The sequence below is a fragment of the Floridaenema fluviatile BLCC-F154 genome (assembly GCF_041929135.1).
Classification (GTDB): Bacteria; Cyanobacteriota; Cyanobacteriia; order Cyanobacteriales; family Aerosakkonemataceae; genus Floridanema; species Floridanema fluviatile.
The window spans coordinates 114,748-171,522 of record NZ_JBHFNS010000070.1; the positions used below are offsets into that span (position 1 = coordinate 114,748).

53 protein-coding genes and 1 CRISPR repeat array are annotated in these 56,775 nt (G+C 40.5%); of the genes, 24 read left to right on the forward strand and 29 right to left on the reverse strand.

What is annotated here, in order from left to right:
* Window positions 1-124 precede the first annotated feature (124 nt).
* The 3 genes from ACE1B6_RS18575 (at window position 125) to ACE1B6_RS18585 (ending at window position 1,452) form a co-directional block, all read left to right on the forward strand.
* On the forward strand, window positions 125-397 hold the full coding sequence (locus tag ACE1B6_RS18575) for a GIY-YIG nuclease family protein (protein WP_413258740.1): 273 nt from the start codon (window positions 125-127) through the stop codon (window positions 395-397).
* 2 nt (window positions 398-399) lie between these two features.
* The gene (locus ACE1B6_RS18580) at window positions 400-639 is read left to right on the forward strand and encodes a hypothetical protein (protein WP_413258741.1); all 240 of its coding nucleotides are present in this window, start codon (window positions 400-402) and stop codon (window positions 637-639) included.
* A gap of 393 nt (window positions 640-1,032) precedes the next feature.
* Complete coding sequence (locus tag ACE1B6_RS18585; RefSeq protein WP_459563054.1) at window positions 1,033-1,452, forward strand: hypothetical protein; 420 nt, start codon at window positions 1,033-1,035, stop codon at window positions 1,450-1,452.
* Between the two features lie 325 nt (window positions 1,453-1,777).
* Here the strand turns inward: ACE1B6_RS18585 and ACE1B6_RS18590 are convergent, their stop codons facing one another.
* The 7 genes from ACE1B6_RS18590 to ACE1B6_RS18620 form a co-directional block, all read right to left on the reverse strand.
* Window positions 1,778-2,113, reverse strand: a complete 336-nt coding sequence (locus ACE1B6_RS18590; protein WP_413258743.1) for a type II toxin-antitoxin system PemK/MazF family toxin — start codon at window positions 2,111-2,113, stop codon at window positions 1,778-1,780.
* Between the two features lie 2 nt (window positions 2,114-2,115).
* Window positions 2,116-2,334, reverse strand: coding sequence for a hypothetical protein (locus tag ACE1B6_RS18595; RefSeq protein ID WP_413258744.1), 219 nt, complete (start codon window positions 2,332-2,334; stop codon window positions 2,116-2,118).
* Between the two features lie 278 nt (window positions 2,335-2,612).
* A complete protein-coding gene (locus ACE1B6_RS18600; protein WP_413258795.1) occupies window positions 2,613-3,206 on the reverse strand; it encodes a Uma2 family endonuclease in 594 nt (197 codons plus the stop codon).
* 126 nt (window positions 3,207-3,332) lie between these two features.
* A complete protein-coding gene (locus ACE1B6_RS18605) occupies window positions 3,333-3,815 on the reverse strand; it encodes a DUF29 domain-containing protein (protein ID WP_413258745.1) in 483 nt (160 codons plus the stop codon).
* A 64-nt stretch (window positions 3,816-3,879) separates the two neighbouring features.
* Window positions 3,880-4,080, reverse strand: a complete 201-nt coding sequence (locus ACE1B6_RS18610) for a hypothetical protein (protein WP_413258746.1) — start codon at window positions 4,078-4,080, stop codon at window positions 3,880-3,882.
* Window positions 4,081-4,144: 64 nt separating this feature from the next.
* On the reverse strand, window positions 4,145-4,300 hold the full coding sequence (locus ACE1B6_RS18615) for a BrnT family toxin (RefSeq protein ID WP_459563055.1): 156 nt from the start codon (window positions 4,298-4,300) through the stop codon (window positions 4,145-4,147).
* 134 nt (window positions 4,301-4,434) lie between these two features.
* Window positions 4,435-4,983, reverse strand: a complete 549-nt coding sequence (locus tag ACE1B6_RS18620) for a 2'-5' RNA ligase family protein (RefSeq protein WP_413258747.1) — start codon at window positions 4,981-4,983, stop codon at window positions 4,435-4,437.
* A gap of 36 nt (window positions 4,984-5,019) precedes the next feature.
* On the opposite strand from ACE1B6_RS18620, the gene ACE1B6_RS18625 reads away from it, so the two are divergent.
* The 4 genes from ACE1B6_RS18625 to hpsE (ACE1B6_RS18640) all read left to right on the forward strand — a co-directional run bounded on the left by ACE1B6_RS18625 (window position 5,020) and on the right by hpsE (ACE1B6_RS18640) (window position 10,043).
* Window positions 5,020-5,286, forward strand: coding sequence for a YciI family protein (locus ACE1B6_RS18625; protein WP_413258748.1), 267 nt, complete (start codon window positions 5,020-5,022; stop codon window positions 5,284-5,286).
* 124 nt (window positions 5,287-5,410) lie between these two features.
* Window positions 5,411-8,044 (forward strand): ATP-dependent chaperone ClpB, encoded by a 2,634-nt coding sequence (gene clpB / locus ACE1B6_RS18630; RefSeq protein WP_413258749.1) that lies wholly within the window; start codon window positions 5,411-5,413, stop codon window positions 8,042-8,044.
* Window positions 8,045-8,137: 93 nt separating this feature from the next.
* Window positions 8,138-9,091 (forward strand): hormogonium polysaccharide biosynthesis glycosyltransferase HpsE, encoded by a 954-nt coding sequence (hpsE, locus tag ACE1B6_RS18635; RefSeq protein ID WP_413258750.1) that lies wholly within the window; start codon window positions 8,138-8,140, stop codon window positions 9,089-9,091.
* A 1-nt stretch (window position 9,092) separates the two neighbouring features.
* Window positions 9,093-10,043 carry a hormogonium polysaccharide biosynthesis glycosyltransferase HpsE gene (gene hpsE / locus ACE1B6_RS18640; protein ID WP_413258751.1) on the forward strand — a complete coding sequence of 317 codons (951 nt, stop codon included), beginning with the start codon at window positions 9,093-9,095 and terminating at the stop codon, window positions 10,041-10,043.
* Between the two features lie 5 nt (window positions 10,044-10,048).
* Here hpsE (ACE1B6_RS18640) and ACE1B6_RS18645 read toward each other — a convergent pair whose 3' ends face one another.
* Genes ACE1B6_RS18645 through ACE1B6_RS18660 form a run of 4 tightly spaced genes read right to left on the reverse strand, consistent with a single transcriptional unit; the run spans window position 10,049 to window position 14,064 of the window.
* Window positions 10,049-11,023 (reverse strand): glycosyltransferase, encoded by a 975-nt coding sequence (locus tag ACE1B6_RS18645; protein WP_413258752.1) that lies wholly within the window; start codon window positions 11,021-11,023, stop codon window positions 10,049-10,051.
* A 15-nt stretch (window positions 11,024-11,038) separates the two neighbouring features.
* Entirely contained in the window at window positions 11,039-12,025 is a 987-nt protein-coding gene (locus ACE1B6_RS18650; protein WP_413258753.1) for a glycosyltransferase, read from the reverse strand.
* Between the two features lie 24 nt (window positions 12,026-12,049).
* Window positions 12,050-13,048, reverse strand: coding sequence for a glycosyltransferase family 2 protein (locus tag ACE1B6_RS18655; protein WP_413258754.1), 999 nt, complete (start codon window positions 13,046-13,048; stop codon window positions 12,050-12,052).
* A gap of 23 nt (window positions 13,049-13,071) precedes the next feature.
* The gene (locus tag ACE1B6_RS18660) at window positions 13,072-14,064 is read right to left on the reverse strand and encodes a glycosyltransferase family 2 protein (RefSeq protein WP_413258755.1); all 993 of its coding nucleotides are present in this window, start codon (window positions 14,062-14,064) and stop codon (window positions 13,072-13,074) included.
* A gap of 184 nt (window positions 14,065-14,248) precedes the next feature.
* On the opposite strand from ACE1B6_RS18660, the gene ACE1B6_RS18665 reads away from it, so the two are divergent.
* From ACE1B6_RS18665 to rpmB, 3 genes are all read left to right on the forward strand, one after another.
* The gene (locus tag ACE1B6_RS18665) at window positions 14,249-15,379 is read left to right on the forward strand and encodes a radical SAM protein (RefSeq protein WP_413258756.1); all 1,131 of its coding nucleotides are present in this window, start codon (window positions 14,249-14,251) and stop codon (window positions 15,377-15,379) included.
* A gap of 219 nt (window positions 15,380-15,598) precedes the next feature.
* Window positions 15,599-17,578, forward strand: a complete 1,980-nt coding sequence (htpG, locus tag ACE1B6_RS18670; RefSeq protein ID WP_459563059.1) for a molecular chaperone HtpG — start codon at window positions 15,599-15,601, stop codon at window positions 17,576-17,578.
* A 140-nt stretch (window positions 17,579-17,718) separates the two neighbouring features.
* Window positions 17,719-17,955: a 50S ribosomal protein L28 gene (rpmB, locus tag ACE1B6_RS18675; RefSeq protein ID WP_413258758.1), complete on the forward strand. Its 237-nt coding sequence runs from the start codon at window positions 17,719-17,721 to the stop codon at window positions 17,953-17,955.
* Here rpmB and ACE1B6_RS18680 read toward each other — a convergent pair.
* Together ACE1B6_RS18680 and ACE1B6_RS18685 are read right to left on the reverse strand one after the other, a co-directional pair.
* Window positions 17,952-18,227, reverse strand: coding sequence for a hypothetical protein (locus ACE1B6_RS18680; RefSeq protein ID WP_413258759.1), 276 nt, complete (start codon window positions 18,225-18,227; stop codon window positions 17,952-17,954). The genes rpmB and ACE1B6_RS18680 overlap by 4 nt on opposite strands.
* Before the next feature lie 167 nt (window positions 18,228-18,394).
* Window positions 18,395-18,544, reverse strand: coding sequence for a hypothetical protein (locus ACE1B6_RS18685; protein WP_413258760.1), 150 nt, complete (start codon window positions 18,542-18,544; stop codon window positions 18,395-18,397).
* Window positions 18,545-18,759: 215 nt separating this feature from the next.
* Between ACE1B6_RS18685 and hpsA the strand changes: the two genes are divergently transcribed.
* The 5 genes from hpsA to ACE1B6_RS18710 all read left to right on the forward strand — a co-directional run bounded on the left by hpsA (window position 18,760) and on the right by ACE1B6_RS18710 (window position 26,608).
* A complete protein-coding gene (gene hpsA, locus ACE1B6_RS18690; RefSeq protein ID WP_413258761.1) occupies window positions 18,760-23,316 on the forward strand; it encodes a hormogonium polysaccharide biosynthesis protein HpsA in 4,557 nt (1,518 codons plus the stop codon).
* Window positions 23,317-23,332: 16 nt separating this feature from the next.
* Window positions 23,333-24,037 (forward strand): type IV pilus modification PilV family protein, encoded by a 705-nt coding sequence (locus tag ACE1B6_RS18695; RefSeq protein ID WP_413258762.1) that lies wholly within the window; start codon window positions 23,333-23,335, stop codon window positions 24,035-24,037.
* A gap of 150 nt (window positions 24,038-24,187) precedes the next feature.
* A complete protein-coding gene (locus ACE1B6_RS18700; RefSeq protein WP_413258763.1) occupies window positions 24,188-25,255 on the forward strand; it encodes a prepilin-type N-terminal cleavage/methylation domain-containing protein in 1,068 nt (355 codons plus the stop codon).
* Between the two features lie 83 nt (window positions 25,256-25,338).
* Entirely contained in the window at window positions 25,339-25,947 is a 609-nt protein-coding gene (locus ACE1B6_RS18705; RefSeq protein ID WP_413258764.1) for a pilus assembly FimT family protein, read from the forward strand.
* Between the two features lie 130 nt (window positions 25,948-26,077).
* The gene (locus ACE1B6_RS18710; protein WP_413258765.1) at window positions 26,078-26,608 is read left to right on the forward strand and encodes a pilus assembly FimT family protein; all 531 of its coding nucleotides are present in this window, start codon (window positions 26,078-26,080) and stop codon (window positions 26,606-26,608) included.
* A 145-nt stretch (window positions 26,609-26,753) separates the two neighbouring features.
* On the opposite strand, the gene glgB is transcribed toward ACE1B6_RS18710, so the two are convergent.
* From glgB to ACE1B6_RS18725, 3 genes are all read right to left on the reverse strand, one after another.
* Window positions 26,754-29,066: a 1,4-alpha-glucan branching enzyme gene (glgB, locus tag ACE1B6_RS18715; RefSeq protein ID WP_413258766.1), complete on the reverse strand. Its 2,313-nt coding sequence runs from the start codon at window positions 29,064-29,066 to the stop codon at window positions 26,754-26,756.
* Window positions 29,067-29,202: 136 nt separating this feature from the next.
* Entirely contained in the window at window positions 29,203-29,514 is a 312-nt protein-coding gene (locus ACE1B6_RS18720) for a hypothetical protein (RefSeq protein ID WP_413258767.1), read from the reverse strand.
* Window positions 29,515-29,530: 16 nt separating this feature from the next.
* Window positions 29,531-30,208: a glutathione S-transferase family protein gene (locus ACE1B6_RS18725; protein WP_413258768.1), complete on the reverse strand. Its 678-nt coding sequence runs from the start codon at window positions 30,206-30,208 to the stop codon at window positions 29,531-29,533.
* 151 nt (window positions 30,209-30,359) lie between these two features.
* Between ACE1B6_RS18725 and ACE1B6_RS18730 the strand changes: the two genes are divergently transcribed.
* From ACE1B6_RS18730 to ACE1B6_RS18740, 3 genes are all read left to right on the forward strand, one after another.
* Window positions 30,360-30,620: a hypothetical protein gene (locus tag ACE1B6_RS18730; RefSeq protein ID WP_413258769.1), complete on the forward strand. Its 261-nt coding sequence runs from the start codon at window positions 30,360-30,362 to the stop codon at window positions 30,618-30,620.
* 222 nt (window positions 30,621-30,842) lie between these two features.
* Window positions 30,843-31,283, forward strand: coding sequence for a hypothetical protein (locus ACE1B6_RS18735; protein WP_413258770.1), 441 nt, complete (start codon window positions 30,843-30,845; stop codon window positions 31,281-31,283).
* A gap of 127 nt (window positions 31,284-31,410) precedes the next feature.
* Window positions 31,411-33,198: a peptidoglycan D,D-transpeptidase FtsI family protein gene (locus tag ACE1B6_RS18740; protein ID WP_413258771.1), complete on the forward strand. Its 1,788-nt coding sequence runs from the start codon at window positions 31,411-31,413 to the stop codon at window positions 33,196-33,198.
* Window positions 33,199-33,200: 2 nt separating this feature from the next.
* On the opposite strand, the gene ACE1B6_RS18745 is transcribed toward ACE1B6_RS18740, so the two are convergent.
* From ACE1B6_RS18745 to ACE1B6_RS18760, 4 genes are all read right to left on the reverse strand, one after another.
* Window positions 33,201-35,327: a thioredoxin domain-containing protein gene (locus ACE1B6_RS18745; protein ID WP_413258772.1), complete on the reverse strand. Its 2,127-nt coding sequence runs from the start codon at window positions 35,325-35,327 to the stop codon at window positions 33,201-33,203.
* A 64-nt stretch (window positions 35,328-35,391) separates the two neighbouring features.
* Complete coding sequence (locus ACE1B6_RS18750; RefSeq protein ID WP_413258773.1) at window positions 35,392-35,589, reverse strand: hypothetical protein; 198 nt, start codon at window positions 35,587-35,589, stop codon at window positions 35,392-35,394.
* A 103-nt stretch (window positions 35,590-35,692) separates the two neighbouring features.
* Window positions 35,693-36,655 (reverse strand): adenosylcobinamide-phosphate synthase CbiB, encoded by a 963-nt coding sequence (cbiB, locus tag ACE1B6_RS18755; protein WP_413258774.1) that lies wholly within the window; start codon window positions 36,653-36,655, stop codon window positions 35,693-35,695.
* Between the two features lie 12 nt (window positions 36,656-36,667).
* Window positions 36,668-37,111, reverse strand: coding sequence for an Rrf2 family transcriptional regulator (locus tag ACE1B6_RS18760; RefSeq protein WP_413258775.1), 444 nt, complete (start codon window positions 37,109-37,111; stop codon window positions 36,668-36,670).
* 443 nt (window positions 37,112-37,554) lie between these two features.
* On the opposite strand from ACE1B6_RS18760, the gene ACE1B6_RS18765 reads away from it, so the two are divergent.
* On the forward strand, window positions 37,555-37,953 hold the full coding sequence (locus ACE1B6_RS18765) for an AbrB family transcriptional regulator (RefSeq protein ID WP_413258776.1): 399 nt from the start codon (window positions 37,555-37,557) through the stop codon (window positions 37,951-37,953).
* A gap of 462 nt (window positions 37,954-38,415) precedes the next feature.
* Here the strand turns inward: ACE1B6_RS18765 and ACE1B6_RS18770 are convergent, their stop codons facing one another.
* The gene (locus ACE1B6_RS18770; protein ID WP_413258777.1) at window positions 38,416-40,356 is read right to left on the reverse strand and encodes a chloride channel protein; all 1,941 of its coding nucleotides are present in this window, start codon (window positions 40,354-40,356) and stop codon (window positions 38,416-38,418) included.
* A gap of 356 nt (window positions 40,357-40,712) precedes the next feature.
* Here ACE1B6_RS18770 and ACE1B6_RS18775 point away from each other — a divergent pair, with 356 nt between their 5' ends.
* Window positions 40,713-41,096, forward strand: a complete 384-nt coding sequence (locus ACE1B6_RS18775; protein WP_413258778.1) for a hypothetical protein — start codon at window positions 40,713-40,715, stop codon at window positions 41,094-41,096.
* Between the two features lie 62 nt (window positions 41,097-41,158).
* Here ACE1B6_RS18775 and ACE1B6_RS18780 read toward each other — a convergent pair whose 3' ends face one another.
* The gene (locus tag ACE1B6_RS18780) at window positions 41,159-42,817 is read right to left on the reverse strand and encodes an ArnT family glycosyltransferase (RefSeq protein ID WP_413258779.1); all 1,659 of its coding nucleotides are present in this window, start codon (window positions 42,815-42,817) and stop codon (window positions 41,159-41,161) included.
* Window positions 42,818-43,116: 299 nt separating this feature from the next.
* On the opposite strand from ACE1B6_RS18780, the gene ACE1B6_RS18785 reads away from it, so the two are divergent.
* The 3 genes from ACE1B6_RS18785 to ACE1B6_RS18795 all read left to right on the forward strand — a co-directional run bounded on the left by ACE1B6_RS18785 (window position 43,117) and on the right by ACE1B6_RS18795 (window position 45,177).
* Window positions 43,117-44,364 carry a sensor histidine kinase gene (locus tag ACE1B6_RS18785; RefSeq protein ID WP_413258780.1) on the forward strand — a complete coding sequence of 416 codons (1,248 nt, stop codon included), beginning with the start codon at window positions 43,117-43,119 and terminating at the stop codon, window positions 44,362-44,364.
* 125 nt (window positions 44,365-44,489) lie between these two features.
* Complete coding sequence (locus ACE1B6_RS18790) at window positions 44,490-44,837, forward strand: hypothetical protein (protein WP_413258781.1); 348 nt, start codon at window positions 44,490-44,492, stop codon at window positions 44,835-44,837.
* Window positions 44,838-44,982: 145 nt separating this feature from the next.
* Window positions 44,983-45,177 (forward strand): hypothetical protein, encoded by a 195-nt coding sequence (locus ACE1B6_RS18795; RefSeq protein ID WP_413258782.1) that lies wholly within the window; start codon window positions 44,983-44,985, stop codon window positions 45,175-45,177.
* On the opposite strand, the gene recG is transcribed toward ACE1B6_RS18795, so the two are convergent.
* From recG to ACE1B6_RS18825, 6 genes are all read right to left on the reverse strand, one after another.
* A complete protein-coding gene (gene recG, locus ACE1B6_RS18800; RefSeq protein WP_413258783.1) occupies window positions 45,144-47,627 on the reverse strand; it encodes an ATP-dependent DNA helicase RecG in 2,484 nt (827 codons plus the stop codon). The genes ACE1B6_RS18795 and recG overlap by 34 nt on opposite strands.
* Before the next feature lie 105 nt (window positions 47,628-47,732).
* The gene (locus tag ACE1B6_RS18805) at window positions 47,733-48,644 is read right to left on the reverse strand and encodes a hypothetical protein (RefSeq protein ID WP_413258784.1); all 912 of its coding nucleotides are present in this window, start codon (window positions 48,642-48,644) and stop codon (window positions 47,733-47,735) included.
* A gap of 170 nt (window positions 48,645-48,814) precedes the next feature.
* A complete protein-coding gene (gene tsf / locus ACE1B6_RS18810) occupies window positions 48,815-49,477 on the reverse strand; it encodes a translation elongation factor Ts (RefSeq protein ID WP_413258785.1) in 663 nt (220 codons plus the stop codon).
* A 42-nt stretch (window positions 49,478-49,519) separates the two neighbouring features.
* A complete protein-coding gene (gene rpsB / locus ACE1B6_RS18815) occupies window positions 49,520-50,317 on the reverse strand; it encodes a 30S ribosomal protein S2 (protein WP_413258786.1) in 798 nt (265 codons plus the stop codon).
* A gap of 154 nt (window positions 50,318-50,471) precedes the next feature.
* A complete protein-coding gene (locus tag ACE1B6_RS18820; protein ID WP_413258787.1) occupies window positions 50,472-51,074 on the reverse strand; it encodes a hypothetical protein in 603 nt (200 codons plus the stop codon).
* A 221-nt stretch (window positions 51,075-51,295) separates the two neighbouring features.
* On the reverse strand, window positions 51,296-52,237 hold the full coding sequence (locus ACE1B6_RS18825) for a glycosyltransferase family 2 protein (protein ID WP_413258788.1): 942 nt from the start codon (window positions 52,235-52,237) through the stop codon (window positions 51,296-51,298).
* 307 nt (window positions 52,238-52,544) lie between these two features.
* Here ACE1B6_RS18825 and argG point away from each other — a divergent pair, with 307 nt between their 5' ends.
* Entirely contained in the window at window positions 52,545-53,789 is a 1,245-nt protein-coding gene (gene argG, locus ACE1B6_RS18830; RefSeq protein WP_413258789.1) for an argininosuccinate synthase, read from the forward strand.
* A gap of 57 nt (window positions 53,790-53,846) precedes the next feature.
* Here argG and ACE1B6_RS18835 read toward each other — a convergent pair whose 3' ends face one another.
* Window positions 53,847-54,551 (reverse strand): M15 family metallopeptidase, encoded by a 705-nt coding sequence (locus ACE1B6_RS18835; RefSeq protein ID WP_413258790.1) that lies wholly within the window; start codon window positions 54,549-54,551, stop codon window positions 53,847-53,849.
* A 257-nt stretch (window positions 54,552-54,808) separates the two neighbouring features.
* Window positions 54,809-56,749: a CRISPR direct-repeat array (repeat unit 37 nt; unit sequence GTTGAAACTTCAATTAATCCCTTTCAGGGATTGAAAC).
* Window positions 56,750-56,775 lie beyond the last annotated feature (26 nt).

Genomic DNA, 56,775 nt, shown 5'->3' on the forward strand with positions numbered 1-56,775 from the left:
TTGAAGAGCGTGAGGGCTGATTTTGAATGAAATTGAGGAGCAAGCCAAAAGATTACTGCAAACGCTCTTATCTGTGCCGTTTGAGTCCTGTGCATTAATCACCCGTGAATTTCGAGATCTCCCATTGTCACCTGGACTGTATGCCTTTAAGCATCGGGAGCATGGGCTACTTTATATTGGCAAAGCAAAAAAACTCCGAGAGCGATTTAGAGGCGGACACAAAGCCTGCACCTGGTCATGGTTGGATGATTATGACCATCGAGACATTGCGATCGCGTTCGTACCGCTCTCAATGGTTGATGTTCTAAAATTGGGAGATGAGCTAGAAAGCATTCTGATTCATGCGACACAGCCCCCATACAATGCGAGATATCCTAGTAGAGATGAAAGGTCGTAACTATGCAAACTCTCCCTCAAACTGATAGGAAGCATCTCAGCCATGATGCCGCATTGATGTTGTTGGCAGTGTTACCGGAACGCATTCGCGATGCTTATTTGAATTATGCCAAACAGATTGACTACTCCATCGAAATGGTACTAGAGATGGCACTAGCCGACTTCCTTGACCCTGATTCATTGACGTTTACAGACTGTAAGCCTCAGATTGGTTTACCTCTAAACGAAAATGAGGTTGTATAATTGGGCATCGAAGAGCGATCGCCTCTCAATAAAAAACTCAAGTGCGATCGCATTTTTCACCCTCTTTTTCTGTATATTTTGTAAGTGGGTAAAGTGCGTCATATTTTTAGGCATAGCTGTGCGGGTGCGAACTCAAGACTTTAGAATACATACAACCCAAATTTACCAAACACCTTATGCCTCTTACTGAACTTGCACCCCTCCTCAAAAAATTATCTTATTCTGATAAGCTCTTGCTATTACACTTTTTAATAGCTGATCTGTTAAAGGAATCCGGTTTAACCCCATTGGATGTTCAAGATCGAGACAAAGTAACTAGTCAAGGTTTACATGACTCTTTTGAAGCTGCTGCTGTTCTAGCAAAGGCATTGACAGAGGAAAAAGTAGCTACACATGGTCGATAAAGTCAGATTTGCTTTCACTCAGATAGATCCAAGTTTTGGTGCATTGAGTACATTGCCGTACCTGCCGATAGTCCTGACTTATCAGAATCAATCTGTAAGTACGACAGGCTTGCTAGACACGGGTTCTAGTGTCAACGTATTGCCCTACGAAATGGGTTTAAGATTAGGAGCAGTTTGGGAACGCCAAAGGCTTTCTGTTCCACTAGGAGGAAATTTGGCTAGGTTTGAAGCGCGGGCATTAGTGTTGACGGCAAATGTTGAGCGATTTTCGACCGTAGAGTTGGCTTTTGCTTGGACACAAGACAGGAATGCTCCGTTGATTCTGGGACAGATGAATTTCTTCTTGGCGTTCGATGTGTGCTTCTACCGGGCTGAATTAGCGTTTGAAATTAGCTCAAAATCAGCCTAACTGAAGGATTGAGACAGAGCATTTATCTCTGAAGCGAACGCTAACGATCGCAATAGTTGGCGCGATCGCTTTGCTGTAGATTACGCGATCGCCCCTTTACAAAAAGCGCGATCGCATCCACACAAAGAGGGCGATCGCCTATCTATAAAAAAGTGAGGAGCGATCGCTCTTTGGGTGAAAAAAGGTAAAGTGCGTTAGCGTAGCTGACGAACGGCATATCGCTTTTCAAATAAAGTGGTAGAGTGCGTCAGATTCTTAAGTTAATTATCTCATCAATAAATTTGATTGTCTGAAGCACCCTCAAGAGTCTTTATTAAATTATTCATCATTCTAAATCTGCAAAAGCAACTTTCAAGCAAGCACGAACTTCCTTCCAATCTCGTTCTGAAAGATGACCAATTAGAACTAAGTTAGCAGATGGGGGTAGAGTAACAATAAAACTGCGAAAAACCGAAGCAACTCGTAAACCTGCTATTGCCCAATCTTGCAGTATGTAATCAGTTGCACCTAAAGCATCTGTTTGGGTAGTAATGAGTCCAACTATTACATCAGGGCGGGTTGTATTATAAGTAGCGGAGGATAGAATTACAGCAGGACGACGTTTAATACCTGTGACACCAGGAAAATCTACAGTCACTACATCACCAGGATTAAACGACACTGTTATATCTCCTCATTTTCAGGAAAGAGGGTAGCTGCGTATTGCAAGGAAAAGGCGGTTACATCAAGTTGATCTTGCTCAGTCCAAGTATCGCTTTGCTCGACGATAGACAGATTTTGCTGCACCAAATCGTTGAGGATAAGAGTTGCCAAGCGCAGTCTTTCAGTTGGTGAAAGGGTACAAACAACTTGATCGTAAAGTTCTTGAACAATGGTTGACATGGCAAATCCTCCTGCTTCTTATCCTAATGGGTAAGCTGGGTATTGGCTAGGCGATCGCAATCTTTGTATCCCGCGATCGCCTATCAATAAAAAACTTAGGAGCGATCGCTCTTTCAGTAAAAAAAGCTAAAGTGCGTTAGCGTAGCGTGCCGGGTGAATATTTTACTAAGTCTAAATAATATTTAATATTGAGTAATTTTACTTAGCAAGCTGTAACTTCTCCCAAAGGTATACAGCGAAGGATCGCTCTAGTAAGAAAAACCCTGTTTTTACCTAATTTAAAAAAGTTCATTTTCTAATTCATTATTTCCAAAAATCACATCTTCATATAAACTATCAATGCTAGTGCGAAAGTCGATGCTTGCCAGATGAATTTCGCTGCCTTGATTGTATGTTTGCAATACCCAAAAACCTTCAGCATTGCGGCGGAAACATTCTATACGTTGGCGCTTTTGGCTGATTAAAACGTATTCTTGAAGAGTTTCTAATTGTTGATAGTCGGTAAATTTATCACCTCTATCAAAAGCTTCAGTTTTTTGGGATAAAACTTCGACAATTAAACAAGGATGCTTTTTATAATTTTGAAATTCTCGATCTCTGGCATCACAAGTTACCATAACATCAGGGTAGTAAAAGATATTAGCTATTTCAATATAAGCTTTCATGTCCGCCATATAGACTCGACAGCCACTACCTCGGACATGATTTCTTAACAGTGCAAATAAGTTTCCTGAAATGGTAACATGAGCATCAGTTGCACCTGCCATTGCGTATATTTGTCCATTAATATATTCGTGTTTTATTTGGCTGAGTTCTTCTCCTTTTAGATACTTTTCAGGAGAAATATAATTAGGACTTTGATTGGCAATCATTGTTTTAGAAATACCGCTACTATATAATAATAACATTTGAAATAAAAAGAAGCTAAAACTCTTATGTTTTTGTGTAACTGTTAAAACATGGAAAAAAGCGATCGCCCAAAAAAACTTCTCATTCAATTATTGAATATTTTCGGGACTATCATCTGGTAAAAAATCAGGATTAAGAACTTCTTCTACAGTAAAGGGAGACTCTGGGGGAAATATCTTAATAGATAAACCTGTTTCACCTGCGGCTAGTTCCCTAGCATCTTGATAAGATTCATTAAAAATCTCTTCAAAAAATCGATATAAACTGGGACTGATTTGAAAGGCATCTCGAATGCGTTTACGATGTTCTAGAATAGTGTATAACCAACTATTTGTTCGTTTTTCTTGCTGATATTTATACTTGAGTAAGTGCATGAGAAGTACTCTTAAATTACTTTTTAAAGCATTTTTCTCACTTTTCACCATACTTTCCAGTTCCTCTAAGAGATTTTCTAAATCTATTTCGGCAAATTTTCCCTCCTTTAATAAGTTTATATTTGCTTGTAACCACAGACAAAGATCTTGTTCGTAAAGGGATTTTATTGCAATTGTCATTGATTGAATATTTGTCATTTTTTACTCCATTTGTCTTTTCTAAATTACTTAGCATATAAGCTCCTAAAACCAGCTTTCAAACTTACTCAATACTTTGAATAAATTTAATGTTATTTCTCAGCCATTCATTGACTAAAATTTGCACGTCAATGTTTTTATTTTCAGCAATTTTTGTGACGAACTGTTCCACATCTGGTTCGAGATAAATTGGATAATGAAATTTAGCATCTGGATGATAAAACTTGCCTTGTTCGGCTTGGGAAAAATCATACTCTGATTTCATAATTTCCTCTCTTGATAAGCTTGTGTTTCATTGAAATTAGCTTTACGGGCTGAAATAATCCGAATCATACAGGAGAATCGATTTCTTCAAAGGTATGGACAACAACCCTTAAAATACCTGTTTCATCTAAGCCTATCGTAATCCATCTATCTTCATCTTGACTGTGTTCTTCGTCATATATTGTTAATTGATACGAATCGCGGAAAACAGTTGATGCCAAACGAAAATTTAACTGATATTTGCGAATGTTCTACTTTTCTTTGGCTGGATTCCAATCAAAGTTATAATCCAAAGTTCTTAATCAATCTGAATTAGCAAATTTCCAAATTATAGCATAATACTAAATCTGGTTTTTTAGAAGTGAAACTCTTTGAAAATATTCCATCGTCCATTACGATGAATCAACAAAGTTAACTGATTAGCAATAAATTCAGATTGAAAAGGTTTATCTTGAAATTCGGGCCAAGCTGCTTTAAAATTTTGTTTAGTTAAGTCTTTAAAAGCGACTGTTATATGAGGGGAAAATGGTCTTCCCTGAGATCTTTCGTCTACAATACCCAAAGTAGTCTTTAAGTGATTAGCTAAGTCTGCTTGTAAATTCAAGAGTTCGGGCGTTTTTAAGACGTTAACAAAGATGACTCTGGGCGCAAAGGCGGCAAATCCTGATAAAGTAATGGGTACTTGGGATCGATCGCTCGCAAACTCACTCAAACACGCTTCTAAAACTTCTACAGGCTCCCGATTCCACTCAAAGGGCGCTTGTAAGGTAATATGAGGGGGGGATTTTTGAGCATGACTGCTGGCGTAGCGATCGCTAAAGTGTTGCTTAATCTGATTAACTTCCTCCTGAATACTGACAGGCGGTAGCAAAGCAATAAAAAACAAACTTCTAGAACTCACCATTAGTTAATACCAATTCTTACATCTCATAACATTAATATGCCTTGGTTTGTCAAAATAGAAGAAGGAATTGTCGATCAAGTTACCTTTGACCAATATATACCCGCACATAAGGCTTTTGTCCGAGATTTAATCACTAAAGGACACCAAGCGAAAACAGGTTACTGGGGAGAACGCGGCGGCGGAATGTTACTTTTCCAAGCAGCTTCAATGGATGAGGCAAAATCAATAGTTGAGCAAGATCCTTTGGTGAAAAACGGTTGTGTTAAATACAAACTGCATCAGTGGTGTGTAGTAGTAGAGTGAATGGGGACTGGGGATTGGGGATTGGGGATTGGGAAGAAGAAAAGGAAAGGTAAAATATCGCCAATTTTCATTAAGATGTATTTGCGGGTGATAACGGAAAATTTTATTAATAAAAGGAGCTACTGTGCAACCTACTGATGCTACTAAATTTACCGATAAAGCTTGGGAAGCGATCGTCAAATCTCAAGAAGTGGCACGACGCTTTCAAAATCAATATCTAGAGGTAGAACATTTAGCACTGGCGCTTTTGGAACAAGAAGGACTAACTCAGCGCATTCTTAACCGCGCAGGTGTGGAACCTAACCGCTTATTTCAACAGTTAGAATCTTATACAAAAGTTCAGCCAAAACTTCCCAGAATAGACCAATTATATCTAGGCAAAAGCTTAGATGTCATGCTCGATCGCGCCGAGACAGCAAGAGAAAATTGGCAAGATGGTTATATTTCTGTCGAACATTTACTCTTAGCTTTTACGGAAGACGAAAGAGTAGGTCGGCGGTTAATGAAAGCTTATGATGTAGATGGCAAAAAGTTAGAAGCAACAGTTAAAACAATTCGCGGAAATCAAAAGGTTACAGATCAAAATCCCGAAAATCGTTATGAAGCTTTAGAAAAGTATGGACGGGATTTAACCGAACAGGCAAAATCAGGCAAACTAGATCCGGTAATTGGGCGAGATGATGAAATTCGTCGCGTGGTTCAAGTATTATCGAGAAGGTCGAAAAATAACCCGGTTTTGATTGGGGAACCTGGGGTAGGAAAAACCGCGATCGCTGAAGGTTTAGCCCAAAGAATTGTTAATGGTGATGTTCCTGAATCTTTGAAAAATCGCCGTTTAATTTCCTTAGATATGGGAAGTTTAGTGGCGGGGGCAAAATATCGCGGAGAATTTGAAGATCGACTGCGGGCGGTACTCAAAGAAGTTACAAATTCTGAAGGGCAAATTGTCCTGTTTATTGATGAATTACACACCGTTGTTGGGGCGGGTGCAAATAGTCAAGGTTCGATGGATGCGGGGAATTTGCTAAAACCAATGTTAGCAAGAGGAGAGTTGCGTTGTATTGGTGCGACTACTTTGGATGAATACCGCAAATATATCGAAAAAGATGCCGCTTTAGAACGGAGATTTCAACAAGTTTATGTTAATCAACCAACCGTAGAAGATACTATTTCGATTTTGCGGGGGTTGAAAGAACGTTACGAAGTCCATCACGGAGTTAAGATTACTGACTCGGCGTTAGTGGCAGCGGCGACTCTTTCTCAACGTTATATTACCGATCGATTTTTGCCGGATAAGGCGATCGATCTAGTAGACGAAGCCGCTGCTAAATTGAAAATGGAAATTACTTCTAAACCGGAAGAATTGGAAGCGATCGATCGTCGTGTCATGCAATTAGAAATGGAAAAACTTTCTTTAGAAGGGGAAGAAAGTAAGGTTTCCCAAGAAAGATTACAACGGATCGAAGATGAAATTTTGGAATTAAAAACCGAACAAGAAACCCTTTCTTCCCAATGGCAAGGAGAAAAGCATCTTTTAGAAGCAATTAATGCCATGAAAGAAGAAGAAGAACACCTGCGAGTGCAAATTGAACAAGCAGAAAGGGCTTATGATTTGAACAAAGCAGCACAGTTAAAATACGGAAAATTGGAAGGTTTGCAACGGGAAAGAGAAGCAAAAGAAACCGAACTTTTGCAAGTGCAAGCTGAAGGTTCTACTCTTTTAAGAGAACAAGTTACCGAATCAGATATTGCTGAAATTGTCGGGAAATGGACGGGAATTCCGATTAGCAGATTGTTGGAATCTGAACGGCAAAAATTATTGCAATTAGAAGCACAATTGCATCAAAAAGTCATCGGACAACAGGAAGCAGTATCGTCAGTTGCAGCAGCAATTCGTCGCGCCAGGGCGGGAATGAAAGACCCTGGAAGACCGATCGGTTCCTTTTTATTCATGGGTCCAACGGGTGTAGGAAAAACCGAATTAGCCCGTGCTTTGGCGCAATTTCTGTTTGATGCAGAAGACGCTTTAGTAAGAATTGATATGTCCGAGTATATGGAAAAACACGCCGTTTCTCGGTTAATTGGTGCGCCTCCAGGGTATGTGGGATATGAAGAAGGTGGACAACTTTCGGAAGTAGTTCGTAGGCGACCTTATTCGGTGGTGTTATTAGATGAAGTGGAAAAAGCCCACCCGGATGTTTTCAATATTTTGTTGCAAGTTTTAGATGATGGAAGGATTACTGATTCGCAGGGAAGAACGGTAGATTTTCGTAATACTGTAATTGTGATGACTAGTAATATTGGGGGCGATCGCATTCTCGATTTTAGCGGCGATGATTCCCGTTACGAAGAAATGCGAAAACAAGTAATGGACGCATTAAGAAAACATTTCCGCCCGGAATTCTTAAATCGCGTTGACGATCTGATCTTGTTCCATACCTTAACTCGCAACGAATTACGGCAAATTGTCGGAATTCAATTAAAACGGATTCACAACTTACTTGCTGACCAAAAAATTAACATTGAACTAACAGGAAAAGCACAGGATCATTTAGCAGAAGCAGGTTACGATCCGGTTTATGGAGCACGTCCTTTAAAACGGGCGATTCAGCGGCAATTAGAAAATCCCTTGGCAACTTTGTTGTTAGAAAGTAAGTTTGTTGCTGGAGATACGATTTTAGTTGATTGTGAGGATAATAACCTGAGTTTTAGTAAGAAAGAAACTTTGGTACTCCAACCTCAAACAATCACAAGTTAAGAATTGTTAGGGTGCAATTAATGCACCCCTTTTTTTTCTAAAATTGAAAATGGAAAGCAAAAAGGGCGATCGACAATCAAGCAGAAAAAAGTTATGCCAGACTTTACTGTAGCTATCCCAACTTATAATGGCGCACATCGTTTACCAGAAGTGCTGGATAAATTGCGATCGCAAATCAACACAGAAAACTTTTCTTGGGAAATTATAGTAATTGACAATAATAGCACAGATAACACCGCCAAAGTAGTTGAAGAATATCAAAAAAACTGGTCAGAAAATTACCTATTAAGATATTGCCAAGAACAGCAACAAGGTGCCGGATTTGCTCGTCAAAAGGCTATCAAAGAAGCTAAAAGTAACTTAATTGGTTTTCTGGATGATGACAATTTACCAGCAGAAAATTGGATAGCAGCTGCTTATAGTTTTAGTAAAAAATACCCCAATGCAGGTGCTTTTGCTAGTCAAATTCATCCAATCTACGAAATTGAACCCCCAGAGAATTTTCGCAAACTTGCACCATTTTTAGCGATTACAGAACGAGGAGAAAATCCAATTTTATATGAGCCTTCCAGCAAGTTATTACCACCCTCAGCCGGATTAGTAATACGCAAGGAAGCTTGGTTAGAAAATGTCCCAGATAAGCTAATTTTAACAGGTAGAGCTAACGGGAAAATGCTCACCAGTGAAGATTTAGAAGTTTTGTCACATATTCAACAATCAAAATGGGAGATTTGGTACAATCCAGCTATGGAAATTTACCATAAAATCCCCCATTGGCGATTAGAGAAAACTTATTTACTTTCCTTAATTAGGGGCATCGGTTTAAGTCGCCATGTCACCAGGATGATTGGCGTTAAACCTTGGCTAAAACCATTGGTAATTCCTGCTTATATGGCTAACGATTTGCGAAAAATTATTTTCCAAATTTTGAAATACGGTAATAAAGTTAATACCGATCTAATCGCCGCTTGTGAAATGCAGTTATATATTAGTAGCTTAGTTAGTCCATTTTTTATTTGGCGCAAACTCTATTTAGAGAGTAAGTAAAATGATTGATATTACTGTGGCGATACCTACTTATAATGGTGCCAAGCGATTGCCTAATGTGTTGGAAAAATTGCGATCGCAAACAGTCACAGAACACTTTTCCTGGCAAATTATTATCATCGATAACAATAGTAATGACAACACCGCTGAAGTTGTAAAAAAGTATCAAACTGAAGAGAGTTTCCCCTATCCCTTAAAATATTACTTTGAAGCTAAACAGGGATTAGCAACAGCAAGACAACGCGCAATCAACGAAGCTAACAGCACATTTGTTGCCTTTCTTGATGATGATAATCTACCCAATCCTGACTGGGTTGCAGCTGCTTATTCCTTTGGCAAAACCCATCCTAAAGCAGGTGCATATAGTGGGCAAATTCACGCAGACTTTGAAGTAAAACCTCCAGAAAATTTCCAAAGAATACAAGCATTTCTTGCTATCCGAGAACATGGTTCGGAACCCCATTTATTTCAACCAGAAAACTTAAGGCTTCCTCCTGGTGCTGGATTAGTCATTCGCAAACAAGCATGGATTGAAAATGTTCCCCTTAACACTGTTCTTCAAGGAAGAATCAATGGCAGGATGATCGCAGGAGATGACTATGAAGCATTACTTTATATTTATAAAGCAGGTTGGGAAATTTGGTATAACCCCGATATGCACATTTATCATCAAATTCCCCACTGGCGATTAGAGAGAAATTACTTACTTCCTTTGTGTCGTGGTTGTGGTTTAGCTACTTGTCAACTACGTTTAATTAATGCTAAAAATTGGCAAAAACCTCTTGTAATCTCTCGAACTTTGTTAGGCAATTTGCGGAGAGTTACCTTACATTATCTCAAGTATCGTCAACAACTGAAAACAGATATTATTGCTGCTTGCGAAATGGAGTTTTTCTTAGGCAGTTTAATCAGTCCATTTTATATCTTTCCAAAATATAAGTCCTCAAATTAGTCTATTTATAAAATAGATTTATTCCCTTTAGACTTACTATTTTTTAGCTTAGTTAACCATCTTTGAAGCTGCTGATTCGGTAACAAGATTCCTAGCATTATTTTGAGCATTACTATTAACATTAGCTTGGGTTGCTGAGATAATAACGCTGGATTATTTTTCATTGCATACCATAAGCAACGTCCCGCCGTTAATGCTTTCTGTCTTTCTAAGGAACCAACAAGAACCCGAAAAGTCAGGTATTTATAAACATTGGCGATACTATATTTTTTTAAATGCTTTAATGAATTTGGAGCCTTAGCAAAGGCTTTTTCAATAACAGTTAAAGAGGCTTTCTCTTGCCTAAAAATACTCGAAGAAATCGAATTAGCTGACATTCGATATAAAATTTGGGGGATTGGTACAACTACAAAATCATATTGTGCGGCTAACCGGATTAATAAATCCCAATCTTCTGGGCCAAATAGTGATTCATCAAAGCCACCTACCTGATTTAACGCTTCTCTACGAATTAAAACATTAGAACCACTTTCAATAAAGTTTTGTAGAAGAAGCTGTTCATAAACATTACCCGTTAAAGAAACTTGGTTGCCAGGATATAAAAATTTGCCAGATTCATCAATATAAGTAGTCCAACTGTAAGCAACACCTGCTTGATGATTAACTTGCAAAGCTTTTAGTTGAGTTTCTAGTTTATCTGATGTCCAAATATCGTCAGAATCTAAAAAGGAAATAAACTCGCCAGTAGCTTGAGAAATTCCTCGATTTCTACTGGCAGATACCCCAGAATTGGGATAAGAAAAAACCTTTAATCTTGAGTCTTTTATGTTAGAAATAATCTTTAAACTTGCATCTTGTGAACCATCATTAATCACGATTAACTCAAAATCAGTGAAACTTTGGTTTAAAACAGATTCAATCGTTTCTTGAATCGTTTTTTCACTATTGAAAACCGGAATAATTACGGAAATGAGTGGCATAATAAATCACACTAGTTAAAATAACTCTAATTGTAAGTGACCTAGTATAGTTATAGTGTTAAATACACTCTTGAACTTGGTTATTAAATACTGTGAAATTTGCGGCGGCATGATTACCATGACAACTATTTTTAACAAAGCTTTCCAAATTACTCGCGTTTGCAACAAAGCCGGATCATTTTTTATAGAATGCCACAGTAACCTAGCTGCTATTAAACCCTGTTTTGGCTGTGGTTTGGCTTCCAAAGCTTTGAAAGTCAGACCTTTGTAAATATTAGCAATAGAATGCCTTTTTAAATGTTTTAGAGATTCAGGTGCTTGACTAAAAGCTTTTTCAATAGCTTTTAAACTAGCTATTTCCTGTTTGACAACGTTAGCAGATGCGGAATAGCTCAATTGTCGGTATAAAATTTGTGCGGCTGGTACACAAACAAAATGATAATTTGCTGCTAATCGCAACCACATATCTCTATCTTCTGATGGGACAACAGATCGATCGAAATTACCAACTTCCTGCAAAGCCTGTTTCCGAATCAGAGGGTTGGAACCATTTTCAATAAAATCAATTAACAAAAGCTTTGCATAGACATTTCCAGTGTCACTAATATGACTACCTCGACGAGATATTTCCCCTGATTCATCGATACATTTAGTCCAGCTATAAGCTACAGCAGCTTGAGGATTTTCTTGCAGTGCTTTTAACTGGTTTTCTAGCTTATCAACTGTCCAAAGATCGTCAGCATCAATAAAAGAAATAAACTCTCCATTTGCTTGACAAATTCCCCGATTACGACTTTCTGCAACTCCTGCATTGGGGTAGGAAAAAAGTTTTAAACGCTCATCTTGAATATGAGAAACTATCTCCAAAGTTCTATCTGTTGAACCATCATTAATGACGATTAACTCTAAATCTGAAAAGCTTTGATTTAAGACAGATTCTATGGTTTCTTGAATTGTCTTTTCACCGTTATATACAGGAATTACTACAGAAATCAGTGGCATAGTAAGTTTACCTCACTTGATTATTCATTTATTTTCCCAAGGGATTCCCTTTCTCATATATATTAGTAAAGCATCAACATTATATAATCTTTTAAAGTCATTTATTTTGGTTTTAGCCAATTCACTTGGCAGTAAAAACTGAGTGATGATTCTCAATACAATTTTCCAAATAAGTTTGGTTTTCAGCAATGAACGATCGTATTTTACTGATTCCCAAAGAAACTTCCCACTTACTAGAGTATTTGGTTTATTAGGAGAGGAGGTAAGCGATCGAAACAACAAATATTTATAAAAATTTCCTTTACTTAAGCGTTTCAATATTGGGGAATATTGCGGATTGCGATCGCAAGCTTTTTCAATTACCTCCATACTCTCTGCTTCCATGCGTAAAAGATTAGTAGACATAGAAGTAGAAGATATGCGATATAAAATTTGTGGCTTAGGTACTCCAACAAATTCATACTCAGCCGCTAACCGCAGCCACATATCCCAATCTTCACAAGATTTCCGCGACTCATCAAAATAACCAACTTTTCTTAAAGCTTCAGTACGAATCAGAATATTGGAACCACTTTCGATAAAATTACTTAATAAAAGATTTACACAAATATCGCCTGGGAAACTTAAATAACAACCTTTACCAAAACAATTATCTGATTCATCAATATAATCAGTCCAGCTATAAGCTACAGTTGCTAGTGGGTTTTCCTCTAAGGCTTTTACTTGTAACTCTAGCTTATCTGCCGTCCAAAGATCGTCAGCATCTATAAAAGAAATATATTCACCAGATGCTAAGTTAATTCCGCGATTGCGACTCGCAGCCAGACCAGCATTAGGAAAGGAAAATACTTTAATGCGGGAGTCTTGAATTTGGCAGACAATCTCTAAAGTAGAATCTTGGGAACCGTCATTCACAATAATTAATTCTAAATCTTTAATTGTTTGATTCAAAACGCATTCGACTGTTTGCTTAATAGTTTTTTCTCCGTTATAAACTGGTATAATTACAGAAATTAGTGGCATTTTAGCTGACTCAAAACTTACTTTTAGTTAAAAGGATCTATTTTCATGTATTGAAATAAAGCACTCACATTGTATAAATTTTTCTTTTTATTAATTACATACTGCGATAGCTTAGGTGGTAATAAAAGCATAGTTCCAATTTTTAATAATACTTTCCAAAAGACTCGTTTTTTTATCAAAGATGGATCGTACTTCACAGCTTTACTCAGTAATCTACCAGCTTCTAAACCTCTAGAAGGATTGGCAGACATATCAAGTACTCTAAAGGTAAAATCTTTGTAAAAATTAGCTAGGCTATGCTGCTTTAGGTTACGGGGTAAGGGTTTTTCAGCTTTATTAAAAGTGCGTTCTCTCACTAGCACGCTTGTTTCTTCATGCCTTTTAATGTTACAAGTCATGGAATTAGAAGAGAGACGATATAAAACTTGTGTATGTGGTACAGCCACAAAATTGTAGCGTGATGCTAACCGCAAATATAATTCATAATCTTGACTAGCAGAAAGAGTTTCATCAAAACCATTAACTTCAATAAAAGCTTGTCTGCGAATCATCGGGTTAGAACCAGTTTCCACAAAACAAGTGAGAAAAAGCTTTGCATAAATATCCCCATTTTCAGTTCTGTGGCTACCTGGACGGAAAAATTTCCCTGATTCATCAATGCAATCCATCCAACTGTAAGCAACAGCTGCTTCAGGATTTTCTTGTAATGCTGTTAACTGTAATTCTAATTTATCCGGTGTCCATAAATCATCAGCATCTAAAAAAGCAATAAATTCCCCAGAAGAGTGAGAAAATCCTCGGTTCCGACTAACGGCACCGCCAGCATTAGGATAGGAAAAAACTTTTAAGCGAGGGTCGGAAAACTGAGAAACAATTTCTAAGGTAGAATCTTGAGAACCATCATTAATTACTATTATTTCAAAATTATTGCAGGTTTGATTAATAACAGATTTAATAGTATCTCGAATTGTTTTTTCACTATTGTACGCAGGGATTATTACTGATATGAGTGGCATACTATTAACCCAAGTTTGCGGTTTGCGTTAGAACCTTATACCCATGTAGAAAAACACTGCCTTAGTACTGAGAAATTACTGATGGCGTATTAAGCGTATCTCTCCTATAATAGAACAAACTTAATTTAATTGTATTGAACAAATTATTAACTTCTTATTAACATCTAGCTTGTAGGTTATACCCATGCTGTTCGTCAACCTGAAGTCTCTGATTCCTCAATCTTGGAAAAGTAAAATCAAGTCTGGTGTCATCCGACCCTTAAAACGCGGCTGGGATTCTTTCCTTGACTTTATCGTAACTGAGTATAACTACCGCTTTCGCCGTAAAGAAATTCAGAAGCTTTTAGAAAATCAGCGAAACTTGCCGCGAGGACTCCACATTGAGGGAACAAATATTTGCAATGCTAAGTGTACTTTCTGTGCTTATCCACAAATGGAAAGACCGAAGCAAACTATGCCAATGGCACAGTTTCGTCAGCTGATCGATCAATATGTGGCGATGGGTGGGAAGTATGTTTCTCTGACCCCGATCGTTGGCGATCCTTTTGTCGATCGCCACATTTTTGAAAGACTCGACTACCTGAATCAACGCCCAGAAATTCAAGGATTTTACTTTTATACAAATGCAATTTTGATGAAGCCGGAAGTTAGCCAAAGGCTAATGGCCTATGGTGCTAAACTGAAAGTTCATGTTTCAATGGGTGGGTTCGATCGCGAAACTTACAAAGCAATCATGGGTGTCGATCATTTCGATCTGGTACGTCGCCACATAGAATCATTTATTGAAATTAAAACAAAACTTAATTCTCCTATTCATTTTGTCATCTCAGTTCGTTGTCCAAAATCAAAATGCACAGGCGAACTTTGGCAGCTGATCCGCAGTAACCAAGTTAAAGGAATATTAACCATTGAATGGCCTTATCATGGCTTTGATTCTTGGACAGGTAAGATTAAGGCGGAGGATTTAAAAAAGGTGGGCTTGGAACCTATGAGACCACCCTATAAACGGGGTGCTTGTGAACTTTTGTATATGCGACCTGTTGTACTAGCTAATGGTAAGGTAAATGCTTGTGCCTGTCGTGATGTGGAAGCACAATTAATCGTAGGTGATATTAACGAATCCAAGCTAGAAGAAGTTTGGACAGGTAAAGCGATCGACGATTTGATCGAACGCCACGAAAAAGGCGACTTTCCTGAAGTTTGTAAACGTTGTACCTGGTATATTAGTGTTTACAATCAGCGCCAAAGTACCATTCTCCAACCTTTACTGAATTGGAGTGAAGAAGATTCCTCTGAGTCCTTCAGGTTGTATTAAATTTCCATTTTCAGTAAAATTTCCCTCTCCTACTACCTGCCAACTTCACAGCGATTAGAACCCCCGTCCTTCTGGGATTGGGGTGCTTTCAGCAACAAATGGCTGATAAGTAGGGAAATCCGCATCATTTAAAGACGGTTATCCTTGAAACAGTTGGACAAGCGATCGCGCAAAATCTAACTTGGAGAAACTATCACTACCTGAATTTAACTTATGACCATGCTGGAACAAGGTACGATTACTATTCATAGCGAAAATATTTTCCCCATCATCAAGAAATCTCTATACTCAGGTCATGAAGTTTTCTTACGGGAACTAATTTCTAACGCCGTAGATGCCATCCAAAAATTGAAAATGGTTTCCCGTGCTGGAGATTTTACAGGGGAAGTCCCAGAACCAAAAATTACGATCGCCATTGACAAGGAGAAAAAAACCCTTTCGGTGACAGACAATGGCATCGGGATGACTGCTGATGAGGTGAAAAAATATATTAACCAAGTCGCCTTTTCTAGCGCCGAAGAATTTATCCAAAAGTACCAAAGTAACGGCGAATCAATTATTGGTCACTTTGGTTTAGGTTTTTATTCTTCTTTCATGGTGGCGCAAACAGTCGAGATTGATACCCTTTCTTACCAAAAGGATGCTCAAGCTGTTCATTGGACTTGCGATGGTTCGCCAAACTTTACTTTAGAAGATTCGCCTCGCACTCAACCGGGTACTACGGTTACTCTCACTTTACAAGAAGAAGAATTAGAATATCTGGAATCGCCAAGAATTCGCCAGTTAGTGAAAACTTATTGCGATTTCATGCCAGTCCCGATCGAACTTGATGGGGAAATATTAAACCAGCAAAAGGCAATTTGGCGACAGTCTCCTAGAGATTTAAAGCAAGAGGATTACCTGGAATTTTACCGTTATCTTTATCCTTTTCAAGAAGACCCTTTGCTGTGGGTACATCTAAATACGGATTATCCTTTCCAAATTAATGGGATTCTCTTCTTCCCGAAAATGCGACCTGATGTTGATGTTACTAAAGGTCAAATTAAACTATTTTGTAACCAAGTTTTCGTTAGCGATCACTGCGAAGAAATTATGCCGAAATTCCTGCTACCAATGCGGGGGGTAATTGATTCGCCAGATATTCCTTTGAATGTTTCTCGCAGTGCTTTACAGGTCGATCGCACTGTCCGCAAAATTGCTGACTTTGTAGCGAAAAAGGTGGGCGATCGCTTAAATGAACTCTACAAGGAAAATCGATCGGAATATATCACCTGCTGGCAAGATATTGGCACTTTTGTGAAATTTGGGGCGATGAATGATGATAAATTCAAAAAGCAAGTGGAAGATATCATTATCTATCGCACCACTTACAACCCAGGCGAAACAGAAGGCAAATCTGCTGATACGCCAACTGTAGAAGTTCAGGGACAAGAAGGCGATCCTTGGCAAGAAGTCAATCCAACTGCTAATCAAAAAGATGCAGAAGGTGGAATTTACACCACTATTAAAGAGTACTTGGAACGCAATAAAACCCATCACGAAAATCGAGTTTTCTACTGTAGCGATCGAGCAAGTCAAGCAACTTATGTAGAACTGCACAAAAATCAAGGTTTAGAAGTCCTATTTATGGACTCCTTTATTGACTCTCACTTTATCTCTTTCTTAGAAAGAGAGTTTCAAGATGTTAAATTCTCTCGCGTTGATGCTGAGTTAGATCAAACTTTGATCGATCGAGACAAAGCAGCGGAAATTGTAGACAGTGCAACTAACAAAACTCGCAGCGAATTAATTAAAGAAATCTTCGAGAAAGCACTGAATAAACCGCAAGTTACCATTCGCACCGAAGCGTTAAAATCTGACAATCCTCAAGGAACTCCACCTGCGATCGTCCTCTTGCCGGAAATTTTACGCCGACTGCGGGAAATGAATGCTTTAATGCAGCAACAAGCTGCCCAATTCCCCGAAGAACATACTTTAGTAGTTAATACCTCTCACCCACTAATCCAAAATCTGATTAGTTTGAGCCAAGGTAGCATTATCCAAGGTGAAGGTCAATCTCCCAGCGCCGAGTTAGCGGATATGATTTGTCATCACGTCTACGATCTAGCTTTGATGTCGCAGAAAGCCTTTGACGCAGATGCGATGAAAGCCTTCGTCGAAAGATCGAATCAAGTTCTAACTCGCCTCACCAGCAAATAACTAAATTAAGATCGATCGCTTACGTTAATGATATTTGTGGCGATCGATCTTTCGATAGTGCGCTACACTGCATTAACGCACCCTACAGAATGTGTCAGAATAGAAGATTGCAGCCAAAAAACAGAACACTGGAGAATTTTATGTCGAGAGTTTGTCAACTGACTGGTAAAAAAGCCAATAATGCTTATGCTGTTTCCCACTCCCACCGTCGGAACAAAAAGCTGCAAGAGGTGAATTTACAGACAAAGCGGATTTGGTGGGAAGAAGGTAAGCGTTGGGTAAAACTTCGCATTTCTACTAAGGCAATTAAAACTTTGGAGAAAAAAGGTTTAGCAGCAATGGCTAAGGAAGCTGGAATTAACTTAAATAAGTTTTAATTATTAATAATCCGCCCGATCGGTTTCCGATACAAGAATCCCCCCAATTCCGAAATCAAGGGAATTTCTGGGGGGATTCTGTTTTGCAGACGAGTTTTTTGCCTTTTCGGAAATCTTGCCCCGACGCTTTTAGTTAGGGTAGGGGCTTTCCCGTAGCCAACAAATTTATATTGCTTAAACTGCCCGAATGCTTTGCCCATTATTACATCTCTGCCTCTCTGTCCCTTTTCTCTTCTGAGGGTGATCGGTTTTTTGTCCGGTCTGGGTAACATAAGTCTAGTCCCTAATGAGAAACTTGTTTAAAGTTTTAATAAAGCTAGAGGAAAAATCTTCCTTTGGATTGTAGTTATCTCAGGGGCTCCCTTGAGATTATTTGGGATTGATTAGTCGTCTGTTGAGAATGTAGGCGCAAATGAAAAACTACTTTTTTTTGCACCATTTACTTTATGATCGCGATCGCACTTTCTCCCGGAGGCATATCACAACCATGAACAATCAGCCCAAGATAAACTTGATTTCTCCTCGATAAGGCTTCTGCCCTATCTACTACTATTTTCTTTCTACTGCCTCTGGCTCCGTTAAAATACACAAATCTTTTAACACAGATTTATTAGGCATAAATAAGGTATTTTCTCGGTTGCTGTAGAGGTTTTAGGTTGTTATTACAGAGACAAGCATTAAACTTTATAAAAGTTTTATGAACTACGCTAATTTTTTCGTGAATATTAACTCCCATTAGGGGAAAGCCATTCTTTATTTTCCCGTCGGTTAGAAGCCGGATTCTCTTAAGCCAGGAAAGCAGCCATGTTAAACCGCAGACAACTTAGAGCGATTAAAAGGGCATTTCGCAAGTTATTTAAAAAAACTTGGAAATTTGCAACTACTGTTACTAAAAATTTATTTGATTGGTTTTTACGCACCGTCTTACTGATTGGCGTTGGTAAGCAAAGACAGATTCATGCTAAAGCAGGTTTTATGCTGCCAACAGTGGCTTTACTGTTGGTAGTTGTGGCTTTAGTTGTTGGCACAATTCTTTTCCGTACTAGCAGCAGAACAAATCAGGTAATTGCTGAGCGAAATCAGCAACAAATATCCAACGCTGCTACACCATCTATTGAACGAGCTAAAGCAAAAATAGAATATTTATTTTCAAAAGACTCTCGCCTCAAAAATAACGGGATTACCGCAGAATCTGAACTACTCCACATGATGCTTAATGATGGAGAAGGTGTAGCTAAATTAGAAGATGGGAATCCCTATTTACTACCCGATGAAGAACAAATCGATATCAATGGAGATGGCAAGAAAGATACAGCTTGGATGTATCCGGTCGATTTGAACGTTGATGGACAACCAGAAACTTACGCTGCCTACTCCATCATCATGAAGTCACAACATCCTGAAGCTACAGATGAGGATTCTAATCCAATAATTGAAGTAGATCAAACAGATGATGATATCAAGAAAAAAGCTTCAAAATTAGTTGTTCGCAATGGCCCGGTAATTGCTGAAGCTCCGAAAGATTCAGGCGATGTCTGTAGCAAACTCGATCGCTTACCAGAAAAAGGTTGGAATAAATTTAATTCCACCAACTTAATAAAAACTTTTCAAGTGGTAGCTGTTACGGCGCAAAGAAAAGGTGATGGTAATCGCACTGTCGTCACTCAAGAATATCAACAAGACCGGGAATTAAGAAGAAACGCTAGCATTTGGTTCCGAGATGATTTGCATATCTATCCAGGTACTAAATTAAACTGGAACGGGGCAATGCACACTGAAGGCAGTTTGTTTGTCAATCCTCTTTGGAATAATGGTGACTTTACTACCTATCTGATTAGTGCGCCTGCATCCTGTGTTTATGACCCATCGAGCAATTCGGAGATTACTGTTTCCAGACTGGAAGATGTTCCAGGCATGGATAAGGATTATGCTTTTTATGGGCAAGTTGTTAGTGGTGATATTATTCAAGATAAGTTTGCCAATAACTATTCGTTGTTCCACATTCATGGCAGACCCCCTAAGACTGCTGATACTGACGCTAAAATAGACCAGAAGACAGACTCTGTTACTGGTGGTAAACCATCGGGAATTGCTCTCGATCCGGTGATGATTTTTACGAAGGACATCTCTCAAGCTAGAATAGCAGACAGCACTAACCCAAAAACATACAACAAAGACATCAGCACACAAAAGTGGAAAGATGATGCGGCTCTCAGTTCCAGGGTAAGAGCAGTAAGCAAAAAACCACCCTACCTTGACGACACTTATCGGGCTGATGACCGCTTAGGACCAAAACCCAAATATCTGATTGGCGAAAACATTCCCGATGTTGTTCTTGATGTTTCCAAAAAGAATGGCAAAAACATCAAAGAAGTTGCCCTTACGACTGAGCAACGAGATCGTTTACTCAACAACACAACCACAGTATCAGACACAAATTTCACGAAACTGGGCTTAGACGGTTATTGGGAACGTCGCGCCAGAGTTGAGGGAATGCGAATTATCGGTGGGGCAAGGTTAGAACTCGGCAACCTCTACGGTTGGGAAGGAGCAAACGATCCACTGTATCCGCTTTATCAAAGTGGTCTGAATCCTATTTCTCATGAACAACAACAGCGGCGCACTCTCAGAGATAATTTAGCGGCTGTCCAAGCTACAGCAGTGTTCCATAAAGCTATTAATCCTGATATTGCAGCCACTTGTGTCTCAACTACATCTCATCCAGGTACAAATTTCCCAGTTCTAACATCAATACAAGAAATACAAAACGAAGTAACTAGATACTCAAATAATCCCGGAGAACCGGAAGGTACTATTCAACAAAGTACTGACTTTAGACATGCAAATGAGACATTATTGCGTACCAACTTCTTTACTGGTAAAGGTACAAATGGCTGGGAATACGAGCCTAAATGGACAACCTTGAATGACTTAAATGGTGGCGAATGGGGCAAAGCCTTAAGGAACTTGGCTAATTTTGCCGGAGAAATAGACGGTGCATTTCCACCCATAAAGCAAGACCGAGTTTATCCTCATCCTTATCTATCAATGTGGGGTAATTTCTCTAACTTGCGACGTTCTTTAGAACAGTACAACCAAAGTATTGCTGATGACAGTTACAAGCAAACTGCTGCTTGTACTGTGGGTATGTTGGCAAGGAACGTTATTGATATTCAAAACTACAACCCACCAGGTCTTTACACAGAAATAAATGATGCTCTGAAGACTGTTTTCTCTACCCCACCCCCAGCAAATGATCCAATCACCCCACTAGGATTTCCAACCACAAATCCAAGACCTGATGATTTTATTACCCAAATAGCCAATCCGGTTGTTAAAGAAAAAGCTCGATTAGCTCACTTAAAAGAGCAGATTAAACGCGATCGAGAATGGGGTTTTGCACCAGTTCCGCAGACAACACTCAGTCAGCCTGTTTATTCCTATACAATCCAATTTCATTCCTCAGTTGCTACACCACCTCCGGGTGTTGTTGCACCATTCACATTTGCTGGTGTAGAGTATGATGCAAACGTTACTACGGATACAGCCATTAAGAAAAAGACGTTGCAAGTTGGCTGCAACTTTGGCACAGGCCCAGAAGGAAATAAATATTTTGGTTTAGGTCAAGCACCTACGACGGAAGAGCAGGAAAAAACGTTTATCCGTTTAGCAACTAGTCTCTGTTCCACACAGCCAAAATTCCCCTCACTTTATTACCTTTTCCCAACCACGAATCACGGTCGCAATCACCCTGATTCAGGAGATGATGCAGAACTTTATGTTCAAAAGACAAGTCCTATTCCCGCCAATTTTGAGCAACTCGATTTATCACAAATTGCCCTCAACCCCAAAAACGATATCGGCGATTTCAGGCTCCCAACTAGCCCACTCAAAGGCGATCGTCCAAATCCCCTGAAAATTAAGAGACCAAACAACAGTGATGGTTTCGTTTCGCTGCTAGATGCGGGAATCTTCAACGGTCGGGAAATGATGTCTGTGCGAACGCTGGATATGGATCTGGATTTACTGAGACAAAGCAGTATTGGGACAGACTCTTGGTTGCCCAGTAGCGGTATCATCTACGCATTCCGGGAAGATGCAATCAGGGAAGACGCTATCTCCAGACCTGAAAAAGGAGACTATACGAATCCCAACGACCCAGTGATGACTAATGCCACAAATACCGATGACCCCAGAGATCCGAAGATCAAAGACAATGGTATTTCTCCCAAAGCTGTAGATTTCTATCCTGATCCAGACCGCCGACCTTATGGTTTCCGGTTGAAGAATGGAAAAAACTTAAGTCGTCCTGATAGTGGAAGTTACAAACAACGGGGTTTAACCCTAATTTCAGACAATCCAGTTTATATTCAAGGAGATTTCAACGTACACAAAGCAGAAGAATTTAACGAAATTCTAGGAAACACTATCTACGATGTCGCTAAATTTTACAACCGCTCTAACCTAAATCCACAATTCGCTACTCCAGTTGGTGACAGTTGGCGACCGACAGAAATTCTAGCTGATGCCATTACTCTACTTTCTCAAGATTTCAGAGATGGCGACGTTGCATCAGGTCTCTATGGTGTCAAAGAAGAGGTGCAAAAAAATTCCTATCGCGCTCAAAATATAACGGATGACCGTAACGATTTTTGGGTTAGAGAAGATGGCTCAGTTGCTAACAGAATTGCAGATGTAAATTCTTTTCCCAACAAACTTATCCCAATCAAAATTTACCGAAATGGCAATCCACGCTCTTGTGATCCCAGTGGTAACATCCTCACTCCTTGTACTTCTTCAAATCCTCCTTCGGTAGACCTGAAAGTTGAGTTTAGCGATAACCCAACGGGCCAAAGCAGAAAAGACAAGATCAACACTGCCACTAAAGACGGAAAGCAAGAGGGAACAGAAATAAATGCAGTGCTGGTAAGTGGTACAGTGCCAGCCCGTGCTCAACAAGGAAACGGCGGTTTACAAAACTTCCCCCGATTTATCGAAAATTGGAAAAGCAATATTCCCTTGAAGATTCAAGGGGCATTTTTCCAACTCAACTTCAGCACCTACGCTACCGCACCTTTCGAGCTAGACAGCTGGGAACCTACCGAGAAACCCAAAACTGGAGAATACCGTTGGTATTACGAACCACCTACAAGGGTTTGGGGTTACGACGTAGGTCTACAGTATGTGGCAGCAGCACCTTTATCCAAACGTCTCGATCCTTCCGGTAAAGCTCGTAGTGAGTTTTACGAAGAACCAAAAGCTAACGATCCTTATATCTGTCTACTACGTAGACAAGTAGCAATTAAGGGAGGGCTGCAATCCGAAAGCATAGAAACAGTAAATAACGACTGTCCACAGTAGCTTCAGGAGGTGAAGTATGTTGAGAAATACAGGTCAATTGAAAAAGAAAATTCCACCTATCTTGGGATTAGCCAAAGCCATCAGATTGCGTGAGAAAAACTCCCAAGGGGGATTAAGCTTACTGGAAATTTTGGTTGCCATTGTGGTGATAAGTGCTGTGATTTCGGCGATTACCCCAGCAATATTTCTTTCAGTAGCGTCTCGCGTCCAAAACCGTCGAGCGCAACAAGCACAGCAGTTAGCTAATGGGGCAGTCGATCGAGTCCGGCGTTTAGTAGCTAGCACATCTTATAGTGAAGAAGCTCTTAAGCGTGTAGTACCAGTTACAGTTGGTGGAGAACTCCAAGCATCAGACGTTCAACCTTCAGACAAGGATCAGTTGGTTGACTTGGACGGCGACACAATACCGGATTTTCGGGTACAAGTATTTCGCACTACTCTCAATGAGATAAAAGACCAGGATGGCAAAGGCAAACCCGTAATTTTCAAATTAGGAGTGCGAGTATACTTCCTTTTCCCTAATCAACAAAACCCACCTCTTCTGAAAGAACCTGCATCCCTAAAAATGACCAGTGGAATGGGCTGGAAAGACAAGGATGGGAGAATTCGTCCCCTAGCAGTTGCCTATACAACCATTGCCCAAGGCGACAACCCCGATGCTTTGTGTTATCTGGGTCAATCGCTAGGTAAATCTTTTGAGCAACAATGTCCAACGAAGTAAAATTCTCATGACCAATTAATTTTGTAGGGTGCGTCAGACCGCAAAACTTTCCAGCTTCTAAACTTTGAGGTTTTTTTGAAGCACCCTACATAGGAACACAATTTGTAAATCCTTTATCAATCAAACTTTGGATAATGTAACTGAAGAACTATGAAAGCAAAATTCTGGAAATTTCTCTTAAATCGATTTCAGCTTACTTCCAAAAAACGACAAAAAGCTGGATTCACTCTCCTTGAACTTCTGATTTCAACTATTATCGGTTTCATAATTATTACGGCTCTGCTATCCTTTATAGTCGATTTGTTACAAACAGACCGAAAAGAGTTTGCAAATTCGGAAACCCAAAGAGAAATGCAGATGGCGCTAGATTTTATCGCCGACGATCTGCGTGAGGCTGTTTATATTTACGATAATACCGAACAATCAAGAAAAGTAGAGGCAGTAACAGCTGATTCTTTAAAGAATGTATTAGGGTTTCCTAATGAATATAGACCTATTTTGGCTTTTTGGAAAGTAGAGCGGATACCGTATAATAATCCTGAAGATACGGAGATTAATTGTGGTGGCTCAGATGAGTGCAAAACACTAGAAATTAGGCGGCGCTCTTACACTTTAGTAGTTTACTTCCAAGTAAAAAACCCACCTAACGATCCCAAGTGGAAAGGTAAATCTCGAATTGTACGATATGCTCTGCGTAAGTATAAAGATGTGAATTCATTAGCATATAACAATGGTTATGCAGACCCTAAAGGAAAAGATAGTAAAACCGGAAAATATACTAGCCCTGCATTATGGCCTTTTGATGTTAGTGGATCTGGAAAGATTTCAACGGGGGGAAGTCCAGAATTTCCACCAGGAGGGCCACCAGTGTTGGTTGATTTTGTAGACGATCCAAATATAGCTCCGATACAAGCCAATGAAGAAATGAAAACTTGTAACTCTAATAATGAGAATAGCCCTCTTTTTACTCCTCCAGGTGAAGATCCACATTACAAGCGCGTGCCAGAAAAAGCAGATGATTCTTCTTCTAGCTTTTTCGTTTGTGTCAAAACAGTTGATTCAGTAAAATTGGGAGCTAATCAAGATGCAATTATCTATTTACGGGGTAATGTAGATGGAAAAGTACCGGGTCAGAAAACTAGCAAATCTAACCCATTAATAACGCTAAGAACACAAGCATTTGCTCGTGGGGTAATTGATAAGATTATTGGTGAATAGTCTGAGCATCAAACATAGACAATTTATGTGGTGTCGAGGAAAATTCTTATTTAGATAATGCAACTTAATAAGAGGGTATTTTCATGCTGAAACTTAAAAAGAATCGCAGAAAAATTAGCTTGGGTTTAAACCAGCCAAATGCAGGTTTTACCCTGATAGAAATGGTAGTAATTATCGTATTAATAGGTGTTTTAGCAACAATAGGTGCTAACAGTTGGCTGGGATTTTTAAGCAGACAAAGACTGAGTAGCGCACAAACGGAAGCAGTAACCATCATTCGGGATGCCCAAGCAAAAGCTAAACAGAAAGCAATAGTTTACACAGCTTGCTTTAGAGATGATGGCAAAAAAGTTCAATGGCAAGTAGCTCGTGTAAACGCCAACGAATGCGGCAAAATTCAGGGTTGGAATAATTTGAGTGGGTCAGATGCTAATACAATTGCTATCGATCCTGCTAATTCTAAGTCTTCAGACTCAAGTTCTGGAATTTACTACACCTTCTCTTTTAGAGAAAAAGGCTGGGTGCAGCCAAAGCCAAATCCTTCTGTGAATCCCGACACAATCGATAATAGTGTAGACCAGGGAAAAATCACCTTCATTACTAGAAATCAACCTCAAGCTTCTAAACGCTGCGTTGCCCTTGCTACATTACTCGGTAGTTTGCGTACAGCTAGCAATGACGAATGTAAATAATTCGGTTAAATTAACGGAAATCAACGAAAAAATGCCATTGCCATCTCAGCAGCAAATCAGTAAGCACACGGTTGGGAAAAAACGTACCTGAGCAGAAAATAAAAACAGGTGCGTTTACGATTTTAGTCAGATGAAATGGCAAACTTGTAAATCAAACTATGGATTTACCTTAATTGAGTTAATAGTTATTCTTGTAGTTATTGGGATATTAGCAGCGATCGCTACCCCGATTTGGCTAGCATTCCTAAATCGATTAGCCTTAAACACAGCCCAAGCCGAAGCCTTAACCATCATCAGAGAAGCCCAAAGCCAAGCCAAAACCAAACAACGCTACTGGGAAGCCAGTTTTCGCCAAAAAGACGGGCGAGTGCAATGGTCACTTCATCCAGAAAATAGCTTAGAAAATACCTGGGTGTGGAATAGCCTGAAAAACGAAAACTCTCATAGAATTGCGATCGATCCATCCAACACCACCTTCAAACAAGAAAACGGAGCCTATAGCATCCGCTTCCAAAACAAAGGCTGGGTCATCCCCCCACTAGGTAGAATCACCTTCATTACCCCCAACAACAACTCAGTAAAAGCACCGAAACGTTGCGTTTGGGTATCCACCTACTTAGGAGCCATCCGCACCCAAAGCGACCAAGGATGCCAAAACTAAAAAAAGCGATCGTCGTATCAACTTCACTCATCCAATTTAACTCCATAGTCGATTTTAATCGACATCGAGCTATTAGCCTGGAGAGCATCCCAATTATTTCCAAAATTGGGATACTTCCTTAGCCTCGCTAATACAAACTAACTCCCTACGACTCAGTAGCCTCCACATCCAACACTTCTTGTTCGATCGCCGCCGAACGTTCCAACTTCAAAATCAACACACCCAAAGGCGGCAAACACAAATCCACTGAGTAAGGCTGATTATGATACCACCAATCATCAGTCCACTTACCCCCTAAATTCCCCATATTGCTCCCACCATACTTCCGAGCATCGCTATTAAACAACTCCTTGTAAAAACCAGCTTCCGGCACACCAACTCGGTAATGGCTATGAGGTTGCGGCGTAAAATTACACACCGTCACAATAAACTCATCAGAATCCTTAGCACGACGGATAAACGAAACCACACTATGACGATTATCGCTACAATCAATCCACTGGAACCCAGCTTCACTAAAATCCTGCGTATATAAAGCAGGTTCGCTTTGATACAAATGATTCAACTCCGTCATAAACAACTTCAATTCCTTATGACGGTCATATTGCAACAAATGCCACTCCAAATCCGCCCAAACATTCCACTCACTCCACTGACCAAACTCCATCCCCATAAACAGAGTCTTCTTCCCAGGATGAGCATACATATAAGTCAGCAACGCCCGGACACCAGCCATCTTCTGCCAATCATCCCCGTGCATCTTGCCAACTAACGGACTCTTACCATGCACCACCTCATCATGAGACAGCGCCAACATGAAATTCTCGCTGTGGTGATACCAAATACTAAAAGTCAAATTATTTTGGTGGAACTGCCGGAACCAAGGGTCCATGTGGAAATAATCCAAAGTATCGTGCATCCACCCCATGTTCCACTTCAAATTAAAGCCCAAACCACCCACATAAGTTGGCCAAGACACCATCGGCCAAGAAGTAGACTCCTCAGCGATCGACAGAATTCCAGGGAAATAACTAAAAATGACATGGTTCATTTGGCGCAGAAAATCCGCACCCTCAATATTTTCACAACCACCATACTGATTAGCCACCCATTCCCCATCAGGACGACAATAATTCAGGTAAATAATCGAAGCCACCGCATCCACCCGAATTCCATCAATATGGTACTTATCAAACCAAAACAGCGCATTCGCCACCAAGAAATTCCGCACCTCGTTGCGACCATAGTTAAACACCAAAGTCCCCCAACCCTTGTGCTCTCCCTTCCGGGGGTCAGCGTGTTCGTACAAATGCGTCCCATCAAAGAAAGCCAAACCATGACCATCCTTGGGGAAATGTCCCGGCACCCAGTCCACAATCACCCCAATATCATTCTCATGGCACTTATCCACAAAATACATGAAATCTTGCGGCTTACCAAAACGAGAAGTCGGCGCATAAAACCCAGTCACCTGATAACCCCAAGAACCATCAAAAGGATGTTCCGCCACAGGCAACAACTCAATATGAGTAAAACCCAACTCCTTCACATAAGGAATCAAATAATCCGCCAACTCCCGATAAGTGAGGAACCGCGCCCCAGGTCTAAGTTCCGAAGTAATAACTACAGGTTCACTTTCCCCATTAGGCAACCGCGCAGGTTCATCCGAAGAAGCGTGCAACCAAGAACCCAAATGACATTCATAAACCGCTATTGGTTGATTCAAAGGCTCAGTATAACGCCGCTTTTCCATCCATTCCTGGTCATTCCAGGTGTAAGTACTTAAATCTGTGACAATAGAAGCGGTTTTCGGGCGAACTTCCTGTTGATAACCATAAGGGTCGCTTTTCTCGTAAATATGACCTGCGTGATTTTTAATCTCAAACTTGTAATGCTCTCCCACACCCACATCAGGGATAAACAGTTCCCAAATCCCATTTACCCGCCTTGCCATCTGATGTTTGCGCCCATCCCACCAGTTGAAATCACCCAATAAAGAAACATTTCGCGCATTTGGTGCCCAAACCGCAAAATATACACCTTTAACCCCGTTGACTTCGGTTAAGTGTGCGCCTAACTTTTCATAAATTCGGTGATGATTTCCTTCGCCAAACAGATGAATATCAAAATCTGTGATATGGGGAGAACGGAAAGCATAAGGATCGTATATTACGCTTTCATGTTCCCCTTCTTTGACCCGCAATTGATAGTTGGCTAGCTCTGGCACATCAAGAACACATTCAAAAAAGTGGGCATGATGTACAGACTGCATCGGATAATCTTTTCTTTGTTCCGGCAGACGTACCCAAACTGCATCAGCATTGGGCAAGTAGCTCCGCACCACCCAGACGGTTTTGCCATTCTGTTCTATTGTATGAGGCCCTAGTACTTCAAAGGGGTCATGATGCTGATTCCAAACAATTTTGTCAATCTGTTCTGGGGCAATGGTTATGGACATGAGGCTACCTACCTAAATATCGACTTAACTAACTTGGTTTGAACAGGAGAGTGGTCTAAGGATAGTTTATATTTATAAACATTTTTTTACACAGATTCCGCCAGAAAGACACTTTGTTGTAGAGACTTTAGTCGAATTAAAAATCTAAAAACGGCAGAACTAAACGAATTTGGGAACGAAGACGCAGTAGGAAAATCAAATGCTTAATCTCACGACTAACCATCGGTTGAGGTGGGGAATCTAATTGCAGAGATGCCTGTAACTCAGCATATTCAGCTGCACTCAAAAGTTTACCATCGATCGGACTTCGCCCCTCAGTAATTATCTCCGTTCGCAAAATCTCTTCCGGTATATCCTCCGGCGGCGGTAATGCTTGCACTACACTGGCAGAAAATAGCCACCAAGGTACAACACCACCTAAAATCACCCTCTTTTCCCATCTCCTCATTTGTCCACCCGCTCCTCTACCGTTCTACCTCAACTAATCCCGGTGGCAACGGCTCTCGACAAATTTCATGAATTTCTTTTATCCTCTCAAATAACCAAGGATATTCCTGTCGATACTCAGGAATTAAAGCCAAAGGACTCAACAAAGCCGCTGCTGCTATATCCGCAACAGTTAAACTTTCTCCCACTAAATACGGACGTTCCTGCCAAGGTTGTAATACCGCTAATGCCAACTTAATGCGTTCTTTCGCCAGATGCACCGTAGCGGCATTAATCTGATACTGACGACGCACCACTTGAATTAAAATTTGGCTAGACCAAGAAGGATCGATTTGCTTACCAACTCCGGCTCGAAAATCATAATAAACAAATCTAGTCGCAGTGCCAATACTTTCATCCAACCAATCTTCTAACATCCAAGCCGCCGTTTGTTGCTCTGGTGGGGGTAATAAACTTGGTTGCGATCGGTAGGATTCCAAAAACTTCAATATTTCGGTAGAATCTGCGATGTACTCAGCTTTACCCGACTCTCGTGGCAATAGCACTGGTACAGTACTTAAACCCGTCATTGGTTTGAGCTTTAACCGATGCAATCCCGGCGTTAAATTCTCAACTTTGTAGCTAATTCCTTTATATCCCAATGCCAAACGCGCCTTACGACAGTAATGGGAAGTACTAAATTGAAGTAAAAGCATTCAGAAAACAGCTACTATCACTTAATCCAAAATTGGTCAAGGGTAAAGGTTTTTTCTGCCTTTTCCCTTGTACCTGTCACCAAAAAACTCATCGAAAAAGGCAGAACTCCTTCCCATGAGAGAAATTTTCGCCTAACGCAGCGAATAATTCTTGTTAACCAAAAATAAATTTTTAGCCACTGTAGCTAATGAAGAGTTAGCAATTCCTTATGGACTTGCGGGAGTTCCTGCTGGAGTTGTCGGCGTTGCTGCTGGAGTTGCTGGAGTTGCTGGCGCTACAGGAGTTGCTGGAGTTGTTGGTGTTGCTGGTGTTTCTGTTGCTTGCTCACCACAAGCTGCCAAAGTAAAAGCCAAGCCAAGTCCGAAAGCCACAGTCAAAAATTTTTTCTTCATACACTCCTCACTGAGTTAGTTAGTGCAGATTGAATTACCTGCTAGATCATGATAATAACATCGACAGTCTAACCGTCAAGCTGACGCTGTGATGGAAGATCTTGCTGCTTGACAGTCTCACCCTCAAGCTAAGCCGTCGCAAATTATAACACAGTACAAGTCTGCTAGATCTAAAAATTGAGTTTTGTCAAGTTAATCTAGCTATGATTAAGTCTGGATAAATGAATTGGAGAAGCGAAATATGTCAGTTGCACCTAAATCGAAAATTTCGTCACAAAGGTTAGCAAAATTCAAAATTAATTCTTTGTCAGAAACGGCACCAATTTGGGTGCAATGGTTAATACAATCCCAGAGATACACCTCAGCGATCGCTTTTATTTTAATCAGTGCTACACTTTCATCTTATGCTGCCATAGTTTATTCCCAACAACTGTGGAATCAGGAATACCAAAAACTGCAATCCCTGCAAAGAAAAGAACGCGAACTAACCACAGCCGGAGAACTCCGAAAAAATCAACTTGCCGAAACAGCCATCACTCCCAATCAAGGATTAGTAGCTCCCAGCCCAGAAAATAGCCTATTCTTAGAAGCAGCACCTCAAAGACCAGCAAACAAAATTACTAAGTCCCCGATTAAATCCTCTCCTGTGCCTCAAAATAATCCCACTCCTTTAGGATACTAATGAGCTTGATTAGAATGTTGAAACAGTGATTTCCGCTACTTTAGAGTCAAAGAGTTTAGTATTGCCATGTTTTTGTTAATGGCAGTACAATAATCAGACTAAATCTAATCCTTCCTACTTTACTGGTATGAAACGCCTGGGCGCAAATTATCTACCATCTATAATTAAAGACCCAAAAGAAATTCGCTTAGTAGTAGTGTGGATAATTTTGTTTTTGGGAGGATTAGGATTGTGCTGGAATTTATTTCGCTTGCAAGTTGTCCGCGGCCCCTTTTTAGAGCGTTATGCTAGACAGCAGCAAGAAATTACCCTGCGTCCCTTTGTGCCGCGGCGTAGCATTGTCGATCGCAACAATAACGTATTAGCGGTCGATCGTCCAGCCTACACCCTCTACGCTCACCCGAAAATTTTCCGCAGACAAACCAAAGAAGAAATAGCCAACCAACTAGCCCCCATCATCGGCATACCAGCCACCGAACTCCTGCAAAAATTTAACAGCGCCCCTAGCGGCATTCGGATTAAAGACGGAATCTTACAAGAAGTAGCCGATAAAATCATAGCCATCAGACAAGACGGCTTAGAACTAATTCAAAACTACTCCCGCCTTTATCCCGCACAAGAAACCGCAGCTGATATAGTCGGTTACGTCGATGCCAATCATAAAGGACAAGCAGGTTTAGAATACAGCCGAGAAACCATCCTAGAACGTTCCTTAAAAGTACTCAGATTAAATCGGGCTGGTAATGGTGCAGTCATGCCAGACCATGCCCCAGAAGGCTTATTAAACGCTGATGATACCCATTTAAGACTAACCATCGATGTCCGGCTACAACGTGCCGCCCGTGAAGCTTTAAAAATAAAAATGGCAGAATACAAAGCTAAACGAGGTACAGTAATTGTCATGGATGCAAGGGACGGTTCCTTGCTAGCATTAGTTGCCGAACCTACCTACAATCCCAACGAATTTTATAAATACGACAAATCTCTCTACAAAAACTGGGCAGTAACAGACCTCTACGAACCAGGTTCTACCTTCAAACCGATTAATGTTGCGATTGCCCTAGAAAGTAAATCCATTCAACCCGACAGCGTTTTCCAAGACAGCGGCGCGATTAAAGTTAGTAAAAAAGTGATTAGAAATGCTGGCGGCGCAGGACATGGCAGAATCAACGTAACGAAAATTGTCCAAGTTTCCAGCAACGTTGGCATGGTACAAATGATGCAAACTCTCAAACCCAAAGACTACCATAGCTGGTTAAAACGTCTGGGAGTAGGTTCATCCTTGGAAAGCGACCTTCCTTTTCGAGCCGTTAGCAAACTCAAGTCAGAGCAAACTTTTACTACTTTACCCATTGAACCTGCTACGGCTGCTTTCGGTCAAGGTTTCTCGATTACTCCCTTGCACTTAGTCCGCATGACCGCTACCCTGGCTAACGGTGGCAAATTAGTCACTCCTCATGTAATTAAAGGTTTATATAACTCCAAAAACGAACTCACCTGGGAACCTACATTACCGCCACCGAAAGCTGTCTTCTCCCCAACTACTGCTAAAACAGTGGCAGAAATGATGGAAAGCGTAGTCAAAAATGGAACTGGTAGAGCCGCTCAAATTCCCGGTTATCGAATTGGTGGTAAAACAGGTACAGCCCAAAAAGCTAGTCCTAAAGGTGGTTACAGCGATGCAAAAGTGACCAGTTTTGTGGCTATTTTGCCTTTAGAATCTCCTCGTTACGTAGTCGCAGCAGTGGTAGATGAACCAAAAGACGGTTCTGGTGCTTCTGTAGCCGCCCCAGTGGTGAAATCAGTTATGCAATCTTTAATCAATATCGAAAGAATTCCCCCCTCTAATCCCAAGGTTTTGGAAACTTCTTCTTCCAATGAGGCAGGGGAGCAGGGGAGAATGGATTTGGATTGAACTTATCCTCTACTTAAACTTTGCTGGATTTTTTGCCATAGGTGTTCGTGGGTTTTTGAGGGTTCTGTACAACTGAGTCCTTGGCAAACTAAGCCTACGGTTCCGGGTGGGAGTTTGTCTGTCAAAATGATGACAGCGGTGGGGAGATATTGTGGTTTGAGAAATTTTAATTCTTCGCTATTGGTGCGAATTAAGGTGTGGTTACGATACCAGTCTAAGGCGGTGAAGAGGCTGGGGCAAGCTGAGGGGGATTTGTTCATGATTTCGCTAAAGGCTTGGAGGGCTTGCTCGGCGAGATCGAGATATGTTAAATCTTCAGTTAACAAAGCTAATCTGACTAAGTTAGCGATCGCAATTCCATTAGCAGAAGGAGTAGCATTATCAATATAACTCCTCTCTCTAACCAACAAGTTATTACTCGCATCACTGGCAGTATTGAAATAACCCCCTAATTCCACACTCCACAAAAATTCATCGAATTCATTTTGCACCTGTTGGGCTTTTTCTAACCAAAATTCCGCGTTTTCTGACTCAACTCCTAATGTAGCTTGGTGCAAATCTAACAGTGCTTTAATGAAAAAAGCATAATCCTCAGACTGCGCGGAAACTGCTACTTCCCCTTCATAATTAACCCGGTGAAAACGGTCTTTTACCCATTGATTTTCTAAAATAAACTTAGCCGCCTGAATCGCAGGATTTAAATAATTTTCTTCTGCAAACACAGCCGCAGCCCTAGCTAAACCTGAAATCATTAAACTATTCCAAGCCACAATCATCTTCGTATCTGTGACTGGAGGAATTCTTCCCGCCCATTTTTTCGTCTTTGCTTCGTGATTATTTCGGGCAGGTGGAAAAGTTTTTAATTCGTCGGGTTTAGCACCATAACGAACAACGAATAACTTAGTAAAAGCTGATTCTATTGTCAGGGCGGGTTTTGTTGTTAACTCTTCTGTTGCTTTCTCAGATTTATCTGCTAAACCCGCCCCTACAGGACTAGGGTCACGCTTTTGTAAAACATTAGTTCCCTCAAAATTTCCTTCAGGTGTAACCGTGAAATACTGTTGAATTTCGGTTAATTCTTCTGGAGATAACAACTGCTGTAATTCTTCATAACTCCAGACATAAAAATCACCTTCTTCTGGTTCTAAATCTTCTGGGTCGTTAAAATTATCAGCATCTTGGGCAGCATAGAAATAACCTTCAGGGGCAGTCATTTCCCTAGTTAACCATTGTGTTGTCAGGGAAATTGCCCTTTCAAAAGCAACCTCTTTCACTCCCAAAGCCGACAAATTTGCCAAATATTCGACAATTTGACCATTATCGTAAAGCATTTTTTCAAAGTGCGGCACAGTCCAAGTCCCGTCAACTGTGTAGCGATGAAAACCACCAGCTACATGATCGAAAATGCCTCCCAATGCCAAATCTAAACCTCGCTTAGTGCAAAGCTGTTTTACCGGATACTTGCTAGCTAAGTTAAATCTGCTACTTCGCAAAGCTACTTCTGCGTAAGGAATCATCGGAAAATTTGGCCCAGAACCGCTGTGACTCAAAACACCCGTATTGGTTTCTAAACCTTTACCGAGTAAAGCGGTATTTATTTCTACATTAGGAGAAGATACCATACTGGCTGATTGCTGCAAATAACCGAGAATTTCGGAAGTGACAGAATCAACTTTGGCTTTTTCCGTGTCGTAGTGACGGCGAATCGCTTGGAGAACTTGCAAAAATCCTGGTCTTCCGTAGCGAGGTTCTACGGGAAAATAAGTGCCACCATAAAAAGGTACTAAAGTATGAGGGTCTAAAAAGACATTTAAAGGCCAACCGCCTTGCCCTGTCATCATTTGTAGCCCTTGCATATAGATGCTATCTATGTCGGGTCGTTCTTCGCGATCGACCTTAATAGCGATAAAATTATCATTCATGTACTCGGCAATACTTTGGTCAGAAAATGCCTCTCCTTCCATGACAGTACACCAATGGCAGCTAGAGTAACCGATCGAAAGGAAAATCGGTTGATTTTCCTGACGGGCAACTTGCAAAGCTTCATCGCACCAAGACCACCAGTTGATTGGATTTTCGGCGTGTTTGCGAAGGTAAAGACTGGGAGATTGGGCAAGGCGATTGGTCATGATTGCTTCCTGTGACGTTGAGCTTCTTTAGAAGTTTAACGTGCAGGTTAGCGGATCGTAGGTATTATTCAATTCGATTATCTAATTGTTTGGTAAAGCGATCGTTTAAGCGATCGACCCAGCGATAGAGTAAAGTTATTGAAGTTTTGCTAGCGTGGGATATTCTGGCTGAAGTAATAGTAGAAAAATTGGGCGAACTAGTTGAGGCTAGCACTTTAATTAATATTGTCAGAATTACAGCTTGCAATAATCTTTTTGGCATCACTCACTCCTCGTTGGCAGTTGGAAATACCGAAATTTGGTATTTCCAGTGGCGATTGTACTCAGGTGATAAGAGAACTGACAGGGAACTAGTTGAATTGTTCCTAAAACCAACTTAAAATTACTAGGGCAATCACCAACCAAATCAGGAAGCAACGTCTAGTCAGTCCTGTTGCTTGTTTAATTTTCTCAGCAGTAATTGGATAGATTGGATCTCCTAATAAAGGTTTTTGTTTCGCAACACCACGATACCAATTAGTACCTCCTAACTGTACGCCGAGCACAGCAGCATAAGCACATTCACTCCAGCCAGAATTAGGACTAGAATCTTTGACAGCATCCCGCTGACAGATTTGCCAAACATACCTTGGTCTACCGGATAAAATTGCTAGGGTAACAACTAATAATCGGCAAGGTACAAACGTGAGAATATCTTCTTGTTTTGCACTAAACCATCCTATATATATATAAGGATGTTGTCGATAACCTACCATTGAATCGAGAGTACTGGCAGCTTTATAAGCAAGTGCCAAAGGAACACTTCCCACTCCCGGTAAAAATGCACCTAAAATAGCATAAAACAGCGGTGCTAACACTCCGTCGGTAGCATTTTCAGTGACAGTTTCTAAAACTGCCCGCAAAATTTCTGTTTCGGTTAATTGATCGGTATCCCGACCAACATATCGACTTAAAATAGAACGGGTAGCAGCAATGTCTTGTTGGTTAAGTGTTTGCAATACTTCTTCTGCCGCTGTTCTTAAGCTACGTCCGGCAAAGCAACTTGCGAGCAGAATACTTGCTATTATGATTCCTAATAAAGGATGTAACCTTTGGGCAGCTTGGACGATTAACCAACCACCGATCGCGCTGCTAGTTACTAATCCGATACCTAATACTATGCCAGCGATTCGTTGTGCTAGAGGATGGTGCAAATATTTCTCAGTAAAGGTTTGAAAATTGTGAATTACCCAACCCATGAGGCGCACTGGATGAGGCCATCCCCAAGGATCTCCTATTAAATAGTCTAAGGTGGCAGCGATCGCCAGAATTACTTGATGATTGCTCAACTGATCTGATGACTAAACAACAAAACTTGTTTCTTCCCCTAATGCTGCTTGCCAACTTCGGGCATCATAGTATAAATCTTCTAAGGTGATACTGTACAGTGCTTCTTTTAATTTTTGATGCAATCGTCGCCAGATAGTAAACGTTACCCAATCTTCCGCTATTTTGGCATCGGGAGTGTGGCGGGGTAGCGGTTCAATTGTTTCTCCAACTGCCTCTAAAATTTGTCCTAATGAAATTCGATCGGGGGGATTAGCTAGTTTATATCCGCCTTGAGATCCGCGGACTGATTCTACTATCCCTGCCCGCCGCATTTCTATAAGTAATTTTTCTAAATATGGGGCGGGGATTTCTTGCCGTTGAGCGATCGCTTTCACAGAAGTCGGCCCATATCCAGGCTTTTGACTTAAATCTAACAGTGCCTTTACACTGTAATGTCCTTTAGTAGTCAGCTTCATCTTTAATTTACAATATCGAACAGTTTGAGGACTTTTCTGGGGAATAGACAAAACTCAGGGATCATACTGTGAGACAAGTTTTACTTATTAGATAACATCCGATCGGTAAGGGTGTTTTGTCTTACCTCAGCTTTACTCCTAGTAAAACGATTTATTGGAGAATTTATTTTAATAACCACCCTCCATAAGATAGATGTAGGTGTTGCGATCGATCCTCTGACATTCTCCATCTAGTTTCTCTCACCCTCCCTTACCTAGTCAGCTGATTAATCTGAAGCAAAATATCATCAATATTTACCGTTACTATCTTGAACAATTGACAGCTAAGGATATAAGATAGATGTGTGAGTTGATAAAAAGCTATAGCTTCATAAGCAAAAGCAAAACACAACTCATGTAGGATACTATAAACTACTTGAAGTAATTCTTTTTGAGTCAAGTTAATGAATAAAGGCAAAAAGATCGAATCGTTAGTTGGCGAAGCTCTATTAAAGAAAGTCAAAGAGCTAGACAACCTAAGCAAAGAAGAAAAGGCGAAAGCCTGTGGCTACTACACAGTGACAAAAAATGGTGTAGAGCGTGTCAACATGATGAAATTCTTGAATGCTCTGATTGATGCCGAAGGCGTTCAGTTAGACAGCAAACAAGGTGGAAATGGTCGTGGCGGACGCAGTGCTAGCTATCGGATCAGCGTCCAATCTAACGGTAACTTATTAATTGGCTCGGCTTACACATCACAAATGGGTTTGAAGCCAGGAGATGAGTTTGAAATTTCTTTAGGACGTAAGCATATTCGCTTACGCCAAATTGATAGCGACGGCAATCCCGCTGAAGAGGAATAAATTCCTGTTGCAGCTAGACTGTAAAAGCAGACACCTTCAGCTTGAAAAAACTTTCGCTAGCTCTAGAAGCAAAAGTTTTCCCGAAAAGTTAGCTTTGATTCTTATTAGTAATCGATTAACCTGTGACAATGGGAATCACTGCATGAGGTGGCTGTAACGCCAAAAGGTAAAAAAAATTGGCTTAAGAGAGCTTAAATATTTCTAAGTTAAGAAAGCAAAGGCAAATTAAACTGCATCCTGAAAAAAGCTAGGAGAATAATTGCTGATGTGCGATCGCCATAAGCAAAATCTCCGCCAAATACCCAGCGAAGCCAAGCCTAAATCGAGAAAACTTTTCCCTAACTCCTGAAAAAGTTAACCTCAAAAGCGAGTGCTTCAGCAAAAAAAAGACCGGGAAGTTGCTTTTAGCTGTCCGGCTGAGCAATAATTCCCGATCGAATAAGGATACTTACTTCTTTGATTTTAATGGTGCAGTTGAGAAACGGTTTGCTTAACTTGAGATCCAGGCAACTCTTGAGCCAACATGGGCAAGTAGGGACTAATTGCTTGATGAGTAACTGCCACACTACAAGCCAAATTAATTCCATCCTGTTCCAGTAAACCTAAAACTTGCTGCGGACGATCTCGTGCCACCACTGGTAGCTGATGCAAACCACGCGCCGCCATGCGGGACAAAGCATCAGCAAGAGACTCATCTTGATAAGCGTAGAGTATCTCTCTGGTGCAAATATCAGCCAGCTTTTGGTCAAGGATATTATACCCAGAGAGACTGTTTTCGGCGCGTGCGATCGCCCGATTAATATCTTGCAAAGTCACTAAACCAATCAACTGCTCTTGGTCATCAACCACCAAAGCATTATGAGACTGATGATTAGTCAAAGAAACACCAGCTTGTAAAACTGGTAGAGAACCCGAAAGCAACAACTTAGGGGGCTGCATAGCCGCCGACACAGGCATTTTTTTTAAGACCTCAATATTTTGGTCTTTACTCAAATTTACACCCATCTGCTGAAGATTTAAAGCTTGAGTAGCACTTGGTTTAAGTAACTCCACCAACCACACACTTAAACCCACAGCAGCCATCAAAGGCAAAACAATCCGGTAATCTCGCGTTAACTCAAACAGCAACAAAATCGCCGTCAGCGGCGCACGCACGCTGCCAGCCAAAACCGCCGCCATCCCCACCATTGCATAAGCAGGAGGCCCCGCCATACTAGCACCCATTCCTGGCAACAGAATAGCCAGAGTTTTCCCATAAGCAGCCCCTAAAGAAGCCCCCAAAAACATCGCCGGAGCAAACACACCACCAACCAAACCGCTACCCACACTCAAAGCCGTCATTACCAGTTTCACCACCAGTAACACCACCAACAGCTGAAGAGAAAACTCCACATCTTGCAGCATCGCCTCCACAGTTTCATAGCCAATACCCAAAACTTGCGGCCATTTTAAAGCCACAATTCCCACACACAACCCACCAATTACCGGATGAACAAACCGGGGAATTTTACCCAACCAAGCAAAACCTTTAATATGTCCCCGAAAGCAACGTCCAGCAGTTTGAATAGCTTGAGTGTAAGTCAGGGATACCAGGCTAGCCAGTAAACCCAAACCCATGTACAAAGGCAACTCCAAAGGACTGCGAACCTCATAAACAGGCAAACTAAAAGCAGGTTGAGCCCCCAAACCAATTTGAGCAATTAAAGCCGAAACCACAGCAGCTAACAGAACAACGCTAACCGCAGAAGTGGCAAAAGTAGTTCCTAATACCACTTCTAAAGCAAAAAACACCCCTGCGATCGGCGCATTAAACCCCGCCGCCAAACCTGCCGCCGCCCCAGCACCTAAAAGTAACCGATGTCGTTCTTGAGAAACTTGGAGAACTTGACCGAGTAACATTCCGAAATTAGCGCCAATTTCCACACTTGGCCCTTCTGGACCCAAAGAAGCCCCAGTTCCCAAAGATACGGAAGCAGCGACCATTTTCGCCACTGGTCTAAGTTGGCGGGACATATCATTTAAGGAACCCTGAGTAGCTGCAATCATCGAAGAAATGCTAGGCCCTAAATCTTGCCAGCGCCAACGCATTAAACCGACAATTAAACCCCCAAGAGTAGGAACGCAAGCCAAAGTCCAAGCACCCCAACCAGAGATTAGTCCCATGAAATGTTCTAGGGTGAGACTGTGGATAAGTTCAATCAAATAGTGAAAAGTGACAATTCCCATGCCAGTTCCACCACCGATAAGTACTGCTAACAGCATGACTACAGTTTCTGGTGATGGCTGGAGGCGATTGAGAAGTCTTGTAAACAGGGGAGAAGAGTGAGAGATAGAATCAGAATTCGCCATATCTGGCAAAGGTTGTTGATTTACAGTTAAATCAACTGGAGGGATGGGAGTCATTATTTATAAAGGTGAGTATATAAAGTATTTAGAGAAAGCTTAAATTTTGTGACAGGCTTCTCATCTAGATTTTAACGATAATGGAAACTAAAAGTATGTAGTTTTGCCAGCCAACAAGGGTAAACTAGTGTTGTGGAATGATATGCAAATTTGTCTTTGAATAAATTTATCTTTAACTTGCCGTCCTTACGGGAAATATGAAATCTTTAATTAAAGATGGGTTTTGGTTGAAGCTATCTCTGATAGTACTAACTCATCGCAGTGACCAATCGTAAGCTGGGCGCTATGCGTGACAGCATGGTTAGTAAATTCGCAACTGAAAAAAGGCACAACCTGTGGAAAAGTAGGAAATTCTGATGAATGCTCACACCTTTGACGGCCATTCTGTTACTTGCCCAATTTGTTATCGTTCTCAGGCAAGGAAGCTGAGTAACTTGGGTGGTGGACTCTATATGTGTCCTTATTGCCATGAACGCTTTGTGATTAGTCAAAGCGGTCATTATGTGAGAGACCCTCTCTCGATTCCGAGACACAGAACTGATGGGCAAATGCTACGTCGCCAAAGTCGTCCTTTGGCACGGATGAGTCGTGATTTTCGGATTGCCAAACCAATTTCTTTAATTGCTATCATTTGCAGTGCTATTTTCTTAGGTTATACTATGGCGAATTTAGATGAAAGACCTGGGGAGAAAAATCCTATTCAGCAAGTTATGGATTGGGTTACTAAAACTATGAATTGATTTTATGAGCTTTCCCCGCATAGAGTTTGCGGGGATTTTTGCTTTTGTAGTTTAGTAGTTCACTAGTATTTGCCTTTGGTAATTAAAACCCAACTAGCTTCTGGTTTGGGGGTATTGGTTTCCACTCGATCGATTATTTGCACAGGTTCTAAGTTGATTTTTTTGGGGAAAGACGATCTGAGTAAAAAGTAGGGGGAGGATTCTGTTTGCCAAATTTTTTCTAGGGTGTCTTGGGTGGCGGGAATAACTTGGCGTTCGCTGTAAAAGTTTAGTGAGGGGCGGAAGTTGGGATAGGATGTATAAATTTTTTGGCCTGGGGGAATATTGCTTTTTTGGATCATTTGGGCAACTGGTTTTACTGGGTATTGTTCGGTTAGTTCCCATACCCAGTTATCGGAGTTCATCAGGAGAAATAGGGAGAGGTAACTGCCCCAAAATAAAATGATGATGAATTGCAGGTCGCGTTTAAACATTAATACAATGGCGATCGACATTGTTAATGCTATAGCTGCTAAAATTAGCACTAAATCTGTTTCTAGTTGGGGTGCGAATCTGGCAAAGTAAATGCAGCCTGCCCAAGAACCAATAATTAGTATGCTTAAAAGTGCAAACCAATAACGGGGAAAGGGTTTACTGCTGGGCCAGTTCCAAAGTTCGGCTAATTGTGCGCCGATTAATAGGGCTAATGCTGGGTAGATTGGTAGGACGTACCAGGGTAGTTTGGTGATCATGATTGAGATCGCTAATAGATAAATACTGCTCCAAACTAGGATTAATTTAGCCCAACTGAGATTGCGATTTTCCCAAGCTAAAATTACGCTTTTGGGGAGAAAGATTAACCAGGGCCAATTATATTTGAGGATTTCTAAGATGTAGTACCAAGGTGGGCCAGCGTGATTATCAACTCGGTCCCAAATTCGCTTCAGGGATTGGTTTAAAATGCCTTGGTTGATGAAGGTTTGAACGTAAGTTGGATTGGGATGTAGTAGTTGGGCGGCATACCAAAATGTGGCGGGTAAACTGCCGATGATGATGCCACTCCAGAAGTATATTGAGGTGAGTAATCTTGGGGTGTCCCAGGCGATAAATGCTAGTGCGATCGCACCTAATAATAAACTTAAAACACCTTTTGTTAAAGCAATCAATCCTAATCCAATACCCACACCTAAGCAGTAACGTAAGTCACGACGACAACGCAATAAACACCAAATTGTCAAGAGAAAAAAGCACAATATCGCCCCGTCTAACATGGCTAAACGTCCATGACGCACCACTGGCAATAAGGTGAGGTAAACTAAGGCGCTAAATATTGCCCACAGCCTTCTGGGGAAGATTTCTCGCCCAATGCTGTAAAGTAGTGGCACGGAAAGGGCGGTTAAGATCGATCCGGGTAGGCGGGTTGTCCACTCATTAATAATTCCGGTAATTGAATAGGTGGTGGCGATGAGAATATGAACTAAGGGTGGTTTGTTGATGTAAGCGTCTCCGGCTAAAGTAGGATAAAGCCAGCGTAACGATCCTTCGGGTGCTAGGGCGATTTCACGGGCAACTTGGGCGACTATTCCTTCATCCCAGTCGCGCAAAGGCAGACCACCTAGATTGGCTAGATAAAGAGTTAATGCTGCTATTAGTAAGCCGATGACCCATAAGCGGTCTAGCAAGATTTCGGTGCGATACATTTGGGTTGTTGGCTGACGCAGCTGAAACAGTTTCCGGTACATGGTGGTCTAACTCACGATAAGAAAATCTAGAAATATTTATCTGGTGATAGATGTTAATAATCAAATCTAAGTTAATATTGTAAAGATTATTGTAATCCTAGCCCTGTCAAATCGACTCAGGTTGGATCGCTAAATTATTTTTTGCCGCAGTCAGGTAAATGTCAGTAGTGGGAATACCACTGGGCTTTAACCTTAGATCTGAATTGTGCAAGACTTTTAGTAAGTTGGGCGCTGGTTTTGTCTAATCCCCCGATTCATCAAGGTGATGTTACCAGTACTTGACAGGAATATTATTATTTATGTGGAATACAATTTGTTTTCCGATCGCTTACATCTTAGTTGATGTTGATGCCGAGTTAGTTGGTGGATTAGAAAATATCATTATTGCTAGTTGCTACTTTTTAATTAGCTTGTTAATATTGCGCGATTTATGGCAGGAGCGAAAACTATCAATTAATTGGTTAACTATATTAATTGCAAGTTTGTTTTTAATTGGTAGCGGAAGCTACTTTTTTCCGAATTTGATAATGGTGAGTGAAAGTAATCTTTTCCGGGGACAGATGGGGGGAGATTGGGTGGGGTTAATACCTGCGATCGCATTTTTTATCATATATCAACGTTATCAATTTTTCCTGTCTTCGATTAACACTATTGAAGCTAAACAAGATTTAGAAAAAAAATTGCAAGAGACTAGAGAAAAGCTACAACAAAATAGTCAATTTTTGCAAGAAGCTCAAGTTAATTTAGAGAAGATTCAAGAACATTTAGCACAAGTCGAAAGGTTAACTATTTTAGGTCAATTAGTTTCTGGAGTTACTCATGAAATTAATAATCCAATTAATTTTATTTATGGGAATTTGCCCTATTTAGATGAGTATAGCCAAGGATTGCTGAAAGTTATTGATGCTTACCAAGCTAGTTATGCAACTAATGCTGAAATTGAGAAGGTGATAGAAGAGACTGATTTGGATTATGTGCGATCGGACTTTCCTTATATTATTGATTCTGTTAAAGTCGGAGCAGATAGAATTCGCGAATTAGTCCAAAATTTGCGAAATTTTTATGGCTCGGATGAGTCTCAAATGAGACTAGCAGATATTAATTTAAGCCTCGAGAGTAGTTTGTTATTACTGTATAATTTTTACAAGAATAAGGTACAAATAATTAAGCAACTCGATGAATTACCGCCTGTAAAATGTTATATTAGTCAAATCAACCAAGTGTTTTTGAGTTTGCTTGGTAAGGCAATTAGTGCTTTATTGGAATCTGAAAATAATTGCCAAAATTCATCAAAAAAGCAGATTATTATTCACACAAGAAAAATCAGTAATGATGCTGTATCGATACAAATATCATTGAATCGAGAGATTAAAGAACCAATATTTGAGACAATTTCAAATCCGAAATTAATTGGAATAGGAACTAGTTTAGGTTTGCCAATTTCCCAAAAGATTATTACTGAAGTACATCAAGGAAACATTTATTATCAATCTAAATTAGGGGAAGGAACAATTTTTACCATTGAGTTACCAATCAATCAACTTTGACTGGAGGGTTACGCGATCGCCTAACCCATCAAAAAAATGTTGTTTCTCCCAATAGATAGATGAAACAAAAACCGCGGTTCTGCTTTACTTTAATTGCTAAATTAGCTGTAAAGGAAATAATTTCCATGAATCTCAATCTCAATAAAATTAGCAATAAAGTAAAAAATTCAATTAGTGAATTACCTGCATCGCCCCCACCAGAACAAGAAGGAATTCGAGAATTATTAGAACACCTACAAAGGAGAATAGAAGGCGATGAAAATTTACCGACAGCAAACAAAGCTGAAGCATTAAGCCAAGTTCAAGCATTAGTAGAGGCTGCGAAGAATGCCGGAATTGAAGAACATCGGAGTATCGCATTTTCCGCACTGCAAAGATTAAAAGGAATTGTCAAAGAAGCACCAAAAGCTAATAATTTTAAAGAAGCTTGCGAAAATATTTTACCGCAAATCGCTACAGTATTTGGTTTATGACCCACATTCCCTAGTTGAAGCTGAGTTAGTGATAAGCTAAATGTTGTTGGAAAAAAATGCCACCGAAAGTAAAACTAAGACAAGGCAAGTATTAGTATTTAAAAAGCCAAGCGATTAACTGTTAGCTAATATGGGAGATTAGAAAATGCAACTTCCTCCTTTCCCCAGTCCTTTGAAATCACTAAAAACTACTATTACCTCTGGTGTAATAATTTTTGCAGGGCTATTTACAAGTTTTGAAATTGGCGATCGCGCACAGGCGATCGTAGTTTCAGGCGGTAAAAGAAAAAGTATAAGTAGTTACGATCAAGTTAAAATCGAACCACCCATTAGTTTTTGATAGCGGTATTCTAACTCGGCTTTTAGCAACGAATTCTGTAAATGTTGGTCTTGCAACATAACTAATTCTGCGGCATCTCGCGCCAAATTTAAAACTTCTTGATCTTCTACTAAACTGGCTAAAGCAAAGTCTGGTAAACCAGATTGTCTAGTTCCTAAAACTTGCCCTGGACCCCGAAAACGCAGATCCATTTCTGAGATAAAAAAGCCGTCTTGAGATTGTTCTAAAACACTTAGACGTTGCCGGGAATCTGCACTAGTGCTACTACTCATTAATAAACAATGAGATTTGTGAGTACCTCTGCCAACTCTACCTCGTAATTGGTGTAATTGAGATAAGCCAAAACGTTCGGCATTTTCGATTAACATTACTGTGGCGTTTGGTACATCCACACCGACTTCAATTACTGTTGTCGCTACTAATATTTGGGTTTGATTTTCCCGGAAATCATTGATTGCTTGATCTTTTTCCGCTGAAGTCATGCGACCATGAAGTAAGCCAACTTTAAATTCAGGAAACACGCTTTCTTGTAGTTTCTCATATTCTACGGTTGCTGCCCGAACATCTAATTTTTCTGACTCTTCCACTAAAGGTAAAACAATATAAACTTGTCTACCTTGCACAAGTTCTCGGCGGATTAAATCGTAAGCTTGATTGCGTTCTCTTCCTGATAAAGCTACGGTATTAATTGCTTGTCTTCCGGGTGGTAATTCGTCGATTTGACTAACATCTAAATCGCCGTGTAAAGTTAAGGCTAAGGTGCGAGGAATTGGGGTGGCTGTCATAGTTAAAACGTGAGGTTGTGCGCCTTTTTGTTGTAGTTTGGCGCGTTGATGAACGCCGAAACGATGTTGTTCGTCAATTACTACTAAACCTAAACTATGAAAGTTAACTTTATCTTGAATTAGGGCGTGTGTTCCGACTAATAAAGGTAATTCTCCGGTTTCTAATTGGGCGTGAATTTCTCGACGTTTGGCGGTTTTAGTGGAACCTGTGAGCAATTCTACGGGCAAATGTAGGAGGTTAAACCAACTAACTAGTTTGCGATAATGTTGTTCGGCTAATACTTCTGTGGGTGCCATTAATGCGGCTTGATAACCTGCTTGAATGGCGGCAAGAATGGCGACTACTGCTACTACTGTTTTGCCTGCGCCTACGTCTCCTTGAACTAGGCGATTCATGGGGGTAGTTTTTTGTAAGTCGTTGAGGATATCGTTGATTACTCTTTGTTGTGCGCCTGTTAATTTAAAGGGTAATACTTGATAGAATTTTTCGACTAATTGACCTGTGGGGGCTAAAATTGCGGAGGCTTGAGTTTGGCGTAATGTTTGACGGCGTTTGAGAAATCCTAGTTGTAAATAAAAGAATTCGTCGAAAACTAAGCGTCTTCTAGCGGCTTCTTTGCTGTCGCTATCTGTGGGAAAATGAATGTTATTAATGGCTTCTGGTAGTTTAATTAATCCGTAGCGATCGCGCAATCCCCGCACCAAAGGATCTTCAATTTTCGCGGTTGCTGGTAACACTGCCATTACTGCTTGTCGCACAACATCCGCGGGAACTCCTTCAGTTAAAGGATAAACTGGAACGACTCTGCCAATATTAATTGATTCAATATTATCTCCCGGACTGGCTAACATTTCCATTTCGGGATCTTGTAAAGTTAAACCATATTTAGTTTCTTTTACTAACCCAGATGCAGCAATGATCGATCCTACAGGATAACGCCGTTTAATTGATTCTTGCCAACCGCGATTACTATATTGATTACCTGCAAAAAATCTACTCAAGCGCATTTTTGCATAACGATCTTGCAAGACTATTTCTAATATAGTTAATTTCTTGTTTTTCGGACTAGTAAAACATTCACAGCGTTTAATTGTGGCGACAATAGTAACTGTTTCGCCAGCTTCTAATTGAGAAATGTCAACTCGGCGAGAATAATCTATGTGATCGCGAGGATAATAAAATAGTAAATCTCGAACTGTATAAAGTCCTAATTTAGCTAAATGTCTACTTTTGGTAATTCCTAATTTTGGGACTTCTGTTAAAGGTTGATCTAAGGAAATTTCTAGTTGAGGAGTTGGGAGTTGGGAGTTGGGAATTGGTAATTCTTGTAATGTTTCTTGGGTTTCCGGTTCTTCTGTGGGGTTACTTCTTCGTTGCCAAACTTTTTGACACTCTGCTTCGGAAGCTTGCAGAAATGACTTTGCTAATTTTACTAAATTTTCTCGATCGCTAATCGGCAAATTAGGATACTTAGCAAATTTACTAGCCATTTCCTGCCAGTTTTTCCGCCATTCTGAATCTAAAAGTTTGGGAGGTTTACCAAAAGTTAAGCAGAGAAATTCACTAAAGCGGTATTGATTGCCTATTAAGTCAACAAAACCGTTTTTCTCTTCTACTTCTAAGGCTTTTTGCCATCGCACCCAATCAGGTTGAGAATTAACCATAAACCAACTTGCCGATTTTCGATTTGGGATTTTGGATTTTCGATTTATAGTTTAACAAATCAGCAGGAAAAGAGGTATATTACCATCACAAATGACCCATAATAATTATTCATCAAACCAACTGGCACGCCAAGCTAATTCCGCTTCAGCAACAGCTTTTTCTCTTTGTTTTTTTTGATATTCTCGGCGGGTGGTATGCAGCCTGACGGAGAGGTTTCTAATTTGTTGACGCAAGCTTGTCAAGGTGGAATCAGGAAACTCGATTTCGGACAAACGGAGATGAATAGTAACTAAATGTGTAACGGTAGAACTTTGGGATTCTCGATCGCTTTCTGTCTCAATTACTAAGTTTAATAAATTTGGTGGTCCCGGCATTGTTTCCGCTGCTGCTTCCACTTTAGCGGCTGCTTCTAACACAGGTTCTGGGAGTTTTTTCGGTAATAATCCGGCTTGTTGTAACTTTAAGTTACTGTCGCGGGAGAGTTTTTGCAGAGTTTTAGCGATCGCATTTTCTAATCTTTCCTGCCATTGCAACAAAGCTTCTGGATTAGTAATATTTGTATTTGGCTTTTCCGTTGTCGCTTCTGCATGAATTTCCTCAGACTCAGACTCAGAAAAAGGCTTTTCCTCACTGCTTTCCTGTTGTTCTATTTCGGCAATACTTTCCTCAATTAATTCCCGAAGTTCGCTAATTTCCAGTTCATTTATGGTAAGGATTTTAGGTTTTGCCTCCATCGGCGAGTTAACTTTAACACTTAACTCTTGTGCAGTTCGATCTGCCAATTCTTTAATTGTTTGTTGCAACTTTTGCCGCTGATTAAAAGACAAACTGAGAAATTCTTCTGGATAACTTTGAGTACATAAATGATATGTTGCTAAAATCAGCTGTTGCCGCATTACTTTACCTAAAGCAGTCAAATAACGGCTGTAGATATTGTAAAATTCTTCTGCTAGTTCTGCGATCGTCTGTTCTAGTACTCCAATTTCCCGTTCAATTCTCTCAATTGCTTTAGCCATAACTTTTACTGAAAATACACAAAGCATTGCGGTATTAAATTAAGATTACCGCAATGCTGGAAATCTGGAAAAGTATCAATAATTTAGGTAATTTTTTCTGGTGCGTCAGAAAAGCGCAAAACTCTGTGATTTTTTCAGATTTTTGTCTGACGCACCCGACAAAGTTGGGATTACTGTTTTCCTCCCATTTGGGCTGCTACTTCTTCGGCAAAGTTGCTTTCTGCTTTTTCTAGTCCTTCACCGAGAACAAAGCGCACAAAGCGGCGAACTTGAATATTTTCACCCAACTGAGCTACATTTTGCTTAATCAACTCTTCCACAGAGATATTTTGATCTTTAATGTAAGGTTGATCGAGCAAAGTCATTTCGGTGAGGCGTTTTTCAATCCGCCCTTGGACGATTTTTTCTTTGATGTTAGCTGGCTTATTAGCTAAATCTTCGCGTCCCATTTCGATCGCTTTTTCCTTTTCCACAATCTCAGCTGGGATATCGCTCACCTTAACATACTCAACGTTAGGGCAAGCGGCGATTTGCATCGCAATATTCTGCACTAAAGCTTTGAAACCTTCGGTACGGGCAACAAAGTCAGTTTGGCAGTTCACTTCCACCAAAACGCCGACTCTGCCACCAGTATGAATGTAGCTACCAACTAATCCATCTGTAGCTGCTTTGGTTTCAATTTTACCAGCTTTCAGCATTCCCTTTTGCCGCAGCCAGTCCATTGCCTTTTCAACATTACCTTCATTTTCTTGGAGTGCTTTTTTGCAATCCATCATTCCTGCACCCGTTTTTTGGCGCAGTTCTTGAACTAGTTTTGCAGATATTTCCGCCATCTCTTGCCCTTACCTAATCTAGTTTTTACGGATTGAACGTGATTATTCCTCAGTTTCTTCTTCTTCGTCAGAATCTACGAAATCACTCTCATCGTATTCCAGATCGTCTTCTGCGCCTTCGTAATCTTCGTAATCTTCTTCTTCAGCTACTTCTAGTTGACCGTGGCGACCTTCGTAAATCGCATCTGCCAACTTACCTATAATTAGCTTAATCGATCGAATCGCATCATCGTTAGCCGGAATCGGAATATCAACTACATCTGGATCGCAGTTAGTATCTAACAAAGAAACGATGGTTAATCCTAATTTCTGACATTCTTGAACTGCGTTATATTCCCGTTTCTGATCCACAATTAAAACCACATCGGGAATTTTCCGCATTAACTTAATACCGCCCAGGTATTTTTGCAGCTTTTCTAATTCCCGGCGCAAAACGGCAGCTTCTTTTTTCGGCAACAAATCGAGTGCGCCGCTTTCTTGCCGTCTTTCTAAATCTTTGAGGCGTTCGACTCTGGTTTTAATAGTTGTCCAGTTGGTTAGCATTCCACCTAACCAACGTTGGTTAACATAGTAAGCACCACAGCGAGAAGCTTCTTGGGCAATAATCCCAGCTGCTTGACGCTTGGTACCAATGAACAAGAATTTTTTGCCTTGTTCTGCCGCAGTTCGCATGAAGGTGTAAGCTTCCTCCATCAACTGAGCAGTTTGGACTAAATCAATAATATGTACCCCGTTACGAGATGTGTAAATGTAAGGGGACATTTTCGGATTCCAGCGGCGAGTTTGGTGTCCAAAGTGAACACCAGACTCCATCATTTGAGCCAAAGAAACAACTGGCATAATTTTTTAAACTCCTTTCGGGTTAATCCTCCATCTGAGGGGATTTCCAGTAACTTGCAGTCACAGAAACACCCGAAACCTCAGATGTGTGATTTTAGACAGCAATTCCTAAACTAACACAATTGGGCAAAGATTAGGGGAAAAGTTTTTCCTGTTATTCGGAAATTGTAAGTTCGTGGATATTTTTCAGCTGGGTTGCTGTCTTAGTAGCAGGATCGTAAGCCCAAGCTTTTAAGAGTATCCTACCTGTAGGTAAGGTGTTGGCTTTCACAGAAGTTGTCCAACCAGCGTTTTTGTAGCTGTCACTTTTGATCGCTTTGGCTACATCAGGTCTAGCTAAATTTACATTAGCGATCGCCACAATTTGATTACTATCTGGTAAGGTAATAATCACCTTTTCCGCTGGTTTAGTTTTTTCTGGAATGATTGCCCAACCAGTTAATGTCAGATTGCCAGTTTTGTTGACGTTATGTTTGAGTGCGCCAGAGTTATTTACGGCATCAAAAAAGCCATTTAAGACGGTGGGAGGTGGTGTCTGAAACTTAATTTCGCTGGCATCTTGCACACCCAAGCTGGAAATATTAATTGTCGTGGTTGCTGGTTTTTGTCCAGCAGGTGCAGTGGTGCTGACATTAGCGGCAGTATCAGCTGCGGGTGGGGTAGTGGTATTTGTTACATTTTGGTTACTATCAGAGCAAGCAGCTACTAAAATAGCTAATCCTGAAACCAGTCCTAAAAATTTTGCCCGATCAAGCATATTACATCTCAGATTAATAGTGAATTGCTGTATTTGGGGAAGCTGCTACTTCCTGCTAAAACATTTAACACCCAGTTGGGGTTATGAAAATAGCCATATTAACATAGCATATCTTTGCTATTTGCTGGAGATGTTAAGGGAGTGGGTTCAAGGCAAAGGGTAAAGGATTTGAGATTGGCAATTTTCGATTGTAGATTTGAGGCAGATTGAAAAGGAAAAATTTACAATTTCAAATCATTTGCGATCGATGCTTGATAAACTGCTTTAACGTTATACCAATTAAGGAAAATTCGGGCAATTTCTAGGGCTAATTGCGGTTTACCTTGGTTAATTAACGCTTGTAATAATGGGGCGAGAGTGCGTTCGTTGAGCCGACCACCTAAAGATAAAATTCCCCAAAGTAAACGGTGTAACCAAGTCATTTGAATCATCATTCTTACTTGCCAGCTGGGATGTTTTTCATAAAACAAAACTCCCATGCGTCCCCGTTGAATTTCTTTTTCAATTAAGTTGGGAATTTGATTTAATGAAAAGGGTGGATGCCAGTGGTAGCCAACAGCTGCGGGACATTTAATCAGTTTTAAACCGAGTTTTTTTAAGCGTACTCCTAGTTCTAAGTCTTCCCAACCGTAAAGTTGAAATCGGGTGTCAAATAGTCCAGCTTTTTCTAACCAATGTCGGGCAATAGCCACGTTTCCTGTAGCAAAATATGCGGCGGAAAAGTCGGTGATTTTATAAGGTTCAGAGGTAGGATTTTCAAAGTTACAAGTATTAACTACTCGACCGTAGGTAAAAAGCCGATCGCTCCCTAATTCCTGATATCCTGCTACTAAAGCCTCAGCATGGGCTTGCAAGAAATTTTCCGTTACTACTAAATCGCTATCAATAAATATAATTGTGTCACCGATCGCCTTTTCCACACCTAAATTTCGGGCAGCAGCTGGCCCTTGGTGACTTTGCTGCAATAATCGAACATGAGGCAGTTCGCCAGCGTCAGTTGCTAACCAAGACAAGGTATTATCGGTGGAACCATCATCTACTAAGACGATTTCGTAGCCAGTAATCGGGCTATTTGGGCTCAAATGCTGCTTTTCTAAAGCTTTGAGGCATTTTTCCAAAATCGGTTGACGATTATAAGTAGGAATGACAACGCTGAAAAACACCTGGAGGATAGCTCGCTGCTTTAGTTGGTCAAGGGTTTATGTTACTTGGCGATCGGCTGGGTGTCAATGTGGGGACTGGGGATTGGGGACTGGGGATTGGGGACTGGGGATTGGGGACTGGGGAAGATAGAAAACATTAATCGAAAATCTAAAATTCCCCATTGATTACCTAGTCCCTAATCCCTAGTCCCCAGTCCCCAGTCCCCAATCCCTAAAAAACTGTGCTTTGGTGGACAGATATCGATCGCTAATGATAGATAATAAAAGCTTGTCTTTTTAAGCTTTTGGTTTTATAGGAAAATTGGCGATGAAAGCACAGGATTTGAAAGGGAAAACCATTGCATTTGCCGGATCTGGGGGATTGGATAGTTGTACAATTACTCGTTGGTTAACAGATATTGGGGTCAATGTTGTCTGTTTTACTGCTGACTTGGGACAACCGGACGAGGAGGACATTGAAGCAGTTCGGCAAAGAATGTTGCAAGCTGGGGCGGTAGATTTTGTATTATTGCCTGCTAGGGATGCGATCGCCGAAGTCGGAGTAGATATAATTCAAGCACAAGCTTGTTATGAAGGACGCTATTGGAATACAACAGGAATCGCCCGCTGTGTATTAGCCAAAGCAATGATTTTGGAGATGAAAAAACGGGGATTAACTATTTTTAGTCATGGGGCGACTGGCAGAGGAAATGACCAAGTGCGCTTCCAATTAATTACTAATATGTTAGCTCCTGAATTTGAAGTTTACGCACCTTGGCGCGACGAGGAATTTTTAGCCCGTTTCCCCGGACGTAGCGAAATGATTGACTTTTGTCAAGAAAAAGGACTTACTGTTTCTGCTACTAAAGATAAACCTTATTCAACCGATGCCAATTTGTTAGGATTAACTCATGAATCGGGAATGTTGGAAGAGTTAACTACTCCAGCGCATTTTGTTAAACCAATTATGGGTTGTTATCCTGTTGATGCTCCTGATGAAACTGTAGAATTTACGGTAAGATTTGAACAAGGTCGTCCAGTAGCAATTAATGGTAATTCTGTGGGTTTGGTGGAAGCATTTTTGCAAACCAATGCTATTGGCGGAAAGTATGGTTTAGGGATTGGCACTCATTTAGTAGAAAACCGTTTTGTGGGGATTAAATCACGGGGAGTTTATGAAAGTCCAGGGGTTGAGTTGTTAGGCACTTGTTATGCTTATTTGTTGCAGTTAATTTTGGATCGTCGCGCCCGTGAGTTTTACGATCAGTTATCTTTATTAATTGCCAAACAAATCTATCAAGGTTATTGGTTTGATTTGGCAACGAAGATGGCGCTTCAGGCGATTAAATGTACCGCAGAGTTAGCGACGGGAACGATTAAAGTAGCGATTTATAAAGGAACAATTTCCTTTTTGGCGGCGACTGATGTAGCACATTCTTTATATTCGGAAGAAAACGCTTCAATGGAAGGTATCGGCAGTTATAATCATGCTGATTCTGAAGGTTTGTTGCGAGTGTTTGGCGTGAGTGCGAGAGTTTTGGCTACTAGCGGACAAGTGAAATTAACCGAATAGATTAAGCAAATCAGATCCCCGACTTCTTGAAGAAGTCGGGGATCTTTATAGTTAGATTTAAATTCGACCATAACTGGCTGTAAATCGTTGATTGGGTTGTTGTTGTTGGGATAACCAAGCCCACATTTGATCGCCGTAAGAAAAGTGCCACCATTCGTTGGGATGTTGTTGGAAGTTGGCACTTCGCATTACTTGAAATAACAATTGTCGATCGGCATGATATTGTTTTTCTGGGAAGTCGTTACTGTTAGCAAAGTAGTCGGGATAGGAAACTGGGGAAATTTCATCGATGGCGGAACCCATGTTAACTAAGTTACCATTTTCATCAACTAAGGTAATGTCGATCGCTGCGCCTGTACTGTGGGGTGGTGGGGTGTTTGGATTAAGGCTCGGTACTGCCCAAAATTGATATACTTGTTGCCAAAGTTCATCAATTTGGGTTTGGCTTAATTGTTCTAGGTTTAGTTGTTGGTTGTTGACTAGTTCGGTAAAGGTATAATCAACCATAAATTGTTGTACTGCTACTGGTCGATAAGCGTCAAAAATCAGGATTCGCCAGTGAGGATGGGTTTGTTGGAGTTGATTTTGGGCTTGGATTAGGTTTTCGAGGACAGTTTCTCGGAGATAGTAAGGTGAGAGTTTGCCGTAGGGAGCATGGAGTTTTTGGTAGGCGTGGGGTGTTTGGGCGGCGAATTTTTCTAGGGGAATGGGTGTTAGGGGTTCGCCACATTCTAAAATCGGGATTTTTTGGTAGGGTTTCATTGTCCGGTTGCGCGAATGGGTGGGTGTTTTTAGTGAGTGTGGTTTGTTTGTGCCTCAAATGGTTAATTTACAAGAGTTTGCAGTTTTTTGGGGGAAAATCTGTTCCGCGCAAAGTTTGTAATGCTTGTGGGGTAAGGGTTTTGGCAAAAATGCGCTTGCGGGGGATTTACAGGTTGTGGGCTGAAATGATAGATTTATTTTGTTCCGCGAAACTGTACCTCGAAAATTAAATATATTCAGGGTTTCGGAGTGCCGCTGTTGAAACTTCAATTAATCCCTTTCAGGGATTGAAACCCCGATGTTAGTGATGTTGCGGCTTTCCCTGCCAGGTTGAAACTTCAATTAATCCCTTTCAGGGATTGAAACCAGGAAGCCTGAGCAAGTGCAATGGTGCATTTGGAAGTTGAAACTTCAATTAATCCCTTTCAGGGATTGAAACACCCAATGTTTGGCTACAAAAGTTCCAGTTTTTGTTAAAGTTGAAACTTCAATTAATCCCTTTCAGGGATTGAAACTTAGCAAGATCAAGTTTTTCTTGATATATTTCCTGTTGAAACTTCAATTAATCCCTTTCAGGGATTGAAACGTATTTGCGTACACTTAGAAGGAGAAGAGATAAAAGTTGAAACTTCAATTAATCCCTTTCAGGGATTGAAACCCCTTGGCTGCGGCGGCGGCTGCATCGACAACCTTCGGGTTGAAACTTCAATTAATCCCTTTCAGGGATTGAAACTTAGATCTTTTAAGTTTGAAAATAGAATTTACTAGTGGGTTGAAACTTCAATTAATCCCTTTCAGGGATTGAAACTTTTCATTTTGGATATTCCATCAATCAATCCCGTTGAAACTTCAATTAATCCCTTTCAGGGATTGAAACTACCGGAGCACTGTATCCGCGACCTTATGGAAGCGGTTGAAACTTCAATTAATCCCTTTCAGGGATTGAAACTCTTAGTAATAAAAAAGTCGGGGAAAAAATAATTAAATTTGGTTGAAACTTCAATTAATCCCTTTCAGGGATTGAAACAAATCTTCTGCTTCTTCTTCTTCTGATCAAAGATTTCACTTGTTGAAACTTCAATTAATCCCTTTCAGGGATTGAAACTTGTGGGTTCGTATTCCTCCACTGTTGGGGGGAATGTTGAAACTTCAATTAATCCCTTTCAGGGATTGAAACAGCTCCCCACAGTGCCAAACATTAGCTGATTGGCAGAGGTTGAAACTTCAATTAATCCCTTTCAGGGATTGAAACCTTAGAATTAGCTCATAGCAGTACACCTTACACAGGTTGAAACTTCAATTAATCCCTTTCAGGGATTGAAACCTGCCATCGCTGGCATAGCGGGAGATAGCATTGTTTGTTGAAACTTCAATTAATCCCTTTCAGGGATTGAAACGAGAGAAGATCTGGCAATGGATGTAATTAAGGCTTTGTTGAAACTTCAATTAATCCCTTTCAGGGATTGAAACAAAGCTATGCTTAACTGATTTATAAAAACCTTCAGAATGTTGAAACTTCAATTAATCCCTTTCAGGGATTGAAACGTCATTATTAATGTTGCAATTATTTTTAGTGATAAGGTTGAAACTTCAATTAATCCCTTTCAGGGATTGAAACTGATGGTCAGGAAGATATTTTTTATTTTTCATCTGGTTGAAACTTCAATTAATCCCTTTCAGGGATTGAAACTTCAGGGGAATATAAAGACATCTCATTTCCTCATGCTAAATAGTTGAAACTTCAATTAATCCCTTTCAGGGATTGAAACAAGGAACTCTGGGAACAATCACTCTTTGTTTTTTCTAGGTTGAAACTTCAATTAATCCCTTTCAGGGATTGAAACTCGGTGCCCTGCTTCTGCTCCCTGCTCCCTCCCGGTTGAAACTTCAATTAATCCCTTTCAGGGATTGAAACTGAATCTTGCGCCTTTTTCCAGACCAAACTCTTTGTTGAAACTTCAATTAATCCCTTTCAGGGATTGAAACGACAAAAACGGGAGAATTAAACCCGTAAACCTGTTGAAACTTCAATTAATCCCTTTCAGGGATTGAAACGAGGAACTACAACACGACGAAGGCGTACAACAAGAGTTGAAACTTCAATTAATCCCTTTCAGGGATTGAAACGTTTAGCTGGGGGATAATTCCCCCTTTGAATCATGTTGAAACTTCAATTAATCCCTTTCAGGGATTGAAACGAAAAATCTAGTAATCGCTGCCCAAC

Excerpts from the sequence above, each read along its gene's own strand:
- ACE1B6_RS18660 (WP_413258755.1), bottom strand. The coding sequence starts at position 14,064 with ATGCCACTCATATCAGTAATAATCCCTGCGTACAATAGTGAAAAAACA.
- ACE1B6_RS18820 (WP_413258787.1), bottom strand. The coding sequence starts at position 51,074 with ATGCTTGATCGGGCAAAATTTTTAGGACTGGTTTCAGGATTAGCTATT.
- ACE1B6_RS18695 (WP_413258762.1), top strand. The coding sequence starts at position 23,333 with ATGTTGAGAAATACAGGTCAATTGAAAAAGAAAATTCCACCTATCTTG.
- ACE1B6_RS18835 (WP_413258790.1), bottom strand. The coding sequence starts at position 54,551 with ATGAAACCCTACCAAAAAATCCCGATTTTAGAATGTGGCGAACCCCTA.
- glgB (WP_413258766.1), bottom strand. The coding sequence starts at position 29,066 with ATGTCCATAACCATTGCCCCAGAACAGATTGACAAAATTGTTTGGAAT.
- ACE1B6_RS18805 (WP_413258784.1), bottom strand. The coding sequence starts at position 48,644 with ATGGCTAAAGCAATTGAGAGAATTGAACGGGAAATTGGAGTACTAGAA.
- hpsA (WP_413258761.1), top strand. The coding sequence starts at position 18,760 with ATGTTAAACCGCAGACAACTTAGAGCGATTAAAAGGGCATTTCGCAAG.
- ACE1B6_RS18725 (WP_413258768.1), bottom strand. The coding sequence starts at position 30,208 with ATGCTTTTACTTCAATTTAGTACTTCCCATTACTGTCGTAAGGCGCGT.
- ACE1B6_RS18650 (WP_413258753.1), bottom strand. The coding sequence starts at position 12,025 with ATGCCACTGATTTCTGTAGTAATTCCTGTATATAACGGTGAAAAGACA.
- ACE1B6_RS18750 (WP_413258773.1), bottom strand. The coding sequence starts at position 35,589 with ATGCCAAAAAGATTATTGCAAGCTGTAATTCTGACAATATTAATTAAA.
- ACE1B6_RS18710 (WP_413258765.1), top strand. The coding sequence starts at position 26,078 with ATGAAATGGCAAACTTGTAAATCAAACTATGGATTTACCTTAATTGAG.
- hpsE (WP_413258751.1), top strand. The coding sequence starts at position 9,093 with ATGATTGATATTACTGTGGCGATACCTACTTATAATGGTGCCAAGCGA.
- ACE1B6_RS18610 (WP_413258746.1), bottom strand. The coding sequence starts at position 4,080 with ATGAAATCAGAGTATGATTTTTCCCAAGCCGAACAAGGCAAGTTTTAT.
- ACE1B6_RS18735 (WP_413258770.1), top strand. The coding sequence starts at position 30,843 with ATGTCAGTTGCACCTAAATCGAAAATTTCGTCACAAAGGTTAGCAAAA.
- tsf (WP_413258785.1), bottom strand. The coding sequence starts at position 49,477 with ATGGCGGAAATATCTGCAAAACTAGTTCAAGAACTGCGCCAAAAAACG.
- ACE1B6_RS18785 (WP_413258780.1), top strand. The coding sequence starts at position 43,117 with ATGTGGAATACAATTTGTTTTCCGATCGCTTACATCTTAGTTGATGTT.
- ACE1B6_RS18680 (WP_413258759.1), bottom strand. The coding sequence starts at position 18,227 with ATGTTACCCAGACCGGACAAAAAACCGATCACCCTCAGAAGAGAAAAG.
- ACE1B6_RS18700 (WP_413258763.1), top strand. The coding sequence starts at position 24,188 with ATGAAAGCAAAATTCTGGAAATTTCTCTTAAATCGATTTCAGCTTACT.
- ACE1B6_RS18600 (WP_413258795.1), bottom strand. The coding sequence starts at position 3,206 with ATGATTGCCAATCAAAGTCCTAATTATATTTCTCCTGAAAAGTATCTA.
- ACE1B6_RS18580 (WP_413258741.1), top strand. The coding sequence starts at position 400 with ATGCAAACTCTCCCTCAAACTGATAGGAAGCATCTCAGCCATGATGCC.
- ACE1B6_RS18745 (WP_413258772.1), bottom strand. The coding sequence starts at position 35,327 with ATGACCAATCGCCTTGCCCAATCTCCCAGTCTTTACCTTCGCAAACAC.
- rpmB (WP_413258758.1), top strand. The coding sequence starts at position 17,719 with ATGTCGAGAGTTTGTCAACTGACTGGTAAAAAAGCCAATAATGCTTAT.
- ACE1B6_RS18720 (WP_413258767.1), bottom strand. The coding sequence starts at position 29,514 with ATGAGGAGATGGGAAAAGAGGGTGATTTTAGGTGGTGTTGTACCTTGG.
- ACE1B6_RS18795 (WP_413258782.1), top strand. The coding sequence starts at position 44,983 with ATGCAACTTCCTCCTTTCCCCAGTCCTTTGAAATCACTAAAAACTACT.
- argG (WP_413258789.1), top strand. The coding sequence starts at position 52,545 with ATGAAAGCACAGGATTTGAAAGGGAAAACCATTGCATTTGCCGGATCT.
- ACE1B6_RS18705 (WP_413258764.1), top strand. The coding sequence starts at position 25,339 with ATGCTGAAACTTAAAAAGAATCGCAGAAAAATTAGCTTGGGTTTAAAC.
- ACE1B6_RS18655 (WP_413258754.1), bottom strand. The coding sequence starts at position 13,048 with ATGCCACTAATTTCTGTAATTATACCAGTTTATAACGGAGAAAAAACT.
- ACE1B6_RS18740 (WP_413258771.1), top strand. The coding sequence starts at position 31,411 with ATGAAACGCCTGGGCGCAAATTATCTACCATCTATAATTAAAGACCCA.
- rpsB (WP_413258786.1), bottom strand. The coding sequence starts at position 50,317 with ATGCCAGTTGTTTCTTTGGCTCAAATGATGGAGTCTGGTGTTCACTTT.
- recG (WP_413258783.1), bottom strand. The coding sequence starts at position 47,627 with ATGGTTAATTCTCAACCTGATTGGGTGCGATGGCAAAAAGCCTTAGAA.
- ACE1B6_RS18775 (WP_413258778.1), top strand. The coding sequence starts at position 40,713 with ATGAATGCTCACACCTTTGACGGCCATTCTGTTACTTGCCCAATTTGT.
- ACE1B6_RS18595 (WP_413258744.1), bottom strand. The coding sequence starts at position 2,334 with ATGTCAACCATTGTTCAAGAACTTTACGATCAAGTTGTTTGTACCCTT.
- ACE1B6_RS18760 (WP_413258775.1), bottom strand. The coding sequence starts at position 37,111 with ATGAAGCTGACTACTAAAGGACATTACAGTGTAAAGGCACTGTTAGAT.
- ACE1B6_RS18585 (WP_459563054.1), top strand. The coding sequence starts at position 1,033 with ATGGTCGATAAAGTCAGATTTGCTTTCACTCAGATAGATCCAAGTTTT.
- ACE1B6_RS18605 (WP_413258745.1), bottom strand. The coding sequence starts at position 3,815 with ATGACAAATATTCAATCAATGACAATTGCAATAAAATCCCTTTACGAA.
- htpG (WP_459563059.1), top strand. The coding sequence starts at position 15,599 with ATGCTGGAACAAGGTACGATTACTATTCATAGCGAAAATATTTTCCCC.
- hpsE (WP_413258750.1), top strand. The coding sequence starts at position 8,138 with ATGCCAGACTTTACTGTAGCTATCCCAACTTATAATGGCGCACATCGT.
- ACE1B6_RS18780 (WP_413258779.1), bottom strand. The coding sequence starts at position 42,817 with ATGTACCGGAAACTGTTTCAGCTGCGTCAGCCAACAACCCAAATGTAT.
- ACE1B6_RS18790 (WP_413258781.1), top strand. The coding sequence starts at position 44,490 with ATGAATCTCAATCTCAATAAAATTAGCAATAAAGTAAAAAATTCAATT.
- ACE1B6_RS18645 (WP_413258752.1), bottom strand. The coding sequence starts at position 11,023 with ATGCCACTCATTTCCGTAATTATTCCGGTTTTCAATAGTGAAAAAACG.
- ACE1B6_RS18665 (WP_413258756.1), top strand. The coding sequence starts at position 14,249 with ATGCTGTTCGTCAACCTGAAGTCTCTGATTCCTCAATCTTGGAAAAGT.
- ACE1B6_RS18620 (WP_413258747.1), bottom strand. The coding sequence starts at position 4,983 with ATGGTGAGTTCTAGAAGTTTGTTTTTTATTGCTTTGCTACCGCCTGTC.
- ACE1B6_RS18625 (WP_413258748.1), top strand. The coding sequence starts at position 5,020 with ATGCCTTGGTTTGTCAAAATAGAAGAAGGAATTGTCGATCAAGTTACC.
- ACE1B6_RS18770 (WP_413258777.1), bottom strand. The coding sequence starts at position 40,356 with ATGACTCCCATCCCTCCAGTTGATTTAACTGTAAATCAACAACCTTTG.
- ACE1B6_RS18765 (WP_413258776.1), top strand. The coding sequence starts at position 37,555 with ATGAATAAAGGCAAAAAGATCGAATCGTTAGTTGGCGAAGCTCTATTA.